Source organism: Virgibacillus sp. JSM 102003 (genome assembly GCF_041949995.1).
Lineage (GTDB): Bacteria > Bacillota > Bacilli > Bacillales > Amphibacillaceae > Lentibacillus.
Map to the genome: position 1 here is coordinate 1 of NZ_JBHFQH010000023.1, position 44,718 is coordinate 44,718.

The window sequence follows — 44,718 nt, forward strand, 5'->3', positions numbered from 1 at the left end:
CAACAATTAATTTACATATATGCTCTTTAAATTCCCGTTCTTTCCATTCTCCCATAATAAACACGTCCTTTTTTAAAATTATACACGATTCTCATTTTGACGTGTCCATTAAAAAGACTAACTTTAATGTTCACAATAAGGTTGCTCGAAGTTTACAGTTTCCCCGCCGATGTTCACAACATGAAAGCAGATTTAGATGGCCGGCATCAAAATTATTTAAAAACAAAAAAAGTGCCGGGGATGTGATATCCAGCCGACGCCTTTTCGTATTATATGCGGATAACTTCAAATGTTTCCGGTTTTGCCTCTTTAATAAATGTGCATGGTTCTTCTGACGTGATCATATGGAGGCCATGCATTGCTCTAGTGCAGGCGGTGTAAAAGAGTGCACGATCTGCCTCTTTGCTATAATGCAAGGCAGAAGCTTCAGGGATAATAACAGCATCGAATTCGATTCCTTTTGCCAAATAAACAGGTAGAATAAGCAACCCTTTTTCAAATGAATAAGTCTGCTCTGTTATTTGTCTAATTAGTATTTTATCCTGAAGCTTTTGGTAAAGTTCATCGCTTTCCTTGAGTGTTTTGCAAATAATTGCGATTGTTTCATTTCCCTCATTGCGAAGTTTTTCAATCTCGGCAATTAAGGTGTCGGTCAAATTGGCTTTATTCTCGAGCGTAATCAGTTTAGGTTTGTTGCCGGATCGCTCAAATGATTCGATCACTGCTTCCCCGGGGGCAAAGTCTTTTGTGAATTCGACGATTTGTTTTGTTGAACGATAGCTTTTTGTCAGAGTAATTCGTTCATGAGTCTGATCAATTGTCGCAGGTATTAACGGATTATCCTCAGTCGCGTGCGCGTATATAGCCTGATTAATATCACCCAGTAATGTCATTCTGGTGTAAGGGAAAATATGCCTGATATATGCAAATTGGAATGCTGAATAATCCTGTGCTTCGTCTATGAACAGGTGGCGGACAGACCGTTCTGAATCTGCACCAAGCAGGCGGCCTTTAAAATAAAGGTACGGTGTTGCGTCTTCCCAGGTCAAAAAATTCTGCGATAAATTGGCAACGGTTTGGGTTCGTATTTTTTCCCAGTCAGCTGGGGCTTGGGAGTATTCCCAATTCAAAAACATCTCGCGGTAAGTCGCCAGTACATGAACAAAGTCAAAGCGTTTTACCCGTTTTTTGATTTGGGCAAAGTGACGCTTTACAACCTCTTTACGCAGAAACTCTTCTTCCAGACCTGAATTTCCTTCCTCTTCCTGCTGGCTGGCATGATATGCTTCTAAATACTCTTCTTTGTCCAGGAGTTCAACCTTTTCCATTACCCAGTCCTTATCCTTTTCCTGCATTTGGCTTTCTCGCAATTCATGCAAAAGCCAGTTAGCAACAGCTTCCATTCTGTTTGGAATAGCAATCCCCGTATCCAATGAGTAGAAGTAGTCTGAAATCTGCTCTTTTGAAATAAGGACTTCGTGATGCAGCGTGATATTCCTGAACCGAATACCGTGAAAGTTCAATTGGGAAATGTAATCATCCAATAGTAATTTATAATTCAGGCTTGATTTGTATGTCATATTCGTTAGGCGGTCATCGTAATCTTCCTGGTCCATTCCTGTTAAAGTATATTCCATCTGGGAAAAAGGGGATTCAATTGTGATCCCTTTTTCAATCCGTTTTTCTAAAAAATCATAAAAAGTGGATTGCTGGATATTTTCTTCTCCTAACTCAGGAAGTACGTTGGCGACATAGCTTGAAAATAATGGGTTTGGTGAAAAGAGCAGTAAATTGTTGGCATTAAGCTCTTTTCGAAATCGATACATCAGGTACGCTATTCGCTGCAGGACCGCAGATGTTTTCCCGCTCCCGGCAACACCCTGTACAATTAAAAGGTTACTCCGTTCATTTCGGATAATTTTATTTTGTTCCTTTTGGATGGTTGCAACAATGCTTTTCATTGTTGTACTTGCATTGTCTCCAAGTGCTTGCTGGAGAAGTTGGTCACCAATTGTAAGTCCGGTATCAAACATGCTTATAATATTGCTGTGCCTGATAATGAACTGCCTTTTTAATGAGATTTCTCCGGTTATTGTTTCATCCATTGTTTCATATTGCGCTTTTCCGGGAGCGTAATCATAATAAAGGCTTGAAATGGGGGCGCGCCAATCGTATATTAGGAAATTTTCTTCCTCCAGATCCATGAGGGAGGAGGTGCCAATATAAATTTTCTCTTTTTCATTCCCCGGACTCTCAATAAAATCAATCCGTCCAAAATAGGGAGAGTCTTTTAGCTTTTTGAGTTTTTTCAGTTCCTTGTCCATATTCCCATGGACCTGTTCCCGCTCAATGAGCAACTCAGCCTGTTGTTTGACACTTGCCTGCGTTTCAATTACGTCATCTGGTTCATCCAGGTTAACCGTAACATCATCCCAAAATTTCTCGCGCAAATTAATGATGGTATCTTTTAATCCTGCAGATTTTTTATCAATCGCATCCTCTTTGTTGTTAATTTCATTAATAATTTCATTGACGCGATGCTGTTCAGCTTCCCGGCTCATGTAACCATCCCCATTCTTAAAAACTTTTTATTGACATTTGAACACTTTTAATGATATAATATAATTAGATATATTTATGTCTAATTATATTAATAATGATCATTAAAATAGTATACCATAATTAGCTATGGGCAGCAATAGTTTTTACTGTTGTTGTCGTTTTATTTTTCTGTCATGAATGATCTCCAATTACTCCATGGTTAGGACCCCATCTTTTAATGATTGATTTTCAGTAGTAAAAGTTCCATATGGAAAAATAAATGTCCATGGCATGCTTGTTGTTGGTTCGATTATGAAATTCGGGAGCATGAAGCAGTGTTCAGCCATTGTCTGATTATTTACGGAGTAGATTAAATCATGATTATCAAAGAAAAAATTTTTCTCACCAGTGTTATGGACCAGAACAGTCACAAGTAAATCTCCTTTATGGTTTAATGCATCCCAAAGTGGCGTAAACTCAATGTTGCATTGATTTGATATTCGAGTTTCCTGAAAAATATGGTTAATCCATTCTCGGTCGTCATCAGACAGTCCCTTATCCCAAGAAGGATGAAAGGTTAATCGCTGCATTATTATTACCTTCTTTTTATTTTTTATTGTGATCCATACTTTTATAGTGACAGATCAGATAGCAATGTTTCAACATTAACTAGACAAACTAGGTGACAGAAAGCAGGCTTTATTGATAGATCAACTAATTAGGATCAGAGGAAAACAGAGGTGTCAGTTATTTTTACATATAAGTCAAAAAATGGAAAGATAATTACAATTAGGGAAGCGAAACAACAGGATGCAAAAGCAATGTTAGCTGCTTCTTCAGAAGTATTAGTCGATGCGCCATATATGCTAAGTACCGTGGAAGATATTAGAAAACTTGGCTTATCGCCAAGCCTTACTATAGATAAGCCTTAGTTGCACTTATGCAGTAAGAAAGTATTTATACTTTCTTATCTGCCAAAAAAAGTTGATTTAGCTGATATGCAAAAGTTTATTGAGGCTAATAACCAAAATCCAAATCATGTACAGTTTATAGCTGAGACTGACAATATTTTGGTGGGCGCAATAGAATTTAAAAATGGAGAAAAAGATAAGATTAGTCACCAAGGTGCTTTTGGGATGACTGTACTGCCGGCTTATCGTAATCATGGAATTGGAAATGCATTATTACAAACGTTGGTTAACTGGGCAAAAGCTAACAAGACTATTGAAAAAAATCTGTCTGGAAGTAATGGAAGGTAATAAAGGTGCGATCACGTTATATGAAAAATTTGGTTTTCAAGTTGAGGGGCGAAAAGTAAAGGGAGTAAAATTGAATAATGGTTATCAGGATTTATTTTTAATGTATTTATTCGTCTGATGCATATGGGACAAGGTTCCTGTCCCTTATGTCCCGGGTGCTTATCTGTAATAGGGTGAGTGCTTTTTTTATTGAAATTTTTTTCTGAATATCTTTTAGTTTATTTAAATATTCACGTGGTATAAATAATTATGATGTTGATAGGTTATATTACTTCTATCATCGTTTACTGCAGAAATAATTGTAATTGGAGGATTCAAAATGAGTAAGAAGGGTAAAGAGACGAGCAAAAGAAAATTAATAGATTATCGGATTTTTGCACCATCTTTACTTATTGTAATTTTGATCACTATCCCTTTTTCAATGTATGAGACGAAGTCATTAAATCTGCTGAACAGCATTTTTGATAAGATTGTCGAAATGTTCACATGGGGATATATCTGGTATGCAATCATATTGGTAATTGCAGCTTTATATTTGTCATTTTCTAAGTATGGCAATGTTGTTTTAGGGAATCCGACAGAGAAACCCAGGTTCACATTGTTCGAGTATTCATCAATTTTAATTGCCATGGGACTTGGTTCTACAATTATGCGGACTGGAATGATTCAATGGGCGTCTGTTGCAAATGATCCGCCTTCTGGTGTAGGTGCTGGAACAACGGAAGCATTAATGTGGGGGAATTCTTATAGTATGTTTCTGTGGAGTTTCCAGGTATTTGCCATCTTTGTCATGGCGGCACCTGCAATGGCTTATATTCTGCATGTTCGCAAAAAACCGTTTATGCGAATATCTGAGGCATGTCGCACTATTTTTGGTGACAAGTTTACTGATGGTGTTGGTGGAAAAGTCCTGGATGTTATCTTTCTTGTCAGCATCCTATCTGGGGCCGCTGTAACCTTAGGGCTTGGAGCGCCAATCGTTACGTATAACTTATCAGAGTTATTCAATTTAGAGCTGTCGTTTGGTTTAACGTTTGGTGTGACGATTATCTGGGTATTCCTCTTCTCTCTAAGTGCTTATTTAGGGATAGAAAGAGGTATTAAACGACTGAGTACCTTTAATATGTACCTTGCTGGAGCATTTGCTTTATTCGTAATTGTAGCAGGACCAGGAATATTCATTCTCAATTATTTTACAGACAGTGTCCGATTTTTATTATCAAATTATGTTAATATGTCGCTTTATACCAACTCTTTGGATATGGAAGGAAGCTCGCATATTGAAAGCTATACCGTGTTTTGGTTTGCCTATAGTGCAACGTGGGCAATGTTGCACAGTGTATTTGCTGCAAAGATTTCCCGAGGCAGGACAATAAAAGAAATGATATTAACCTATTTACTTGCGCCAACACTCATATCCTGGGTAGCGACAGGTGTTCTGGGAGGGCTTGGTGTACACAGGTATCTGACCGGAGCTGTTCCTGTATTGGAAACAGTAAAGAATGATTCAATGGCAGCTATACCGCAAATATTGGCTTCATTGCCACTATCAACTATTGCTATTACAGTCTTTATTATTGTGGCGACCATTTTCCTGACTACGACTCTGGATTCGACAACGTATACGATTGCATCCTATACAGGCACAGAGAATATGAGTAAAGCAGAGCCATCAAAGACTTTACGAATAATTGTTGCGGCGGTTATAACTGTGATTGCTTTAATACTGATGCGGATTGGTGGTCTGGCTCCATTGGAGGTACTCTCCGGTCTAATGGGAATCCCAATTATCGTGATTCAGTTCCTGACAATTTACGCCGCTAAGAAAATGATGGACGAGGATCAGGCATGGTTAACTAATGTAAGGAAAGATAAATCTGTGCAGCAGAATAAATAAAAAAGTGTGTTACTTTGGTTGTAAGCAGTTCGGTTTCGGAGTACAAAGACATTTTGTACCCTTAATTGAGCTGCTTTTTCATGGCTAGATTGGCGAAAGATGAAAAATGGGTCCTATTCAGTTTTCATAGCGATTATTCAGTTTTAAATTGTCTTTTGCACGATTAATCAGTTTCCAGCCATGGTTATTCAGTCTTTGTGCGTGTTTATTCAGTATTCAATCGGAATTATTCAGTTTTCAGCTTTCTTCGGACGGAATTTCCACCTTGCTAAGTTTTTGCTCATGTTCAAACTAAGTAATTGATTAAATTTACGTAATTTGAAATAATTGTACTTATGAAAAATAACCTTGTTTCAAAAGAGAATTGAATATCTTTTGAGTTTATCAATTATGATAGCCGTTTTATAGTATTTTTTACTGGTGTTTACGCTGGTTCTAAACGGCACTAATAGTAAACATTAATTAAGGAGAATTATTGTCTTCTAAAGGCAACTAAGAAAGGTAGGAAAATAATGCAAAATTATCGTATTGATCAAAGTAAAGGAATGGAGTTTGGTATATATACGTTAGGTGACCACTTACCAGATCCCTCCACTGGGGAGAGAATCTCTGCAGGACAACGTGTTAATGAAATTATAGAATATGCGAAGCTTGCTGATCAGGCGGGTATAGATTTTTTTAGTGTTGGCGAAAGTCATCAGGATTATTTTGCAACGCAGGCACATTCTGTTGTATTATCAGCTATCGCTCAGGCTACAGAAAATATAAAAATATCCAGTTCTTCAACGATTATCAGCACATTGGATCCTGTGCGTGTATATGAGGATTTTGCAACAATCGATTTGATTTCAAAGGGTCGTGCGGAGATAATTGCTGGCCGCGCATCAAGAGTAGGAAACTTTGAATTATTGGGTTATAGTCTTCGTGATTATGAGGCAGTATACGAAGAAAAGTTTGATCTATTGCTGAAACTGAATGAAGAGGAAGTTGTCAATTGGAGTGGAGAATATCGACCGCCATTAAAGGATGCTAGGGTAATTCCGCGTCCACAAAATGGTTCCATGCCAATTTGGCGTGCTGTTGGTGGTTCGCCTGCCAGCGCGAGAAAGGCTGGTCATGCAGGTGTTGGGATGTTCTTAGCTCATTTAGGTGGACCGGCTACTGCTTTTAAACGAGCTGTTGATGCTTTTCGTGATGCTGCACAGCACAGTGGGTTTGATCCAGCTGAGCTTCCGGTTGCGACGGCTGGTTTTTTCTACGCAGCTGAAACTTCTCAGCAAGCTTTAAAAGATATGTATCCCCACATCAATGAAGGGATGAAGCGAACGAATGGGCAAGGTTTTCCAAAGCAGCACTTCGCGCAAGGCGTAGATCCACATAATGTCATGAACATTGGCAGCCCGCAAGAAATCATTGAAAAAATTCTTTATCAGCATGAAGTGTTTGGTCATCAGCGTTATATTGCACAAATCGATTTTGGTGGCGTGCCATATGATCGGCTAATGAAAAATATTGAACTGATCGGCACAGAAATTTTACCAGCTATTAAGAAATATACAGCAAAATAGTAGGGGGAAGTGAACATGAAGATTGTTGGGTTATCCGGTTCAATAGTCGGTTCAAAAACAAGGACAGCTATGGATTACACCATTGAAGCAATTACAAAAAAATACCCAGATACAGATGTGACATTAATTGATTTAGCAGAATTTAATGTTCAGTTTAGTGATGGACGCAATTATTTGGAATATGAAGGCGATACAAAATATATCACACAAACATTGATGGAAGCAGATGCAATCATTATTGGTACACCAATTTTTCAGGCATCCATACCAGCTACATTGAAGAATGTATTTGATTTACTTCCTGAAAATTCATTTCGTGATAAAGTTGTCAGTATGCTGGTTACAGCAGGTTCACCCAAGCATTATTTGATTGCAGAAAATCAATTAAAGCCTATTTTAGGTTACATGAAAGCACAGATTGTTCAGACGTATGTATTTATTGAAGAAGAGGATTTCTATCGAAAAGAAATTACCAATGATGATGTGTTGTTCCGCATTGATCGTTTAGTTGAAGACACAGTCGTATTAACGGAGACATATACGAGCATTCGTGAAGCAAAAGAAGCGGAATACGACTTTTAGTAGAATACATGCTATTTGAAAATGGCCGGGAAAAAAGTGTTTTAGGGAAAGTAAAATCCGAACTATGATTTGATATTCTTGAAATAGAATTTGAATTAGTTCGGATTTATTTTTTGTGCTGATTAGATATTAAATACGACACAAGTTATAAGAAAAGTAAGAGCTATGACACCGCTTCGGAAATACACTAAATAATGTTAGCCTTTTTAGTGGACACGCTATTTCAGCCATGTCCCATTCTGTTTCTTTAATAGCATAAAACACCCTATCTAAGGAATAATATAGATGAATTTCATCGATTAAAAAACTAATGGAGGTTGCTTTTATGTCACAGCAGAATTTACATCAACAATTACAGAAAGCGAGTCATCAGATACAGTATGCTCAAGAAGCTGCAAGGCTAGCGCAAGGATCAGACCCTCAATTGTTAGAGCAAGCACTTAATCAGTTACAGCAAGCAGAGCAGGTATTGCAAAAGGCTCAGCAGGCAGGAACTGAAGCAACAGAGAACCCTCAATTTCAGCAAGCATATGAACAGTTGCACGATACGCGTCAGCAGGTGCAGGAAGCACAACAAAATAATAGAGATGTATTATAAAGTTAACCGTTAAAAAAGGATACTTTTGAATCGTTAACAAAAAGACCACTAATTTATACGATAATTTGGTGGTCTTTTTACATTTTCATTTTTCCCACAACTATATTAATGCTCCGTTTTGCGGAAGGTGTCTTAATTTTGCTAATAAACTATTGAGTTAATGGAATGATTTTGAAATAATTGGAGTTAGGAAAAAATTGATTTGCCAGAGCAATGATTATATATGTAAAAGAGGCAGAACATGTTGACTAAACTTTCATTTAAAATTGGGTTTCTATTTTTTATATTTATTTTAATTATTGAATCGCTTTTATTTTTTGTATTGTACACGAATATTGCGAATGGTCGAATTGAAGATGTGCTTGACGATTTATTAGCACGTGCCAATACACATAGCGAAGTATTGGAGATGAACTTTAATGAATCGACCTTAGAACATGTTGGAATAATGGAATCAGCTTCTGACTTTGTGGTTGTAGTTACAGATGAAGAAGGTAAGGTGATTAATCATTCTGATACTATTCAGCAGGAAATGAGGCAAGTGGTAGAAGCCATTGATTACAATTCAAACCAAACGGAAGGACGGATTGTTGAAGATCGTTGGGATGATAAGCAATATATTGCGGCAGAAAGTCCTGTGAATATTGGCGGGGAGCAAAGAGGCCATGTCTTTATGTTTGCAGACACAGGTAATGTAAAGAAAAATGTTAATCAGCTTAGCAACCAGTTTATCGTAATTGCCCTATTAACAGTAGGCTTAACGATTATCACTATCTTTATTTTGTCCAGGTTTATCACGCATCCGGTCATTAAAATGAAGGAAGCAACAGAGCAATTAAGTTTGGGAGAAAATCAAGTTGAATTACATACCAATCGAAAGGATGAGTTAGGAGAGTTGGCTGAGTCTATTACAAAATTAGCAAATGAGCTTGACCAGCTAAAAACTGCCAGAAATGAGTTTTTAGCAAGCATTTCACATGAACTTAGAACTCCTCTAACCTATATAAAGGGATATGCTGATATTATTAATCGTCAGGATATAACCGAATCTGAAGTGAAAGAATATACTGCAATCATTCGTGAGGAGTCAGAGCACTTATCGATACTTATCAGAAATTTATTTGAATTAGCGAAAATGGATAGGAATAGATTTACAATTCACCGTGAAGAAGTCTCTTTACGTAAACTTATTTATTCTATAGCTAATCGGATTAAGCCTGCTTTTTCGGAAAAAAATATTGCCTTTTCGATAAACTGTCCTGAAAATATTGTTGCTTTTGTTGACCCTGAAAGGTTTGAACAAGTACTAGTAAATATACTGGACAATGCAAAGAAACATTCTTCTGAAGGTTCAAATGTTCAACTTGAAGTAAGTCAAATGGGAGAAGAAGTTATCGTTACCACTACCGATGAAGGTGAAGGCATACCTGAGAAAGATTTGCCGTATATATTCGATCGCTTATACCGGGTTGAAAAATCAAGATCAAGAGAAAGTGGCGGATCCGGATTAGGGCTAACTATTGCCAAGGAAATAATAGAAACCCATGGTGGCCAAATAGAAATCACAAGTGAACCAGGCGAAGGAACAATCGTCGTGATACGATTATTAAGAGGTGGCAATAATGAATAGTGTTCTTATAATTGACGATGAAAAGCGTATGCTGGATTTATTAGCGTTGTACTTAAGACCACATGATTATACGTGTAAAAAAGCACAGGGAGCTAATGAAGCATTACTACTATTGGAGGAGGAAAACTTTGATATTGTCTTGCTTGATATTATGATGCCTGAAATGGATGGGTGGGATCTCTGTCAGGAAATAAGGAGTATATCTGATGTGCCTATTATTATGGTGACAGCTCGTGACCAAAAAGAAGATATTGTTAAAGGATTAAAGTTAGGTGCAGATGATTATATTGTAAAACCAATTGATGAAAATGAATTATTAGCTAGAATGGAAGCTTTATTGCGCAGAAGAACTCCTATGAATCGTATTGAATCGAATGGCCTGTTATGGGACGAGGAGAGGTATGAGCTTTCTTATCATAAACAGCCAATCAGGGTGACCCCCAAGGAATTTGCTATGCTAGGTCATCTGTTAAAAAAGCCAAATCAGGTCTTTTCCAGGGAGCAGCTAATTGATTTGATTTGGGGTTTTGATACAAATACGGAAGGTAGAACGATAGATTCGCATGTGCGGAATATGCGAGAGAAAATTAGGCAAGCAGGATTTCCGGTTGATGATCATTTTATAACAGTTTGGGGAGCCGGTTATAAGTGGACTAACTAGAAATCATATACATTATCAAGTTGAGTGGAACTGTCTGTATTAAGGGTGGTTCCATTTATATATATATGCTTTTTTCGTTCGTTTTGTTGCAAAAATAATTTAAGTACTATGTGTCAATTACAACTAACAGCCTATTGATATGATTAAAAAATACTGTATAGGGGTATAGTTTCAGGGAGATAATTAATGTAGGAAGCTAATGGAAGGAGGACTATATATGAATCGGGAAGATAATAAGCCTATTGAACATGACCACAGGCAACATGAACATCAAAATCAAGATCATCATGAACAACACCAACATAATGAACATAACGAACATAATCACCATAATCACGGTGATCACGGCGGTCATAATCATCATGACCATGATCATGGTGATATGGTTAATGATTTCAAAAAAAGGTTTTATATATCCCTTATTGTAACGATCCCTATTCTGATTTTGTCTCCTATGATTCAGGGTTTTATTGGAGTTGACTGGGGATTCCCGGTTGATCAATATATCTTGTTCGCGCTTGCGACATTTGTATTTTTCTATGGTGGCTGGCCATTTATTACTGGTGGTATTAGTGAGTTGAAAGATAAAAATCCTGGTATGATGACATTGATAGGTTTGGCAATAGTAGTTGCCTATGGCTATAGTTCGCTTACTGTTTTTGGCTGGGAAGGAAAAGACTTCTTCTGGGAGCTGGCCACGCTTATTGATATTATGCTGCTTGGTCATTGGATCGAGATGCGATCGGTAATGGGGGCATCAAATGCATTAGAGGAACTTGTTAAACTAATGCCAAGTGAAGCACATAAATTGGATGAGAAAGATAATATAGAAGATGTAGCGATTTCTGATTTAGAGAATAAAGATAGAGTACTCGTTAAACCAGGCGAAAAAATTCCCGTAGATGGGACAATTCTTGATGGCAAATCTGCAATAGATGAATCCATGCTCACCGGTGAGTCTGTTCCAGTTGAGAAATATAAAGGTGATGAAGTAATAGGTGGATCAATTAACAATGAAGGATCTCTGACAATTCAAGTAGAGAAAACGGGTGATGATTCCTATTTATCACAAGTAATTGAACTTGTTAAAGAGGCACAGGCATCACGCTCACGGACACAGGATTTTACCGATAGGGCAGCGAAATGGTTATTTTATATTGCATTGGCATCAGGGTTCATAACCTTGTTTATTTGGCTTATTTTAGGATATTCTTTTGTGGTTGCCCTGGAAAGGATGGTAACGGTTATGGTCATTACCTGTCCACATGCACTGGGACTTGCGGCGCCACTTGTTGTAGCAGTTTCCACATCACTTTCAGCAAAACAGGGTCTGCTAATTCGTAATCGTGCCAACTTCGAAGGTGCTCGGAATTTAAATGCAGTTGTTTTTGATAAAACTGGTACATTGACAAAAGGAGAGTTTGGTGTAACAGATATTGTCCCTACTGCTGATATGGAAAAAGAAGACATTTTAATGTGGGCTGCAAGTCTGGAGCAAAATTCGGAGCATCCTCTTGCGGAAGGTATTGTGAATGATGCAAAAGAGAAGGAATTGACGTTGAAAAAAATAAGTGATTTTGAATCGATTACCGGAAAAGGAATTGAAGGAAAAGTAGATGGGAAAAAAGTGAATGTTGTCAGTCCTGGGTACGTCGATCAGCAGAATATGGAATATGATCATGAAACATTCAATCAAATGTCCGAAGACGGAAAAACGGTTGTATTTGTACTTGTTGAAGATAAATTGATTGGAATGATTGCACTTGCTGATATGGTACGCGAAACTGCGAAAGAGGCAATTTCATCATTAAAAGAAAACGGTATCCATTCCATCATGCTGACAGGCGACAATCAAAAAGTGGCTGATTGGGTTGCTAAGCAATTGGGTATCGATGAGGTATATGCAGAAGTGTTGCCTGATGATAAAGCAAATCAAGTGAAAAAAATTAAAGAAAAAGGGTGGAAGGTTGCCATGACTGGTGACGGTGTTAACGATGCACCTGCACTGGCAACAGCTGACTTAGGAATCGCTATTGGCGCAGGAACCGATGTAGCAATGGAAACAGCCGATGTTGTTCTTGTGAAGAGTAATCCTAAAGACGTTGTTTCGTTAATGGATTTATCGAAAAAAACGTATCAAAAAATGGTCCAAAATCTGTGGTGGGCTGCAGGCTATAACATTTTTGCCATTCCATTGGCAGCAGGTATTCTGGCACCAATAGGCATTATTCTTAGTCCGGCAGTTGGTGCGGTATTAATGAGTTTAAGCACGATTATAGTTGCGATTAACGCTAAGTTATTAAAAGCTTAGAAAATCTAAGTAGTCGTTAATGGGGGTCTTATGAGAGCGTACTTTGCTTTCTTAGAACCCCTTATACTTTTTTACTTAATTACAATTCCATCAATTTAACTGTTACCTTACCATTTTGATTTCTTGATAAATGAACTGTTTCACCTGGTCTCAAGCAACGGTTGTTTTTCATGTTATGGGGGTTAACAATGGTGACTTTTTTGTTTGAGTCTGCTAGTTTAATATCATTATGGCAACGACTGATGGCTGCCTCGTCCGGTGTGCAATCAGTATCATTAAGTACTATTCCCATTGATTCATCACCAAAATCTCCGGAAATAAGGTTGACAGTATAGGTTCCATCGGCTCCGTTCTTCTGTAAGTCCAGTCCACTTTCTACTTCTTCCTGTGTCAGATTATCTCCGGCAGTATCTTTTCCAGATGATATATTAACGTATAATACAAGCGTAAGACCAATGACTAAAACCAGGCCAATTCCAATTGTTTTTTTATACATAGTTGTTCTCCTTCGTTTATGTGAAAAATAAGAAGCTATTCTACTAGAACAGCTTCTCATTACCTCTTTTATTCTACAACTAATGTTGTTTGCATGTCGGCGTGACCTTCACCACAAGGAATGTTGCAAATGATTGTGTATTCACCTGGTTCTTCAGGTGTGAAAGTTGCTTCGCCTTCACCCTCAATTTTCACATCAAATTCGTCAATTGTAATCCCGTGCATACCTTCTTCATTTGTAAGAGAAACTGCAACTTCCTCACCTGCAGTAACGGTGTATTTATCTTTATCAAATTCAAAATTCGATGCAGTTATATTAAGTTCATTACTTGCAGCTGATGCTGAAGAACTGTCATCCCCGCTGCTGGATTCACCTGAGTCACTTCCACCACATGCTGCAAGAAATAGGATAAGTCCAAGAGCCAATACTGCTAATAATCCTTTTTTCATAATAGATCCTCCTCAAACATTAAGTTTATTTACTACAGTGCTAATTGTAATTGTTAAATATCCATTTTTTGTGGAGAAACTGAGACAAATGTGTGAACATCTTTATTTGCGTCATATGTAAAAATAAAAAAGCAATTTTCTACTTATACCAGAAGATTGCCTTTTTAATGAATGATATTATGTTAGGGATAACATACTATGCTCCGGTTATAAAGGCATTTGTTATTCCTAAGCTTTTAATCTTATCAACGTCCTGAAGAATTTGCTTTTTTCCTGTATATGGTCCTACTTCTACACTATAAAGCTCACCGCCATCAGTTTTATAAGTTTTAATATCAGCATTAATTTTATTTCTTGTAATTAAGTTATATCGCTGTTGTGCACTATTCTTCTTGCCAGTTGTTTCAACTATTATTTTATATTTTCCCATAAGAAGCCTCCTAACCTGTTTATAATAGTATAGTCGAATGTTAGGTAAGGGAGTGGTCATTAAACATGGAAATTTCTAAATTGATTAAATAATCTATTGAATTAATAGTGGTAGTTAAGTAGTTTATTCTGAATATCGTGTAATTTGTATACTAAAGTTATAGTATACTAAACATATACAGTAAAGGGGTTTGCGTTTTCAATACGTATTCCTAACTATTAAATTACAAGGAGGAACAGTTATGAAATTAGATGGAAAAGTCGCAGTTGTAACAGGGGCAGCTTCCGGAATGGGAAAATCAATAGCAGAGCTCTATGCAAAAGAGGGAGCTAAAGTTATATTGGCTGATCTTAATCTGGAAGGAGCTGAAAAAGTTACGGAGCAGATTACTAATAATGGTGGAACAGCTAAGGCAGTAAAAGTAAACGTAGCAGAACTTGCAGACATTGAAAATATGATTGATACAGCAGTAAGTGAGTATGGGACGCTAGATATTCTTGTTAATAATGCTGGAATAATGGATGGAATGGAGCCAGTCGGTGAAGTTACTGATGAAAGATGGGATTTGATTTTTGATATCAATACAAAAGGTGTTATGCGGGCAACACGTAAAGCGCTTCCAATCTTCTTAGAAAAAGAAAAAGGTGTCATCATTAATACCGCATCCACTGGCGGGCTAAATGGCGCTCATGCTGGTGCTATTTACGGTGCCTCAAAACATGCAGTCGTTGGTTTAACGAAGAATACAGGATTCATGTATGCAGAGAAAGGTATTCGTTGTAACGCTATAGCGCCGGGTGGTGTAGAAACAAACATTGCATCCAGTATGAAAAATATTAGTGAGTTCGGAGCAAGCCGTGCTCAGCTTGCACACGCAGTAATGCCTAGGTCGGGTCAACCGGAAGAAATTGCACAAGTGGCACTGTTTTTAGCTTCTGATGAATCTAGTTTTGTAAATGGAACCGTTGTAACAGCTGATGGAGGCTGGACTGCTGCATTTTAATATCGTTATTTAATAATAAGACTGAACATCTTGAATTGTGTTCAGTCTTTATTAGGTGAGTTTAGACCTAATCAAGAGCCTGAACCCTTTCCCAATCTGATTTATCAATGCCATGCAAGATCCACGGAGAAGGTAATGTGAATTGGTGATTTTTAGGGAGGTTATTTACCTGCTCCTTTGTAAGATCCATCCATATAAATGTTTCTTCTCCTGTCTGATTTCGTAATTGCTTGTAATCGTTTGAAATTGTCTCCCATAAACCTTCCTGTGAGGTAATGTCATTCCACGGGTAGATAGCATGTAAATAATGATGTTTTTTTTGATCTGTTTTAGTGATAAGTGCACGGGTTTTTAGATTATTTTCATAAAAAGACCATTTCCTTAAGTCACGTTCTTGAAATAAATCTTTTGAAACAGGAAATGAATAATAGCATTCGTATGGGAAGATTGATGTTGAATTACTATACATTTTATTAAGCCACTCTCTTTTTTGTTGGACATCTGTAACTTGTGTCCATAATTCTGAACCTGTTTCCAATACTAAAGTATCCTTCGTTTGAGCAGCATGCTGTGGAATAAACGGCGTTAATCCGATTCTTTCCATTACACGTCGCGCAGGCTTATTAAACTCCTGTGTATTCGCACCAACCCATTTTATTCCGTTAATTTGAAATGCTTTATTCATCATATGAGTCATTAATTCAGTTGAAAAGCCATTGCCTATATACCGACGATCTGTTCTTAATCTGCCTAACATTACATAACGGCTGGCATAAATAGAGCTCCCTCCCAAACTAACCATTTGATCACCGAGGAATAACCCATATAAACGATTACTTCCAGTTATGAGTCTATTAAAAACACGTTTTATATAATCATCTTCAATCCCTGTGTCCATCGCTTCTACGTGTTGAAAGTCATCATCATTAATAGTTCGGATGGTCTTTTGCATATATGTCACTCCTTGTTTCCTTCTTTCAAAAAATAATTCTATCATTTTACGAGTTAATTTATAAACTTATTTGCTGTGAATTATGGATATAGTATCTTCTATAAATATAATCGAATGCGATCGGTAGAAAAGTGGCAACAAACAAATTTAATTTTTTAACAAAAGCGTTGACAAATGACTGAATTTTAGCATATAATTATGAAAATATAATTTTAACAAAAATCAATTAATATAATTTAGCAACGATAGGAATTTATTAGTGATTTATCTCCCTGTTCTAGAGAACTGATGGTGGTGAAAATCAGTCAAAGATAATCATGAATTACAGTCCTTGAGCTTCTTTTTCGTAGTAAGGGTCATATTCTTATGAAGGAAAAGACGGTGGATTGGCCGTTAACAATTTAAGTGGTGAAGCGTAAGTCTATCACAACTAGGGTGGTACCGCGATATCAATCGTCCCTACTGGTTATTAACTGACCAGTAGGGACTTTTTAGTTTAATAGGAAATTATAAAATTTAGGTACTATGGATAACTGGACTTCCGAATCAGCGGCGTCCAGCTACAGCGCCTAGTGGACTTCCCTCCCCGTGTCTACGATAAGTCAACATCGAATCGCTTGCGCTCTTCGTGTATCCTTTATCTCACACGGGTCAGTCCAGTCCATACGGCGCTGAACAGGCGCTTGCGCTTTTGTTCTTGTCTAGGAAATTATAGAATTCCGCGGTTGTGGATAACTTTCTCTGTGATACAATGCATTCATCAACTATTTGGAGAGAAAGAAGATGGCGAAAAAAGGTACTGGTGTAATTAAACAAATTCTAAAAGATCATTTTGCAGGCTTTTGGGAGTTTCACTATGACCGATTTCCTGAAAGCTATCGTGGTGATATAAAAGAAACAGTTGAGAAAACAATTCGTTGCGGGACACGAGATATGGGATATGCTCGTTATGAATGTTTAGGCTGTGATGGGAATCCTTCGCCGAAATTTGTGTGTTTCACATGTAAAAGCCGATTTTGTCATCGGTGTGGAAAAAAATATACAGATGAATGGTCAGATAAACAACAGGAAATGATTTTCGATGTTCAGCATCGCCACATGGTATTCACCATTCCTCAGCAATTAAGAAACATATTCTATGAGGATCGCAACAAACTTAAAGAATTAAGTAAACAAGTTGCAGAGGTGTTTCAATACCATAACTATCATCGGAGTAATAAAAGAGGATTACGCTCAGGTATTATCACGGTAATCCATACGTTTGGTCGTGACCTCAAGTTCAATCCACATGTACATGCTTTAGTTACAGAAGGAGCACTGGATAATCAAAATGAATGGAGATCTAGTGGGTATATCCCATATGAGTACCTGAGGAAGTCATGGCAAAAAGTTGTCTTAGATTTATTAAAAAAATGGTTTCCTGGAAACCGAAAAGTCAATGAACTTATAGATGACTTGTACAGAGGGTATCCAAATGGTTTTTATGTGAATGCTGAAAAGAAAATAAAAAATGCCAATGGTGTCGCAAGATACATAGGTCGATATTTAGCACGTCCAGCAATTGCTGAGTATCGTATTGAAGCATATGACGGAGAAACGGTTCATTATTGGTATGAAGATCATCATACAGGAAAACGAGTAGATAAAAAAGCCCGTGTCTATAGATTTTTATTTGAGCTACTCCAACACATCCCACCAAAACATTTTCGAATGGTTGGAAGGTATGGATTGTACAGTAGAAGAGCTCATCACAAGGCACAACAAATATTAAGCCTTCATGCGTTCATGCGAACCAAACAAATTGCATTATTATTAGAAACAAAGCGTAAGAAGAAAACTTATCGTCAACGTATGATTGAATCATTTGAACATGATCCTTTTCAATGTCCTCATTGCCAAAGGCAAATGGATCTTGTAGGGATATGGCATAGTGATTATGGATGGATTTATCATTATATGGAAGATACAGAAGATGTAAAGAAATGGAGGGAGTATGGCCTTGTCCAACAAACAGGATAATAATGAATTTGATAAATGGTTAGAGGATGATGATCCATTAGGTTTAAATGAGGAAATAGAGGAGATTGTCCTATTTCGATGCCTGGATTGTAAAGGAACTGATAAAGTCCCTGGATTTATCGTAGGTGAATTTAGTGTGGATCTAAATAAAGGGGAGGAAGTCGAATTACATTGTCCTCACTGTAACGGCACAATGATAGAAGCGAGAAACGCCCCAAGTGAATAATTCTCACCTGGGACGTGATTAGGCGCGTTAGCGCTTTTGTTCTATAATTGCATAATGCTAAAGGCAATGAAAGGAAAAAAGTAGTGTCTTATCTCCCTGTTATAAGAGAGCTGATGGTGGTGGAAATCAGTCACAGATAAGCATGAATTACAATCCTGGAGTTTCTTTCTCGTAGTAAGGAATTTTTCTTTGCGAAGGGGAAGACGGTCATATGATCGTTAACAATTTTAAGAGGTGAACAATTTTGTTCACAATATGGGTGGTACCGCGTGTGAAATCGTCCCTGTCGTTCTATGACGGCAGTGGGCGATTTTTTATTCATTTAAGGAGGTGATGCTTCTGGAGAACCGGAAGCAGGTTGACAGTTTATGTAATGAGTCAAAAATAATAATGAAATCAGGAGGAATTAACCTATGTCTACAAACGAATTAAATGAGCTACGTAACAAAATTGATGAGATCAACTTGGAAATTCTAACATTATTGAACCAACGAGCTGAAGTTGTGCAAGAGATTGGCCAGCATAAGGAGAAACAAGGCACAGTACGCTTTGATCCTGTTCGTGAACGTCAATCACTTGATTTAATTAATGAGCACCACGACGGGCCGTTTGAAAGATCAACTATACAACATATTTTTAAGGAGATTTTTAAAGCAAGTTTAGAGCTGCAGGAAGATGACCATAAGAAGGCATTACTAGTCTCACGAAAAGCGCGTCCTGAAGACACAATTGTAGATGTTAATGGCCAGAAAATCGGAAATGGAGAGCAAGGTTTTATTATGGGGCCATGTGCTGTTGAAGGCTATGATCAGGTTAAAGAAGTTGCCTTAGCAATGAAGGAACAAGGCCTTACTTTAATGAGAGGAGGCGCGTTCAAGCCACGTACCTCTCCATATGATTTTCAAGGTATGGGGTTAGAAGGTCTGCATATTTTAAGAAAAGTTGCTGACGAAGTAGGCATGTCGGTGGTAAGTGAAATTCTTACCCCACATGATGTAGAAGAAGCATTGGATTATGTTGATGTTATTCAAGTAGGTGCCCGTAACATGCAAAATTTTGAATTACTGAAAACAGTAGGAAGAGTCAATAAGCCTGTATTGCTGAAAAGAGGGCTTTCTGCAACAATTCAGGAATTTATTAATGCAGCAGAATACATTATTTCACAAGGGAATGATCAAATCATTTTATGTGAACGTGGTATTCGAACATACGAAAAAGCAACAAGAAATACCTTAGATATCTCAGCTGTCCCTATTTTGAAAAAAGAAACCCATTTACCCGTTGTAGTTGATGTAACACATTCTACAGGAAGAAAAGATTTACTATTTCCAGCAGCAAAAGCGGCATTGGCAATCGGAGCAGATGCCATTATGGCTGAAGTTCATCCAGATCCTGCTGTTGCATTATCTGATTCAGCTCAACAGATGAATATCCCTGAATTTAATAAGTTTATCGAGGAATTAAAGGTTTTTAAGGGGAAATTGGCGTAAAGTTTTTTTCGGTAACTAGAAATTCCCTTCCAAATATTGTATGAAATCTATAAACTATGGCATGTATTATAGTTAAATTGAGTATATCAGAGCTATTGTACACTATTAAACACTAAATTTGTAAGAGTCTGAAATATAACATTTTTTATAGGTATACAGCCCTAAATAGGAATTTGAAAAGTGTGAATACTATGAGAATATATAAAAATACAATATAAATAATATTAATAAGGGGGAATAGTTAACGTGAAAAAGAAACTAACGTTATTATTTATTGCAATTATTTCAATCAGCTTACTTGCCGCCTGTGGCTCAAGTGAGACAAGTGGAGATGGTGACGGAGAGGGAAAGACTTATTCTGTCGCTACGGATTCCAACTTTCAGCCATTTGAATATAAGAATCCCGACACTGGTGAAATGGAAGGCTTCGATATTGAATTGATGAGAGCTATCGCTGAAGAATCTGGCTTTAATGTAGAATTTGAAACGATGGCGTTTGATGGGTTGCTTGCATCAATGAGAACAGGAAAAAATGATATAGGTATTGCTGGTATTTCTATTACGGAGGAACGTGAGGAGTTCATCGATTTCTCTGACAAATATTATGATTCCGGTTTAATCCTTGCAGTCCCTGCGGATTCTGATATTGAATCAATCGAGGATGTAGATGGATTAAAAGTTGGGTCACGTCAAGGGTCAACAAGTAATGACTATTTAAAGGCTAATACGGATGCAGAAGTTGAAGCTTATCCAGAGATTGTAACAGCCTATATGGACTTGGAAAGAGGCCGTCTTGATGCCGTTTTATATGATTTACCAAATGTGAAGTATTATATTAAGGAAAATGCTCCAGATAAATTAAAAACAGTTGGTAAAGTAATGGAAGGTCAGCCATATGGTATTGCGTTACCAGAAGGATCTGACCTTGTAGAATCGGTAAATGAAGGGTTAGCGGCAGTGAAAGAAAATGGAACATATGCAGAAATTTATAAGAAGTGGTTTGGAACAGAACCACCAGAATTAGAATAGTCAACTGTGCAGACTACAAATCAAGCGTAACAAGTAATTGCTTGTTACGCTGTTTTATTAAGGAGAGAGATACAGAATGATTTATACTACGTTTATGGAATCAGCATATGTTCAAAGTTTGCCTTTCTTATTAAATGGCCTAAAAATAACAGTAATGATTACAGTTATCGGTTTGTTTATAGGTATGATTATTGGGTCGTTAGCTGGCTTGGGTAAACTTTCTAAAAACAAAATAATAAGAGGGTTCTGGTCGGTTTATGTTGAGGTCGTTCGTGGGACACCAATTCTGGCTCAAGCACTATTTCTTTATTATGGTGTTTCCGAGGATTTAATAGGCTTGAACATTACGTCGTTTACAGCTGGTGTTATTGCAATAGCTGTCAATGCTGGTGCATATATTGCTGAAATTGTTCGTGGTGCTGTTTATTCAATTGACAAAGGGCAGCATGAAGCAGGACGCTCAATGGGACTGACGGAAAACCAAACGATGCGGTACATTATTTGGCCACAAGCATTTAAACGAATGATTCCACCTCTTGGAAACCAATTTATTATCAGCTTAAAGGATACATCTGTATTTTCGGTTATCGTAGTACATGATGTCGTGTTTATGGCTAAAGAGTACTACAATACAACCTTTGAAATTTTTGAAACATTAGTTATGGTTTGTTTACTTTACTTATGTATAACGGTGCCAACAGCACTATATTTGAACAGACTGGAAAGGAAGCTGGATGTATAAATGATTACAGTAGAAGATTTACACAAATCGTTCGGTGACTTAGAGGTTTTAAAAGGAATTGATGCTAAAGTTGATGAGAGTGAGGTTGTGTGCGTAGTTGGGCCGTCAGGTTCCGGGAAAAGTACATTTCTTAGATGTATCAACCTTCTTGAGGATATAACTGCAGGCGAAATTACGATTGACGGAGACAAATTAACAGATCCAAACGTTAATATAAATGAAATACGCTCTCAAGTGGGAATGGTTTTTCAGCACTTCAACTTATTCCCTCATAAAACGGTATTAGAAAATATTACGCTTGGTCCTATCAGAGTAAAAAATCTAACCGAAAACGAAGCAAAAGATGTCGCACTTTCACTTCTTGAAAAAGTAGGATTATCAGATAAAGCAGATGATTATCCTGACAGCCTTTCAGGTGGACAAAAGCAACGTGTGGCAATTGCCAGGTCTCTTGCAATGAATCCTAAAGTTATGCTGTTTGATGAGCCTACATCTGCTCTTGACCCTGAACTTGTTGGCGATGTGCTTGAGGTAATGAAAGATTTAGCAGAAGAAGGGATGACAATGGTTGTCGTAACGCATGAGATGGGATTTGCCAGAGAAGTGGGGGACCGTGTGTTATTTATGGATGAAGGAATAATTATGGAAGAGGGAGATCCGCAGCAAATTTTTGATAACCCTCAAAATCCACGAACACAATCATTTTTAAGCAAAATCTTATAAATTGTAAAAAGGCAATTCTTTTATTGACAAGAGATTGCCTTTTTATAATGTATTTTCCAGTATTGGTGTGACAACTGATAGTCATAATACCCATTCGTTTTATTAAGAAAACCTCCACTTAAAAGTGAGGATAATATATTAAGAAGTAGCCATATTCCTGCATGATTCCGCGCATTCACGGCAAATTTTTGCACACTCCTGGCAATGGTCGTCCGTAAATTTTTCACACTCGACTGCGCATGCCTCACAAATAGTCGCGCAAATCTGGCAGTGCTGACTGGCGAATGTACTGTTTCGAGACATTAAAGCTGCTGATTGAAAACAAGTTTCAGCACAATCAACCAACGTCTGAATACATCTGATTCTAGCTTGAACATCTGGTTCTTGTAGGCAAGCGGTTGTGCATTCCTCGCAGGCTCGGGCGCAATTAAGGCATGCTTGAATACAATTATCCATGTTTATTGGCGATGTTGATAATACTCCCATTTTAAAACCTCCAAAATTTTTAATCGATGTTAATATGTGTAACATGAGACTATTCCATACCGTCTGCACTCAAAAGAATAATTTCATGGCCCTTAAAGCTTTTTTAAACAAAACATGAGCTTGGATAATAGGCTAAGTTCATTTCATGTAGACCATTGATATGTATCAATTGCGCTTCAGTTCTTTTCTGTTTGATAACTAATAGATCCTATAACAATCCCTAATAGCGCACCGCCAGCTACCTCAATTGGCATGTGCCCAAGCAATTCTTCCAATTTTTTCTTTCGTTCTTTGTGATAAATACCAGGATGCTCATTTGCAAATCTTTCTAATTGTTCGTTTAGTATGTTTACTTCCATGGCGATTTCACCAGTTTGTCTGCGGATTCCCATGGCATCATAAACGACAATCAGCCCAAAAATACTGCTGACGCCGAATTCAATTGAAGGAACACCTTTTTTAAGTCCTACATAAGTGGTAAGAGCTGTAACTGCTGAAGAGTGGGAACTTGGCATATCGCCGGAACCAATCAGCCTCGTCCAATCCCATGTACCTTCTTCTAAATATTTCAGTGGTACCTTCAGGAATTGAGCGGCACCTATACCTATTAACGCCGTTATCATTGATCGATTTAACATATGGTCACCTCAAGATTTAGGATGAGAATAAATTCTGCTTTTTATTCAAAAACGTTTTGATTGGGTTCGTTGAATAGGACTATTTACATAAATAGTTGCAAAATTCTTTGACATAATGCAAATAATGATGTAAATTACATAATGTACGAACATTAATTTAAATTATAAATAAAACATTCGTTTTTAAGAGGTGTTACTGTGGAAAATGCATTTGATTATGAAGATATTCAATTAATTCCCGCAAAATGTGTGGTAAATAGCAGGTCCGAATGTGATACAACTGTAAGCCTAGGTGGGTACACTTTTAAAATGCCTGTGGTTCCAGCGAATATGCAAACCATAATAGATGAAAAGATTGCACTATCCTTAGCGGAAAATGGCTACTTTTATATCATGCATCGCTTTGAACCTGAGACACGTGTCGCTTTTATTAAAGATATGATTTCACGTGGATTAATTGCATCTATTAGTGTAGGGGTAAAAGCTGAAGAGTATGATTTCATCCAGTATTTAGCTGATGAACAGCTTACACCACAATTCATCACAATTGATATTGCACATGGACATTCCAATGCAGTCATTCAAATGATTGAGCATATTAAACAAAAACTACCAGAAAGTTTTGTTATTGCTGGAAATGTCGGTACTCCAGAAGCGGTAAGAGAACTGGAGCATGCTGGCGCGGATGCAACAAAAGTTGGGATTGGCCCAGGGAAGGTATGTATAACAAAGGTAAAAACCGGATTTGGAACCGGCGGGTGGCAATTAGCAGCAATAAGATGGTGTGCAAAGGCAGCAAGTAAACCGATAATTGCGGATGGTGGCATTCGTACTCATGGTGATATAGCTAAATCAATTAGATTCGGTGCCTCTATGGTCATGATTGGCTCATTGTTTGCTGGACATGAGGAATCTCCAGGTGAAACAATTGAAAAAGATGGAAAGTTCATTAAGGAATACTTTGGTTCTGCTTCAGAGTTTCAAAAAGGTGAAAAGAAAAATGTGGAAGGCAAGAAAATGTATGTGGAGCATAAAGGTTCACTTAAAGATACATTGATTGAAATGGAGCAGGATCTTCAATCAGCCATTTCTTATGCTGGAGGAAGCAAATTGCAGGCAATTCGAAATGTAGACTATGTTATTGTGAAGAATTCTATTTTTAATGGGGATAAAGTATATTAAGTAAACAGATTCCGCTTTTATTAGGCATTGAATCTAGCTGTAAGCGGACATACTGGTGTCCGCTTACAAAGTTTTATTAAAGAAATTAGGTTGATGAATCCTCGTTCCGTTATTTGTTGAAATTTCCTCATTTAGAGGCTTGTTTCGGATCCTCATTCCGTTATCCCTCTCTCGATTTTGCATTAATTCTATAACTGACTCCTCATTCATATAACAATAAACTTCTATAATACATTACAGCTTGAGCAGAATACTTAATAAGGAATAGAATTTTTCACCATCGCGGAAATTTAATTCTGTTGTTATTTATAGTAAAATATAGTTTAGCCACTTTTTGTATATACTGTGGACTGATTTTAGTAGTAGGAAGTATAAAATTATCTTAATGCATAATTGCAACTAAGATAGTCGCCATTGGGCTTGGTGAATGTTAAGTAAAGGAGAACTCATCGTGAAAATAGGGATAGATAAAATAGGCTTTTATGCACCTCATTTATATGTTGATATGAACAAACTGGCTGTCAGCAGAAATGTGGAGCCTAAGAAATTTACAATTGGTATTGGACAGGAGAAGATGTCAATACCTCCGATTACACAAGATCCAGTTACGTTAGCAGCGAATGCCGCTTTGGAAGTATTGGACGAGAAAGATAAGGAAGCGATTGATTTTGTTATTTTCGGTACAGAGTCAGGCATTGACAGCTCTAAATCAGCGGGCGTTTATGTACATGACTTATTAGGGTTAAATCCATACGCCCGCGTTATCGAAGTAAAACAGGCTTGTTATGGAGCGACTGCTGGCATTCAAATGGCAAAAGGACATATTGCATTGAATCCAAAGAGCAAGGTCTTGGTGCTGGGTTCAGATATTGCAAGGTATGGTTTGGATACACCAGGAGAGGCAACACAAGGGGCTGGAGCAGTTGCATTAGTAGTTAGTGCAGATCCTAACATTATGGCACTTGAAGATCAGAGTGTATATTTTACCTCTGATATTATGGACTTTTGGCGTCCCGTATATTCTGACAAAGCTTTTGTTGACGGGAAATTGTCGAATGAACAATACATTTCATTCTTTTCTAAAGTATGGGAGCAATACAAGACGAAAACTGGTCTTGTGCTAAATGACTTTGAGGCAATTTGTTTCCACCTTCCATATACAAAGATGGGACATAAAGCGTTGAGAACTGTTTTGGATGAAGGATCAGAAGATACGGTAGATCGATTAGTAGCAAACTATAAAATAAGTACAGGCTATAATAGAAATGTAGGAAACATTTATACTGGCTCATTATACCTAAGTTTGCTTTCGCTTCTTGAACAAAAGGAGGACTTGGCAGCAGGGTCAAGAATTGGGTTATTCAGTTATGGCTCCGGAGCAGTTGGGGAATTTTTCACTGGAATTTTACAGCCAAATTACAGGGAACATTTGCATGTGGAAAAACATAACGATTTATTTTCCGCAAGAAAAGAAGTAACGGTTCCAGAATATGAGGAAATTTTCCAGCAGACGCTGCCAACTGATGGATCAACCATTAATCTGGATATAAATAACGATCCTGCGTCCATTTGCTTGTCAGGTATGGATGATAATAAACGGCAATATGTCAATAAGGTAAAATAACACTTACTGAACAACTCTGGATTGATAATTCTTTCCAGAGTTTTTTTCGTCCGCTTTCTAAATGGAAGTAATGGCATTCAATGGTATGTTATGATTGAATATAATCTCTTCTATAGTAAATTGAGGTGACTATATGGATGCAAATTCAATTTTTGCAAAAGTGAAAGAACATACCCCTAAAATTCTTGGCAGTGAAAGTTTTTCTAAATTTGCAGTACTTATACCACTTGTTGAGAAGGATGAAGGAATTCATGTGCTATTTGAAGTTCGGTCACATTCATTAAAAAGACAGCCGGGAGAAATTTGTTTTCCTGGAGGAAGGCTTGATAATCGTGACAAAACAGAACAGGATGCTGCAATAAGGGAGACAACGGAAGAACTGGGTATTGAGAGAACAGATATTTCAGAAATTCACCCATTAGATTATCTTGTTTCTCCGTTTGGTATGATTGTTTATCCGTACGCGGGTTTTCTCAGGGAAACTGATCATATAGAAGCGAATCCTTCCGAAGTTGAGGAGGTATTTACGGTCCCGCTGAAGTTTTTTATGGAAACGAATCCGGATGTTCATCGCGTAAACATGGGTATTGAACCGGAGGAAAATTTCCCTTTTGAATCGATTGTTGGGGGACGTAACTATAATTGGCGGAGCGGAAAGATGGATGAATACTTCTATACTTACGACAATAAAGTTATATGGGGGATGACTGCAAAGATAATTTCTCATTTTGCTGCAATTATTCAGGATAAATAACCAATAATAAAGGTGTTTTTCACCCCGAGTAAGATTTCAATTAATGGAGTCTTACTCGGGGTTTTTGTTTGGCCAAATTTTCGTTGACACTAAAATGATTAGTCGTTATTATGGAATAATTCCTATTAAGTTTATAAGGAAAGGATGTTTTAAATGGCTACGAAAGCTCAACCTATAGATGAAGTGAAAGATCCAGTACCACAAAATAGTACTGAATTAAATAAGCCTCAAATGCCGCTAATAATTGGTGGGCTGATTGTTGGGGCTATCTTAATGATTTACCTTATGGCGACACAAAATATTGTTCAGCCGTTACTGCTTGTAATTGGCCTGTTGCTTGGATATACACTTTTTCATGCTCGCTTTGGCTTTACATCAGCATTTCGCAGGCTTATGTCTGTTGGAAATGGGAAGGCGTTACGTTCACATATGCTAATGTTAGCTGTTGCAGTTACATTATTTGCTCCAATTCTGGCATTTGGTTACTCATTCTTTGGAGGAGGCGTCGCTGGTTATGTTGCGCCAGTGGGTGTTAGTCTCTTTGTTGGTGCTTTCATGTTTGGAATAGGTATGCAGCTTGGTGGAGGGTGTGCATCCGGAACGCTTTATGCAGTCGGTGGTGGACGCTCTGTTATGTTTGTAACGCTATTATTCTTTATTGTTGGTTCAACAATCGGAGCCTATCATCTTCCATTTTGGACGCAAGAGCTACCAGCGTTTGAACTTATTTTTTTAGCAACATCCACAGGACTAGGATATGGTGGTGCCTGGATTTTGTCGATTTTGTTATTTGGATTGATTTCCTGGATTACTTTAGTTGTAGAAAAAAAGAGAAAAGCACCTAAAATGGCAACTGTTCCGTCAACTAATGGCTGGAAGAGAATTTTACGTGGATCTTGGCCATTGTTCGCAGCAGCAATTGCATTGGCAGTTCTTAATGCCTTAACACTAATGACTCGAGGTGCACCTTGGGGTGTTACTTCAGCTTTCGCATTATGGGGATCAAAAGCAGCACAATTTCTAGGGATCGATGTAGCTAGCTGGGGGTATTGGCAAGGAGCAAACGCAGCTGTTTTAGAGTCATCGATTTTTATGGACTCAACAACTGTTTTGAATCTAGGGGTTATTTTGGGAGCATTTCTCGCTTCAGCAGCAGGTGGACTTTTCAAATTTACGAAAATAAACAGTAAAAATGTTGCCGCAGCCGTAATTGGAGGTTTAATGTTAGGTTATGGTGCACGTCTCGCATTCGGTTGTAATATTGGCGCATATTTTGGAGGAATTGCTTCATTCAGTCTTCACGGCTATATTTGGGGGATACTGGCATTAGCTGGAACCTTTGTAGCACTCTATCTCAGGCCGTTATTTGGGTTGTCTGTCCCTAAATCAAAAGATTCGTTTTGTTAATCTATCATTAGTATCACCATGTGAATTACTTGCATGGTGATTTTATTTATTACTAGATTACGGCAACTGAGCTTAAGGCAATTCTTTTTATAAAATAATATGCGATAATATTTCGTTTATATTACAAAAAATAGACTTGAAAAGTGTGCTATCATAACGTTTGCCAATCTTTATGCATCAATGTAATTATATCGTAATAAACTTTCCAAATATTTAGTAATGACTAAATCTCTGAAACTCTTTATTCTAGCACTATAACCAAAAGAAAGGATGTTTTTCATGATTAACAAGATCAGCAAAATTGCTATCATATCAATCTTATCATTAGCTTTACTATTTCCTGCTACTACAATGGCAGCTGATTCATATACGGTTGAACCCGGGGACACACTTTGGAAAATTGCTTTAAAAACTACTACTGGAGTAAGCGAGTTAATTGAAGCAAATCCTCAACTTTCAAACCCCGACCTGATTTATCCGGGACAGAAAATTAATATCGTGGTAAACGAGGAATACAATCAGGAACAGGAAGTTATTAGACTAGTTAATAAAGAAAGAGCTGAAGCAGGTTTGCCTGCATTGAAGTACGATTGGGAGCTTGCTAGAGTAGCAAAATATAAATCCAGAGACATGAATAATGTTGGATACTTTAGCCATAATAGCCCAACTTATGGTTCACCATTTACGATGATGAAAGACTTTGGAATCTCCTATAAATCAGCAGGGGAAAATATCGCAAGAGGTCAAGCGTCAGCAGAAGAAGTTGTTAATGCGTGGATGAATAGTCCTGGACACAGGAAAAACATTTTAAATGAAAATTACACACACATTGGAGTAGGGTATGTGGATGATGGTCACCACTGGACTCAAATGTTTATAAAAAAATAAGTAGTAATTATTAATTAATCCGTGAGTTCTTATTAATAGAATTCACGGATTATTTCATTAAAATATAGATGCATGCAGGTAAGCGTTTTTATTTTCATTGGCAGATAAGTATGTTTAAATCCTTTCTTACTGCATAAATGCAACTAAGGCTTATCTATATAAAGGCTTTGCGATAAGTCAAGTTTTCTATAAAAATTTCTAAAAAAAACATTCAGAATGTGTTATTATAAAGTTCGAAGTACGAGTGGAACATAAGGAGTTGGGAATTACCCCGTACTTAAAATAATAAAATGGAAGCGTGTGAGTATAATTATTAATTCAGCAAAAAGTGCAAGAATAATGATCTTTTTTTTGAGTCTGAGCCTTATTCTTGTGTTAACAGCATGTAATGGGGAACAGCAAGAAAGTCAAGACAACAAGGATAACCAAAAAGAACAAAAAACAATATCGATTGGGTTAGATCCATATGATTATGCAACCGTTCCTGCATATCTTTCAAAGGAAATTTTAGAGCAGCAAGGTTTTGAGGTGGAGATTGTGGAGGGCCAAATTGGTATATTATATGAAGCTCTAGCTAATCAGGAAATTGATGCATTTATTGATATTTGGGCCCCGAACCTGCAAAGTTCCTATTTAAAGGAGTATGAAGGCCAATTTGAGATTGCTGGTACATTGTATTCAGACATGCCACTGGGCGTAGCTGTTCCTGCATACATGGAAGATGTTAATTCAATTGCTGACTTAAACAAGTATAAAGAGAAATTCGACAAGAAAGTCTATGCAATCGATCCAGGCAGTGGGATGGCAGATACGACAAAGAAAATGGTAGAAGCATACAACATGAAAGATTTTGAAATAAAGAACAGCAGTACAGCAGCTATGCTTGCTCAAGTTGAAAGTGTAATGAAGGATAAAGGTGGAATTGTTTTTAATGCATGGCGTCCTCACCCTATGTTCGTGCGAATGGATTTGAAATTTTTAGATGATCCCAAAAACGTATGGAAGCTTGATGATGTTCAAGTAGGTGTTACCCCTAATTTACAAGAACAATCCCCAACAGCCTATACACTGTTTTCTAATATGAAACTTACACTTGATCAGGTTGAGAAGTGGATCATGGCTATTGATACTGAGGGTAAAACCCCTGAAGAGTTAGCGGAAGCCTGGGTTGAGGAAAATCAGGACAAGGTTAATAAGTGGTTAGAAAAATAATAAATAATGACTCCTCAATGAGAAAAAACTTGAACAGGATAGACAGGGTATGAACTGTCCATCCTGTTTTTTTATTGAATAGCGTACTTTAAAATCAAGTGCTGAGGATAATTGGACATCAGAATTAGCGACGTCCAGCTCCAGCGCCTAGCTCCTAGTGGACTTCCTTCCCCGTGTCTACGATAAGTCAACATCGAATCGCTTACGCTCTTCGTGTATCCTTTATCTCGAACGGGTCAGTCCATACGCGCTGAACAGGCGCTTGCGCTTTTGTTCTTGTATAGGAAATTATAAAATTTAAGTGCTGAGGATAATTGGAATCCGAATCAGCGACGTCCAGTTCCGACGTACAGGACGTACTAGTGCCGGTGACGCCACAGGACGTGGCGTTCTCACCGGCCAGCGCCTAGCGCCTACATTAGGTTCTGGATGATAAGTTCAAGGTTTATTAATTTGGAGGATTTTCCAGTACAGTAATTCCGTTAGTTTCTAGTTTGTGCCAGTCTGTTACGGTTGATTTGTCCAATACAACGGTTTCTAAATTTTCGAGTTCCATAATATCTTCAGCATTTCCTCTAAAGGAACTTTCTTTAATGTTCAAATAGGTGATTTTGTCTAAGCCAGTTGAAACAGAACTTAAATCGTTAAGAGTTGGTCCAACAAATGTCACTTTATTCAGGTTTGGGATTACTTCCAAAAGATGTTCAGGGATAATAGCTTGATTTAGTGTTAGCGATGTTAATTGTGACATGGCTCTAAAATGTTTTAGGTCTCCTTTTACATCATAGATTCCGCTTGATTCAGAAGCATTTACCTTTAATGTCTCTATCTTTTGAAGGTCATCTTTTGTTAAACTCTCTGGTTGTTTATTAATGGATTCACCTATGGATTCCAATACTAATCCTTGCATATCAAGCGTGTATTTTAGTTGTACCCGCTCTTGGTCTTTACCTATAAAGTACCCGTCGGAAGTATATTTTTCGGTTACGATACGTTCCCCGTTTTTGGATAAATAAGTGAGCATCGCTGATTGTAACTCGTTCTCGTTCTTCCAGGTAATCTGAAATAGGATACCAAGGTTTCCTTGCTTAAAGTCTTCTTCACCAAAAGACGTGTTTTTTACATGATTAAAGTCATCTGACTTGAAATAAACGAATTCACTGGTTAAATTAGTAGTGCCTGTTGAAGGGTTTGTTTTTTCGTAAGTAAGTCCTTCACCGTATTTTCCATACAATGATTTGGCCTCCTGCAGCGTTAAGTCATAATTGAAACTCTCTTTAATTTGTTCAGTTTTCGGTTTTACTTTAGAGGAGTAATCGACTGGATTGTTACTCTCGTTTGGCTCCTGATTTTTTTTGTCAGCTGAATGTTCTGGAGGTAAAGGCTGTTGAAAAGGATTATCTGAACCTGCATAATAAATAAATCCACTAACCAAAGAAATAAAGAATAATGCTGTAACAACTTTTGGGAAAGCGATAAATCGTCTCTTTTTATGATTAGTATTTTGTTTCCATTCATAAAATTGCTCACGGTCTGCATTGGTAAACAGGGGTTTTTCACTTATTTTCCGATTAAGGGACTTTTTAAGTTCTTTTTTATCCAAGGGTCCATTCCTCCTTACTGACATGTTGGTTTATTAACTTTTTTGCTCGTTGCATCCGGGTTTTAATTGTTGAAACAGGAGCACCCGTGACTTCGGCAATTTCCTTCAATGACATGTTCTGCTGAAATGTTAAGATCATTACTTCTCTATTCTTAATGGGTAAGTTTAGTATTGCTTCTGCTATCTCATCCCACTGTTCTTGTTGAATAATTGTCTTTTCTGCATCTTGATGATCCTTTTGGTCGAACCACTGATCTTTTACGAGTTTGATGCGATGGAGTGGTGATCGCAAATAATCTTTGCAGCGGTTGATGGCAATTCTGATCACCCAAGTTATTAATTGAGATCGACCATCATATTTTTCCCATTTTCTATATATTAGGATCAGCACTTCCTGAAATAAATCGTCGGTCGTGTGGTGGTTTTTAACGTATGAATAAATTATTCGTTTGACGGCTTCACCATAATGATCCATTATGAATTCAATTGCTTGATCTCGAGTAAGGTTAGTTGTATCATTCGTATCCTCGGTCACCTGCTCATCTCTCCTTCCCTACATTATTAACGAGTGAAATCGGGCAAAAGTCTGCTTTAGAGTTGATTTCTCCTTATTTTCTTTCCAGAACTTCTTCTTGGCAGTTAAGAAAGCATACCTTCTATACTGCAAAAGTACAACTAAAGTATTCGCTATTAATACTTAGGGAATGCTAAGTTTTTTAATCAATTTTTCTATGTAAATTTAGTTGTTGACAAAATACCTATGCGGGTATATTATTGATGATGATTTGATAAATAGTGAAAGGGGAAAGCAATGAGTATAGCACTTATTATAATAATAACTTTTCTCTTGTTGTTTCTCTACCATAGGTATATGCCGGTCTTTGGGGTTGGCAAAATGGACATGAATTATGTATCCTATTCTAAAGAGGATGTTGCAATAGTTGACACAAGAGATTATCAGGATTCGTTTAATGATATAATAGAACAAGCATATAGCATCCCGGTGCCATATTTAAATCGGCATTTTCATGATATTCCAGATAAGAACATTGTTGTAATCGCATCTGATATCGTAGGGAGAAATGTAAGTACAAGAATTTTGCGAAACAAAGGAAAACGTGTAGTAGGTTATCACATGGTCAAAAATTAACGAAAGGAGTGTCGTTAAGATGAAATATGATGATCAAATGAAAAATAGAATGAAACGCATTGAAGGACAAGTTAGAGGATTATTGAAAATGATGGAAGAAGAAAAGGAATGTCGGGATGTTGTAACGCAAATGTCAGCAGTAAGAAATGCAATGGACCGTACTGCAGCATTAATCGTCAGCACGAATCTTGAGCAATGCATTCGTGAGGAAAAGGAAGAAGGAGAAACATCTGAAGACCTTATTAAAGAAGCAGTTAATTTACTTGTTAAAAGTAGATAAACAGATGAGGTTGACATTTAGTTTTAGGTCCTTTACCATACTAATTGGGTTAAGCGAAATGGGTTAACCCATTTTTTTAAAAGAAAAATAATACCCATACAGGTATATGTATATAAGGTAAACTAATTTGAAAAGGAGAATGCGGAATGTCAGATCAGAAAAAAACAACAATTGTTCTGTTCAGTGGTGATTATGATAAAGCGATGGCAGCATATATTATTGCGAATGGTGCCGCGGCATATGACCACGAAGTTACAATATTTCATACTTTTTGGGGACTTAATGCACTACGTAAAGAGAACCAGGTCCCAGTTAAAAAAGGTTTAATGGAAAAGATGTTTGGTAAAATGATGCCAAGAGGCGCTGATAAAATGGGACTTTCCAAGATGAACTATTTAGGAATGGGCCAAAAGATGATTAAAAATGTAATGAAAAAGCACAATGCGATGCCACTGCCGCAATTAGTGGAAATGGCACAGGAACAGGATGTACAACTAATTGCATGTACCATGACAATGGATTTGCTCGGACTCCAAAAAGATGAGTTACTTGATGAGATTGAATATGGAGGAGTAGCAGCATATGTGGGCGAGGCTGAAGATGGAAATATAAGTTTATTTATTTAATTGTTAAGTCCAACTAAGGCTTGGCAAGTTAATGAGAACGCGAACTCGTCTCAAATTGATTCAAAAGGTCACTTATCAAGTTTTAATGAAATTTTTTTAGCCATAAATATACCCCTAATGGTATATATTATAATTTTATACTGACAGGGGAATATAGAAAAATAACTAATTGGAGGGAAAATCATGAAGGAAATTACAACGAAAGAATTAGCAAAAAAATTAAAAGATGAAGAGAACGTGAATATTATTGATGTGCGAGAAGATGATGAGGTAGCACAAGGGAAAATACCAGGTGCAACCCATATACCGCTTGGCCAAATACCAGAAAGAATAGAAGAAATTGATAAAGATAAACATCATTATATGGTGTGCCGTTCCGGGGGAAGAAGTGGTAAAGCAAGTGAGTTTCTAAAAGAACGAGGATATGATGTAACAAACGTGGCAGGCGGAATGCTTGATTGGAAAGACGAAGTAGAAAAATAGAGGAGGAGTTAATATGTCTATTACAGCAAATGAAAGATTAGACGCAAAAGGGTTGGCTTGTCCAATGCCAATTGTTAAAACAAAGAAAGCTATTACAAACTTAGAACCAGGCCAAGTGATGGAAGTGCAAGCAACTGATAAAGGATCAACTGCGGATATTAAAGCGTGGGCAGAGAGTACAGGTCATCATTACCTTGGTACGGTTGAAGAAGAGGACGTATTAAAGCATTATCTCAGAAAAGCAGATGAGGCAGAAGCGAAGGAAGAAACAAAACATGAGGAAATTACAGATTTGGAAGAACTTCGCAGTAAAGTAAATGGCAATGAAGATATTGCGATTTTGGATGTTCGTGAACCAGCAGAATTTGCCTTTGGACATATTCCTGGTGCTTTAAATATACCCCTTGGGGAACTTGAAGAAAGATTTGAAGAGTTAGATAAGGATAAAGAACTGCATGTGATTTGCCGTACAGGAAACCGAAGTGATTTAGCAGCCCAAAAGCTAACTGAAAAAGGCTATGAGAATGTAAAAAATGTTGTACCAGGAATGTCCAAATGGGAAGGTTCAACAGAAAAAAATAACTAAAAATAAATTGGAGGAATTTTAAATGGCTAATGCAAAAGTAGCAATTATTGCTGCAAACGGAAGTTTATTTGATGCTTATAAAGTATTTAATGTAGCTACAGCAGCTGCAGCTTCTGATGAAGAGGTTGGAATATTCTTTACGTTTGAAGGGTTGAATTTAATTCATAAGGAAGGACATAAAAACTTGCCGCTTCCTGATGGGAAAGAGCACTTTCAAGAAGGTTTTGAGCAAGCAAATGTTCCTTCTATTGAGGAACTTGTAGGTATCGCCCAGGAAATGGGTATCAAGTTAATTGCATGTCAAATGACAATGGATGTTATGAACTTGGAAAAAGATGCATTTATTGAGGGCATAGAAGTTGGCGGTGCTGCTTCATTTATCGACTATGCAAAGGATGCAAATATAACATTAACATTTTAATTTTAGGAGGGGAACAGTATTATGTCTCAAACAATAACAACAAAAGAACTAGCAAAAAAAGTTGTTAATCATGAGGAAACGCTAATTTTAGATGTTCGTAATACAGATGAATTTGATGACTGGAAAATTGAAGGCGGAAAAGTAGAGGTAATAAATGAACCGTATTTTAATTTGTTGGATGGTGTAGATCCTGTTGCTGAGAAACTCAATAAGGATCAGGAGATTATTGTTGTCTGTGCAAAAGGCGGATCATCACAGATGATAGCTGAAATGATGGAAGAAGAAGGTTTCACCAATGTGTATGATCTTGAAGGTGGAATGAAAGCATGGAGCGAGCATTTAGAACCTGTGAAAATTGGTGATTTAAATGGTGGCGGAAGTCTTTATCAATTTGTACGTCTAGGTAAAGGGTGTTTATCGTACTTCATTGAATCTAATGGTGAAGCAGCAATTGTGGATTCAAACCGCATGATTAGTAATTATGAAAAATTTGCGGCTGAAGAGGGTGTGCAGATTAAACACCTCATTGATACTCACTTACACGCCGATCATATTTCTGGTGGTCGTGAATTAGCAGAAAAAGTAGGTGGAACTTATCATCTGCCTCCAAAAGATGCAGGAGAAGTGACATTTGACTATGCTGCACTTGAAGAAGGTAATGATATAGTCGTTGGAAATACAACCGTTAAGGTACAACCTGTTTATTCACCTGGTCACACGCTTGGAAGCACTTCTCTCATTATTGATGATAAGTACCTGTTAACAGGAGATATTCTATTTGTGAAATCAATTGGTCGTCCTGACTTAGCAGGAAAAGCAGAGGATTGGGTAGGAGATCTTCGTAATACGCTTTACAGCCGTTACAAGGAGCTTTCTGATGATTTAATTGTGTTACCTGCACATTATTCATTTGCAGAAGAACTAGGAAATGACGGTAGTGTATCAGCACGTTTGGGAGATCTTTACCAAAACAATGATGGTTTACAAGTAGACGATGAGAATGAATTTAGAAAAATGGTGACGGAAAATCTTCCGCCACAGCCAAATGCATATGAAGATATTCGTAAAACAAATATGGGTCATATAACACCTGAAAATGAAAAACAAAGGGAAATGGAAATTGGACCAAACCGTTGTGCGGTTCAAGGTTAATTAAAAGGAGGAAATAATAATGGAATCAGCAAAAATTTTAGACGCAAAAGGAATGGCGTGTCCAATGCCGGTTGTGAAAACAAAAAAGGCAATGAATGATATTAATACTGGCGAAGTTCTAGAGGTTCATGCAACCGATAAGGGAGCTAAAAGCGACTTGACTGCATGGGCAAAGTCTGGTGGTCATGAATTACTAAAAGATACAGAAGAAGACGATGTACTCAAATTTTGGATTAAAAAAGGATAAAGGAGACCCATTAGCTTGGGTCCCCTCTTATTTGGGGGATTAAATATGGAATACAGTATTATATTTTTAGTAACAATTTTTCTTATTGGGTTTGTCGGTTCTTTTGTTTCAGGAATGGTTGGAATCGGTGGATCTATCATTAAATATCCTATGCTATTATATATCCCATCTATGGTAGGTCTAACTGCATTTACTGCTCATGAAGTTGCTGGTATAAGTGCGGTTCAGGTTCTATTTGCCACGATCGGTGGTGTTTGGGCATACCGTAAAGGCGGCTATTTAAATAAGACGTTGATCATTTACATGGGTATCAGTATTTTAATCGGTAGCTTTATCGGTGGGTATGGGTCCCAATTCATGACAGATGCGGGTATTAACCTGGTTTATGGCGTATTAGCAACAATTGCTGCTGTTATGATGTTTGTGCCGAAAAATGGTCTAGATGATATTCCATTTGATCAAGTTACGTTTAACAAATGGTTAGCAGCATCTCTGGCATTGATTGTAGGTATCGGTGCAGGTATTGTCGGTGCAGCGGGTGCGTTTATTCTAGTACCAATTATGCTGATTGTTTTAAAGATACCAACCAGAATGACGATTGCGACATCATTAGCAATTACATTTATTTCTTCAATTGGTTCGACGACAGGTAAATTGCTGACTGGTCAGGTTTTATTTATTCCAGCTATAATTATGATCATAGCAAGCTTAATAGCATCACCACTTGGCGCGAAATTCGGTCAAAAAGTGAATACAAAAATTCTGCAATGGATTCTAGCTATTCTTATTCTAGGAACAGCCATAAAAATCTGGTTAGACTTCTTTAGTTAAGGTTCTGCAATATTGTTACTTTTCCAAGCAATGTTATAGGGAGTGTGATGTAATGTGGAACCTAAACCTATAGCATATGTTGCAGTGCAGCAAATTTGTAGAAAACAGCCTTAATAAGAGTTTAGTAAATAGAAAGCAATCTCTCATGGTTGGCTTTCATTATAGTGGGGAGTTCTCGTATGGAAATGATAATTCAATGGATCATTATTATTGGGGCAGCATGGTTTATATTGAGTCGTTTTATGCCGGTTAAGGGTATTTCAAATATCACGACGCAAGAAGCGAAAGGTAAATTCAGCGAAAAAAATGGTGCACAGTTTATTGATGTGAGGACACCCGGTGAATACAAAGCAAATCACCGTAAACCTTTTAAGAACATTCCATTATCCGAACTTGCAAAAAAATCAGCTGACTTGGATAAAAACAAAGAAGTAGTTGTGATTTGCCAAAGCGGAATGAGAAGTATGAAGGCTTCTAAAATTCTAAAGAAAAAAGGATTCGAGAAAGTGGTTAATGTAAAAGGTGGCATGGGTTCTTGGAGTTAACTAAATACGTAAAAATTGTAGAAAGGCACATGAGCAACTCATGTGCCTCCTTGCATTATTTAACTTGCTGCAGGATTAGAATCTATCTCTTGAACGTTTTCGTTTTCGGATTTTCCAATAATTAGAGCACCTGCCGCGTCCCCTGTGATATTCGTTGCGGTCCGGAACATATCCATGAAACGGTCAACACCTGCAATTAATGCAATAGCTTCTAGAGGTAAGTTTACAGCAGTTAGAACAAGTACCAGCATAACTAAGCCAGCTCCAGGTACCCCAGCTGTACCAATTGAACCAAGCGTTGCAATTAAAACTACCATCAACATTTGACCAATGGATAATTCAATACCAAATGCTTGTGCTGTGAATAGTGTTGCAACACTCAGGTAAAGTGATGTACCATCCATATTAATTGTTGCACCTAATGGCAATATGAAACTTGATATTTTTTTTGAAACGCCTAAATTGTCTTCGGTACATTTTATTGTAACGGGTAATGTACCTGAACTGCTTTGTGTACTGAATGCTACGAGGCTGGCTGGTGCAATTCCTTTAAAAAACTGGATTGGACTCATATTTCCGAGTGTTTTAACAGCAATGGAATAAGTAACCAGCACATGTACGATACAGGCAATGGCTACGACCGAAATAAGCTTAATCAAAGGAAGCAAAACGGATAGACCGTATTCTCCAATAATTGGTGCTAATAATCCAAAGATACCTATAGGGATAAGTTTCATGATAACCCAGGTGATCTTGTACATAACCTCTGCTAGTCCATCAAAGAAATGGTAAACAGGGTCTGCTTTTTTCCCTACCATCGTTATCCCTACACCCAAGAAAAGCGAAAAGAAAATAATTTGCAGAATATTGCCGCCTGACAAACTGGCTAGCGGATTCGTCGGTATGATGTTGAGTAATATGTCGACCACGGTTCCTGTTTCAGTTGCTTCAGGAATTTCTCCAGCATTGGAGACATCCACTCCTGCTCCAGGGGAAAACAACAAGCCGGCGAATAAGCCGATGGTAACTGCTATAAGTGTTGTCGCCAAATAGTATCCGATTGTTTTTCCGCCGATTCGTCCAAGTGTTTTCATGCTGCCAGTGCTGGCGACACCTACAATAAGGGAAGATGCAACTAAAGGAACGATAATAAATTGAATAAGACGTAAAAACAGATCCCCTAACGGCTGAACAATCTTAATGTCTGGTCCAAAAATGACGCCCGCAATAATAGCCGCTACAAAAGCAATTAGAATTTGCGGCAGTAACCCTATTTTTGCGTTTTTTGCCATTATTACTACCTCCTTTTTTAAACTTGGCAATGATTTGGTGCGAATAACATTATTTATTTAAAACAACCCTATAAATTCATATTTAATAACTATGATATTTCTATTTAATTAATACATTAATATGGTTGAAAAGTTGTTTTAACGTTGCATATTTATGTGTTAACAGTTACATAATTTGGTATTTTACACCAGATTCTTTAAAATTCGGTTTATTCTTTAATAATCTATAGTTACTATTAGTTCATGGCAACTAAATGGAGTACATCGTTGCAAATAACATTTAAACAGGCTAAATAACGATTAAATCGTTTTGATATTTCCGGTCGTTTCAATATAAGCTATTATAGTAAATAAATTTTTGGGAGGTGAGAGCATCAATAAAGGCGGAACTAGTGAAATATCAATACCAAATGACATAAAAACAGAATTTCATTTTCGTAAGCCTGATAAAAATGATGGAGCGGCAGTATGGGAACTGATTAAAGATACTGGAGTTCTTGATCTTAATTCTTCTTACAGCTATCTGATGTGGTGTGAATTATTTTCTGAAACATCCATTGTTGCTGAAAGAGAAGGAAACACAGTTGGCTTCATTTCCGGATTCATTCATCCCGACAACCCGAACACACTATTCATTTGGCAAGTTGCCGTAAATGAGTCTGAGCGTGGAAGAGGTTTGGGTACAAAGATGTTGTATCAGTTACTGAATCGCACATTTTGTGAAGAAGTTTCCTACGTTGAAGCAACTGTCTCCCCATCGAATACGCCATCTCAGCATTTATTTAAAGGTCTTGCGATGAAACTTGAAACGAATTGTTTAATAAATGATTATTTTTCAGCTGATGACTTCCCGCGGGAAGGTCATGAAGATGAGCTATTATTTAAGATAGGACCGATTAAGGAAGAAAATAAACTTATAAAAGGATGATAAAATGGCAACAGCAGAACTTACTGATGCGAAAATGAAAACGTTTGAAGAATTAGAATCAGCGGTAAGAAGTTACAGCCGAGGTTGGCCGACCATTTTCCAAAAGGCCAAAGGCTATAAGCTGTGGGATGTTGATGGAATAGAATATATTGACTTTTTTGCAGGGGCAGGAACGCTTAATTACGGCCATAATGACGAAACTATGCAAGAAAAAGTAATCGAATATATTCGTAACGATGGGATTATTCATAGCCTCGATATGGGAACTAACCCAAGAAAAGAATTTCTTGAACGCTTCAAAGAAGTAATTCTTACACCTCGCAAGCTTGATTACAAAGTAATGTTTCCAGGACCAACCGGCACCAATACTGTTGAAAGTGCATTGAAGATTGCCAGAAAAGTAACCGGGCGTGATTCGGTTATTAGCTTTACCAATGCATTCCACGGAATGACAATTGGGTCACTTTCTGTAACAGGGAATTCATTTAAGCGTCATGGGGCAGGAGTTCCGCTGCATCATTCCGTATCAATGCCATTTGATGATTATGTGGGAGATCAAGATTCGATTGCTTATCTGGAAAGATTTCTGGAAGACAGCGGAAGCGGAGTTGCGTTGCCAGCTGCAATAATTCTGGAAACCGTTCAAGGCGAAGGTGGCATCAATGCTGCAAGAATGGAATGGTTGAAGAAAGTAGATGCGTTATGTAAGCGCTGGGACATTTTATTAATTATAGATGATGTTCAAGCGGGGAACGGACGTACAGGTACGTTCTTTAGTTTTGAACCTGCTGGTATTAACCCTGATATTGTATGTCTTTCAAAATCAATTGGTGGATTTGGTTTACCAATGGCAATTACGCTAATTAAACCAGAGTATGATAAGCATTGGGGGCCAGGAGAGCATAATGGTACGTTCCGTGGGAACAATCTTGCATTTATTGCAGCAACTGAAGCACTAACCAATTGGGAAACAGATGACTTTGGGTTAGCAGTTCAGGAAAAAGCAGCCTTTCTAACTAAAAATGTGGAAAGAATAATAGAAAAATATCCTGAGCTTAAAGGTACACCTCGAGGCAGAGGTCTAATGCAGGGAATAGCAATTGATGTTGATGGACTTGCAGATGAAATCTGTGCAGCAGCATTTAATCGTGGCCTAATTGTGGAGACTTCCGGGCCAGACGATGAAGTTATTAAGTTCCTTCCACCACTTATTATTGATATAGAAGGACTTGAAAAAGGATTGGGAATTCTTGAAGATAGCATAAAACATGTTCTTGCTAAATAGAATAAACTACAAATAAATACAACGCTAAAGGGGAATTAGATATGATCGTAAAATCACTTGAAGATATAAAAGGAACAAAAGATGAAACATCTGGCGAGAATTGGACGAGTCGCAGATTTATTTTAAATAAAGAAAAAGTCGGCTTTAGTTTGAACGATACAATTATAAAAGCAGGGACAGATAATTTCTTCTGGTATAAAAACCATATCGAAGCAGTTTACTGTATAGAAGGAGAAGGAGAAGTTGAAAGTTTAAAAACTGGTGAAGTCTTTCAACTAAAACCAGGAACAATGTATCTTTTAAATGATTACGAAAAGCATAGACTCCGTGCCAGAACACAAATGCGTATGGTATGTGTATTTAATCCTCCACTTGTTGGAACAGAAACACATAACGAAGAAGGGTATTATCCATTATTAACAGAATAGAAGAGATAAAAAAGGTAAGAAATCAGATGCGTTCTGAGTTCTTATCTTTTTTTAATATATGAGAGTAACGGGAGGTATTAACTGGTCTTTCGAAAAAAATACATAGATGTGAATAATCACATCATTCGTTGGTATTATAAGGTTATGAGATATCTTCTATTATTTTTTATAACAATTATATTATTTATGTTTCCAGAATCGCTTAAAGCAGATGAAATGATTACGGTTAAGCTTGTGAATTATATTGATAATAGGTCAGAATTAAATTTTCAATTTAAAGGAGAATATTATACGCTTGATCCTATACTATCACTACAAGAAGGAGTGAATTATTCTTTAACAGCCACTAAAAATAATGATTTAATTTTAAAAGGTGGAGGCAAGACACTGAGGATAAAGGAATCATTAGTTCTTATACCAAGCAAGTATGATTATGCTCATCGTATAAATGTGAATGACAGGGCATATTTAGGAGCGATGGAGTTTTTGATTGAGGATAAAAAATTTATCCGTCCTGTCAATCAATTGCCACTTGAAGATTATTTAAAGGGAGTTGTGCCAAATGAAGTTTTTCCTTCCTGGGGACTCGAAACGTTGAAGGCACAAACATTGGCAGCGAGGACATATGCCGCCACCCATACATCGGAAATTATTGATGATACAATTCGCTATCAGGTCTACGGTGGTTATACGTGGTATAAAAATAGTACAAAAGCTGTTGAAGAAACACGTGGTGAGGTAATTACCTACCAAAACAAGCCAATTAATGCTTTCTATTCTGCAAGCAATGGAGGGATTACTGAGAACAATGCACATGTGTGGGACGGAAAATCATTGCCATATTTGCCGGTGAAAAAAGATCCATATGATCCAATTCATCCTTGGAAGTTTAACCTGCACGCAGTACAAATTCCACTAAACACAATTAATTGGGACAAACCACTCTGGTGGAAAGAAACAGTGGAGAAGAATCAAGATATCACATCATCGATGAAAAGTTGGCTTCAACGGAATGGTTATCCTGGGGATATTAAAATTCTATCCATTCCTCACTTTGAGTTATCCAATAAAAGACATGAATCTGAGCGCAGGATAAAAGGGTCGATTACCATCCAGTTTTTGCATAGGCTGGCAGAAGGAACTATCCTATTCGAACAGCTTGTACTTGATGATGTAGCGATAGATCATATCCGTCCCTTAATTGGTGGAACTATCTTTAAGAGTTATTTAGTTGATTCACTTGAAAAAAGTGAAGGAACTTATACCATGAAAGGGAGGGGCTTCGGTCATGGTGTAGGGATGAGTCAATGGGGTGCACATATAATGGGGCAAAGAGGAAATAGTTACAAAGAAATTATTCAGTTTTATTATCCAGGAACCTCGATTACGGATATAAATAATGAATAGGTATAAATTAGGTATAATAAATTTGGTTAGTAGGTTTAGTATTATAGTATATGGGGAAATGGTTTTAATGTACGGAAAGTATTGATATTAAATATATCACTTCGTGACCACCAGGAAATAATTTACAGTTAAAAGCCCTGAATAAACTTCTTGAAGCTTATTGACTAATTTCCTGAAAAGCTGTAATATTGATCTCGCTGTTAAAAAATATAGCAAATTGTAAATCCCTATGCGGGCAAAGAAATGGCTATTTTTTAAAACGAGATTTTGTTATTGACAACGTATTGCTAGAATGATATATTTAATAGGTTGCGCAAAAAGGCAACAGCTTAGATTAAATAAATTATCTATTGACTTTTTTGATGTCTATATGGTATATTTATAAAGTCGCCATTTTGAGAGGCGGCAACGAAATTTGCTCCTTGAAAACTGAACAAAACAACCAGTATGTCAAGAAAACAGGATAAAAGTTAAAACTTTAAACCCTGATTTCAATTTTTAAAGCTAAGAACAGATGATTGATTGGTGTCAATCATAATCAAACGAACTTTTATGGAGAGTTTGATCTTGGCTCAGGACGAACGCTGGCGGCGTGCCTAATACATGCAAGTCGAGCGCGGGAAGCAAACGGATCCTCTTCTGAGGTGAAGTTTGTGG

At 37.3% G+C, this 44,718-nt stretch carries 45 protein-coding genes, 1 rRNA gene, 1 pseudogene and 2 other annotated features; of the genes and pseudogenes, 36 read left to right on the plus strand and 11 right to left on the minus strand.

Annotated elements, in window-relative coordinates; genetic code table 11:
* Window positions 1–269 precede the first annotated feature (269 nt).
* Together helD and ACE1TG_RS18455 are read right to left on the minus strand one after the other, a co-directional pair.
* Entirely contained in the window at window positions 270–2,561 is a 2,292-nt protein-coding gene (gene helD, locus ACE1TG_RS18450) for an RNA polymerase recycling motor HelD (RefSeq protein ID WP_375053881.1), read from the minus strand.
* Window positions 2,562–2,750: 189 nt separating this feature from the next.
* Window positions 2,751–3,131: an SLAP domain-containing protein gene (locus ACE1TG_RS18455; RefSeq protein ID WP_375053882.1), complete on the minus strand. Its 381-nt coding sequence runs from the start codon at window positions 3,129–3,131 to the stop codon at window positions 2,751–2,753.
* A gap of 150 nt (window positions 3,132–3,281) precedes the next feature.
* Here ACE1TG_RS18455 and ACE1TG_RS18460 point away from each other — a divergent pair.
* The 8 genes and pseudogenes from ACE1TG_RS18460 (at window position 3,282) to ACE1TG_RS18495 (ending at window position 13,047) form a co-directional block, all read left to right on the plus strand.
* A pseudogene (locus tag ACE1TG_RS18460) lies at window positions 3,282–3,918 on the plus strand (GNAT family N-acetyltransferase).
* Window positions 3,919–4,119: 201 nt separating this feature from the next.
* The gene (locus ACE1TG_RS18465; protein WP_375053883.1) at window positions 4,120–5,697 is read left to right on the plus strand and encodes a BCCT family transporter; all 1,578 of its coding nucleotides are present in this window, start codon (window positions 4,120–4,122) and stop codon (window positions 5,695–5,697) included.
* Window positions 5,698–6,209: 512 nt separating this feature from the next.
* Complete coding sequence (locus ACE1TG_RS18470; protein ID WP_375053884.1) at window positions 6,210–7,265, plus strand: LLM class flavin-dependent oxidoreductase; 1,056 nt, start codon at window positions 6,210–6,212, stop codon at window positions 7,263–7,265.
* A 15-nt stretch (window positions 7,266–7,280) separates the two neighbouring features.
* Entirely contained in the window at window positions 7,281–7,847 is a 567-nt protein-coding gene (locus ACE1TG_RS18475) for an NADPH-dependent FMN reductase (protein WP_375053885.1), read from the plus strand.
* Between the two features lie 325 nt (window positions 7,848–8,172).
* On the plus strand, window positions 8,173–8,445 hold the full coding sequence (locus tag ACE1TG_RS18480) for a hypothetical protein (RefSeq protein ID WP_375053886.1): 273 nt from the start codon (window positions 8,173–8,175) through the stop codon (window positions 8,443–8,445).
* Between the two features lie 241 nt (window positions 8,446–8,686).
* Window positions 8,687–10,075, plus strand: a complete 1,389-nt coding sequence (locus ACE1TG_RS18485; RefSeq protein WP_375053887.1) for a HAMP domain-containing sensor histidine kinase — start codon at window positions 8,687–8,689, stop codon at window positions 10,073–10,075.
* On the plus strand, window positions 10,068–10,736 hold the full coding sequence (locus ACE1TG_RS18490) for a response regulator transcription factor (protein WP_375053888.1): 669 nt from the start codon (window positions 10,068–10,070) through the stop codon (window positions 10,734–10,736). Before ACE1TG_RS18485 ends, ACE1TG_RS18490 begins: the two co-directional genes overlap by 8 nt.
* A gap of 217 nt (window positions 10,737–10,953) precedes the next feature.
* Entirely contained in the window at window positions 10,954–13,047 is a 2,094-nt protein-coding gene (locus ACE1TG_RS18495; protein ID WP_375053889.1) for a heavy metal translocating P-type ATPase, read from the plus strand.
* Window positions 13,048–13,126: 79 nt separating this feature from the next.
* Here the strand turns inward: ACE1TG_RS18495 and ACE1TG_RS18500 are convergent, their stop codons facing one another.
* The 3 genes from ACE1TG_RS18500 to ACE1TG_RS18510 form a co-directional block, all read right to left on the minus strand.
* Window positions 13,127–13,543 (minus strand): hypothetical protein, encoded by a 417-nt coding sequence (locus ACE1TG_RS18500; protein WP_375053890.1) that lies wholly within the window; start codon window positions 13,541–13,543, stop codon window positions 13,127–13,129.
* A gap of 68 nt (window positions 13,544–13,611) precedes the next feature.
* Window positions 13,612–13,992 (minus strand): cupredoxin domain-containing protein, encoded by a 381-nt coding sequence (locus tag ACE1TG_RS18505; protein ID WP_375053891.1) that lies wholly within the window; start codon window positions 13,990–13,992, stop codon window positions 13,612–13,614.
* Between the two features lie 196 nt (window positions 13,993–14,188).
* Window positions 14,189–14,422: an SPOR domain-containing protein gene (locus ACE1TG_RS18510; RefSeq protein ID WP_375053892.1), complete on the minus strand. Its 234-nt coding sequence runs from the start codon at window positions 14,420–14,422 to the stop codon at window positions 14,189–14,191.
* 241 nt (window positions 14,423–14,663) lie between these two features.
* On the opposite strand from ACE1TG_RS18510, the gene ACE1TG_RS18515 reads away from it, so the two are divergent.
* Window positions 14,664–15,425: an SDR family oxidoreductase gene (locus ACE1TG_RS18515; RefSeq protein ID WP_375053893.1), complete on the plus strand. Its 762-nt coding sequence runs from the start codon at window positions 14,664–14,666 to the stop codon at window positions 15,423–15,425.
* Window positions 15,426–15,492: 67 nt separating this feature from the next.
* Here the strand turns inward: ACE1TG_RS18515 and ACE1TG_RS18520 are convergent, their stop codons facing one another.
* The gene (locus ACE1TG_RS18520; protein ID WP_375053894.1) at window positions 15,493–16,377 is read right to left on the minus strand and encodes a GNAT family N-acetyltransferase; all 885 of its coding nucleotides are present in this window, start codon (window positions 16,375–16,377) and stop codon (window positions 15,493–15,495) included.
* A 233-nt stretch (window positions 16,378–16,610) separates the two neighbouring features.
* Window positions 16,611–16,841: a binding site (T-box leader), on the plus strand.
* Window positions 16,842–17,160: 319 nt separating this feature from the next.
* Here ACE1TG_RS18520 and ACE1TG_RS18525 point away from each other — a divergent pair.
* The 6 genes from ACE1TG_RS18525 (at window position 17,161) to ACE1TG_RS18550 (ending at window position 22,606) form a co-directional block, all read left to right on the plus strand.
* Window positions 17,161–18,396, plus strand: coding sequence for an IS91 family transposase (locus ACE1TG_RS18525; RefSeq protein WP_375053895.1), 1,236 nt, complete (start codon window positions 17,161–17,163; stop codon window positions 18,394–18,396).
* On the plus strand, window positions 18,371–18,622 hold the full coding sequence (locus ACE1TG_RS18530) for a hypothetical protein (protein ID WP_375053896.1): 252 nt from the start codon (window positions 18,371–18,373) through the stop codon (window positions 18,620–18,622). The genes ACE1TG_RS18525 and ACE1TG_RS18530 overlap by 26 nt, the downstream gene beginning before the upstream one ends.
* 57 nt (window positions 18,623–18,679) lie before the next feature.
* Window positions 18,680–18,910 (plus strand) — a binding site (T-box leader).
* Window positions 18,911–19,035: 125 nt separating this feature from the next.
* A complete protein-coding gene (locus ACE1TG_RS18535; RefSeq protein WP_375053897.1) occupies window positions 19,036–20,112 on the plus strand; it encodes a bifunctional 3-deoxy-7-phosphoheptulonate synthase/chorismate mutase in 1,077 nt (358 codons plus the stop codon).
* Between the two features lie 246 nt (window positions 20,113–20,358).
* Entirely contained in the window at window positions 20,359–21,141 is a 783-nt protein-coding gene (locus tag ACE1TG_RS18540) for a transporter substrate-binding domain-containing protein (protein WP_375053898.1), read from the plus strand.
* A 76-nt stretch (window positions 21,142–21,217) separates the two neighbouring features.
* Window positions 21,218–21,883 carry an amino acid ABC transporter permease gene (locus ACE1TG_RS18545; protein ID WP_375053899.1) on the plus strand — a complete coding sequence of 222 codons (666 nt, stop codon included), beginning with the start codon at window positions 21,218–21,220 and terminating at the stop codon, window positions 21,881–21,883.
* Complete coding sequence (locus tag ACE1TG_RS18550) at window positions 21,884–22,606, plus strand: amino acid ABC transporter ATP-binding protein (RefSeq protein WP_375053900.1); 723 nt, start codon at window positions 21,884–21,886, stop codon at window positions 22,604–22,606.
* A gap of 138 nt (window positions 22,607–22,744) precedes the next feature.
* Here ACE1TG_RS18550 and ACE1TG_RS18555 read toward each other — a convergent pair whose 3' ends face one another.
* Together ACE1TG_RS18555 and ACE1TG_RS18560 are read right to left on the minus strand one after the other, a co-directional pair.
* Window positions 22,745–23,137: a four-helix bundle copper-binding protein gene (locus ACE1TG_RS18555; RefSeq protein ID WP_375053901.1), complete on the minus strand. Its 393-nt coding sequence runs from the start codon at window positions 23,135–23,137 to the stop codon at window positions 22,745–22,747.
* A 131-nt stretch (window positions 23,138–23,268) separates the two neighbouring features.
* On the minus strand, window positions 23,269–23,730 hold the full coding sequence (locus tag ACE1TG_RS18560) for a divergent PAP2 family protein (RefSeq protein WP_375053902.1): 462 nt from the start codon (window positions 23,728–23,730) through the stop codon (window positions 23,269–23,271).
* 198 nt (window positions 23,731–23,928) lie between these two features.
* Here ACE1TG_RS18560 and guaC point away from each other — a divergent pair, with 198 nt between their 5' ends.
* From guaC to ACE1TG_RS18590, 6 genes are all read left to right on the plus strand, one after another.
* Window positions 23,929–24,912 carry a GMP reductase gene (guaC, locus tag ACE1TG_RS18565; protein WP_375053903.1) on the plus strand — a complete coding sequence of 328 codons (984 nt, stop codon included), beginning with the start codon at window positions 23,929–23,931 and terminating at the stop codon, window positions 24,910–24,912.
* Between the two features lie 451 nt (window positions 24,913–25,363).
* Window positions 25,364–26,536, plus strand: a complete 1,173-nt coding sequence (locus ACE1TG_RS18570) for a hydroxymethylglutaryl-CoA synthase (protein WP_375053904.1) — start codon at window positions 25,364–25,366, stop codon at window positions 26,534–26,536.
* A 133-nt stretch (window positions 26,537–26,669) separates the two neighbouring features.
* Window positions 26,670–27,290 (plus strand): NUDIX hydrolase, encoded by a 621-nt coding sequence (locus ACE1TG_RS18575; RefSeq protein ID WP_375053905.1) that lies wholly within the window; start codon window positions 26,670–26,672, stop codon window positions 27,288–27,290.
* Between the two features lie 153 nt (window positions 27,291–27,443).
* Window positions 27,444–28,697 (plus strand): YeeE/YedE family protein, encoded by a 1,254-nt coding sequence (locus tag ACE1TG_RS18580; protein ID WP_375053906.1) that lies wholly within the window; start codon window positions 27,444–27,446, stop codon window positions 28,695–28,697.
* A 279-nt stretch (window positions 28,698–28,976) separates the two neighbouring features.
* Window positions 28,977–29,585, plus strand: a complete 609-nt coding sequence (gene safA / locus ACE1TG_RS18585; RefSeq protein ID WP_375053907.1) for a SafA/ExsA family spore coat assembly protein — start codon at window positions 28,977–28,979, stop codon at window positions 29,583–29,585.
* A gap of 372 nt (window positions 29,586–29,957) precedes the next feature.
* Window positions 29,958–30,797 (plus strand): glycine betaine ABC transporter substrate-binding protein, encoded by an 840-nt coding sequence (locus ACE1TG_RS18590; protein ID WP_375053908.1) that lies wholly within the window; start codon window positions 29,958–29,960, stop codon window positions 30,795–30,797.
* A 448-nt stretch (window positions 30,798–31,245) separates the two neighbouring features.
* Here the strand turns inward: ACE1TG_RS18590 and ACE1TG_RS18595 are convergent, their stop codons facing one another.
* Window positions 31,246–32,400 carry a hypothetical protein gene (locus tag ACE1TG_RS18595; RefSeq protein WP_375053909.1) on the minus strand — a complete coding sequence of 385 codons (1,155 nt, stop codon included), beginning with the start codon at window positions 32,398–32,400 and terminating at the stop codon, window positions 31,246–31,248.
* Entirely contained in the window at window positions 32,393–32,935 is a 543-nt protein-coding gene (locus ACE1TG_RS18600; RefSeq protein ID WP_375053910.1) for a sigma-70 family RNA polymerase sigma factor, read from the minus strand. The genes ACE1TG_RS18595 and ACE1TG_RS18600 overlap by 8 nt, the downstream gene beginning before the upstream one ends.
* A 276-nt stretch (window positions 32,936–33,211) precedes the next feature.
* Here ACE1TG_RS18600 and ACE1TG_RS18605 point away from each other — a divergent pair, with 276 nt between their 5' ends.
* The 10 genes from ACE1TG_RS18605 (at window position 33,212) to ACE1TG_RS18650 (ending at window position 38,721) form a co-directional block, all read left to right on the plus strand.
* Window positions 33,212–33,550 carry a rhodanese-like domain-containing protein gene (locus ACE1TG_RS18605; RefSeq protein WP_375053911.1) on the plus strand — a complete coding sequence of 113 codons (339 nt, stop codon included), beginning with the start codon at window positions 33,212–33,214 and terminating at the stop codon, window positions 33,548–33,550.
* Between the two features lie 19 nt (window positions 33,551–33,569).
* Entirely contained in the window at window positions 33,570–33,830 is a 261-nt protein-coding gene (locus tag ACE1TG_RS18610; RefSeq protein WP_375053912.1) for a metal-sensitive transcriptional regulator, read from the plus strand.
* A 146-nt stretch (window positions 33,831–33,976) separates the two neighbouring features.
* Window positions 33,977–34,456 (plus strand): DsrE/DsrF/DrsH-like family protein, encoded by a 480-nt coding sequence (locus ACE1TG_RS18615; protein WP_375053913.1) that lies wholly within the window; start codon window positions 33,977–33,979, stop codon window positions 34,454–34,456.
* 183 nt (window positions 34,457–34,639) lie between these two features.
* Window positions 34,640–34,939 carry a rhodanese-like domain-containing protein gene (locus tag ACE1TG_RS18620; RefSeq protein ID WP_375053914.1) on the plus strand — a complete coding sequence of 100 codons (300 nt, stop codon included), beginning with the start codon at window positions 34,640–34,642 and terminating at the stop codon, window positions 34,937–34,939.
* 13 nt (window positions 34,940–34,952) lie between these two features.
* Complete coding sequence (locus ACE1TG_RS18625) at window positions 34,953–35,525, plus strand: sulfurtransferase TusA family protein (protein ID WP_375053915.1); 573 nt, start codon at window positions 34,953–34,955, stop codon at window positions 35,523–35,525.
* Window positions 35,526–35,547: 22 nt separating this feature from the next.
* The gene (locus ACE1TG_RS18630) at window positions 35,548–35,946 is read left to right on the plus strand and encodes a DsrE/DsrF/DrsH-like family protein (protein ID WP_375053916.1); all 399 of its coding nucleotides are present in this window, start codon (window positions 35,548–35,550) and stop codon (window positions 35,944–35,946) included.
* A 21-nt stretch (window positions 35,947–35,967) separates the two neighbouring features.
* Window positions 35,968–37,098: an MBL fold metallo-hydrolase gene (locus tag ACE1TG_RS18635; protein ID WP_375053917.1), complete on the plus strand. Its 1,131-nt coding sequence runs from the start codon at window positions 35,968–35,970 to the stop codon at window positions 37,096–37,098.
* A gap of 19 nt (window positions 37,099–37,117) precedes the next feature.
* Complete coding sequence (locus ACE1TG_RS18640) at window positions 37,118–37,345, plus strand: sulfurtransferase TusA family protein (protein WP_375053918.1); 228 nt, start codon at window positions 37,118–37,120, stop codon at window positions 37,343–37,345.
* Between the two features lie 45 nt (window positions 37,346–37,390).
* Window positions 37,391–38,176 (plus strand): sulfite exporter TauE/SafE family protein, encoded by a 786-nt coding sequence (locus ACE1TG_RS18645; RefSeq protein ID WP_375053919.1) that lies wholly within the window; start codon window positions 37,391–37,393, stop codon window positions 38,174–38,176.
* A 179-nt stretch (window positions 38,177–38,355) separates the two neighbouring features.
* Window positions 38,356–38,721, plus strand: a complete 366-nt coding sequence (locus ACE1TG_RS18650) for a rhodanese-like domain-containing protein (protein WP_375053920.1) — start codon at window positions 38,356–38,358, stop codon at window positions 38,719–38,721.
* Window positions 38,722–38,780: 59 nt separating this feature from the next.
* Here ACE1TG_RS18650 and ACE1TG_RS18655 read toward each other — a convergent pair whose 3' ends face one another.
* A complete protein-coding gene (locus ACE1TG_RS18655) occupies window positions 38,781–40,013 on the minus strand; it encodes a dicarboxylate/amino acid:cation symporter (RefSeq protein ID WP_375053921.1) in 1,233 nt (410 codons plus the stop codon).
* A gap of 397 nt (window positions 40,014–40,410) precedes the next feature.
* Between ACE1TG_RS18655 and ectA the strand changes: the two genes are divergently transcribed.
* From ectA to ACE1TG_RS18680, 5 genes are all read left to right on the plus strand, one after another.
* Entirely contained in the window at window positions 40,411–40,941 is a 531-nt protein-coding gene (ectA, locus tag ACE1TG_RS18660) for a diaminobutyrate acetyltransferase (protein WP_375053925.1), read from the plus strand.
* Between the two features lie 4 nt (window positions 40,942–40,945).
* Window positions 40,946–42,226 (plus strand): diaminobutyrate--2-oxoglutarate transaminase, encoded by a 1,281-nt coding sequence (gene ectB / locus ACE1TG_RS18665; RefSeq protein ID WP_375053922.1) that lies wholly within the window; start codon window positions 40,946–40,948, stop codon window positions 42,224–42,226.
* A 41-nt stretch (window positions 42,227–42,267) separates the two neighbouring features.
* Entirely contained in the window at window positions 42,268–42,654 is a 387-nt protein-coding gene (locus ACE1TG_RS18670; protein ID WP_375053923.1) for an ectoine synthase, read from the plus strand.
* A gap of 186 nt (window positions 42,655–42,840) precedes the next feature.
* On the plus strand, window positions 42,841–44,061 hold the full coding sequence (locus tag ACE1TG_RS18675) for a SpoIID/LytB domain-containing protein (protein WP_375053924.1): 1,221 nt from the start codon (window positions 42,841–42,843) through the stop codon (window positions 44,059–44,061).
* Window positions 44,062–44,610: 549 nt separating this feature from the next.
* A 16S ribosomal RNA gene (locus tag ACE1TG_RS18680) occupies window positions 44,611–44,718 on the plus strand; the annotation flags it as partial.

What these genes read in the sequence shown, in the direction of transcription:
- helD (WP_375053881.1), bottom strand. Translation starts at nt 2,561, where the DNA reads ATGAGCCGGGAAGCTGAACAGCATCGCGTCAATGAAATTATTAATGAA.
- ACE1TG_RS18455 (WP_375053882.1), bottom strand. Translation starts at nt 3,131, where the DNA reads ATGCAGCGATTAACCTTTCATCCTTCTTGGGATAAGGGACTGTCTGAT.
- ACE1TG_RS18465 (WP_375053883.1), top strand. Translation starts at nt 4,120, where the DNA reads ATGAGTAAGAAGGGTAAAGAGACGAGCAAAAGAAAATTAATAGATTAT.
- ACE1TG_RS18470 (WP_375053884.1), top strand. Translation starts at nt 6,210, where the DNA reads ATGCAAAATTATCGTATTGATCAAAGTAAAGGAATGGAGTTTGGTATA.
- ACE1TG_RS18475 (WP_375053885.1), top strand. Translation starts at nt 7,281, where the DNA reads ATGAAGATTGTTGGGTTATCCGGTTCAATAGTCGGTTCAAAAACAAGG.
- ACE1TG_RS18480 (WP_375053886.1), top strand. Translation starts at nt 8,173, where the DNA reads ATGTCACAGCAGAATTTACATCAACAATTACAGAAAGCGAGTCATCAG.
- ACE1TG_RS18485 (WP_375053887.1), top strand. Translation starts at nt 8,687, where the DNA reads ATGTTGACTAAACTTTCATTTAAAATTGGGTTTCTATTTTTTATATTT.
- ACE1TG_RS18490 (WP_375053888.1), top strand. Translation starts at nt 10,068, where the DNA reads ATGAATAGTGTTCTTATAATTGACGATGAAAAGCGTATGCTGGATTTA.
- ACE1TG_RS18495 (WP_375053889.1), top strand. Translation starts at nt 10,954, where the DNA reads ATGAATCGGGAAGATAATAAGCCTATTGAACATGACCACAGGCAACAT.
- ACE1TG_RS18500 (WP_375053890.1), bottom strand. Translation starts at nt 13,543, where the DNA reads ATGTATAAAAAAACAATTGGAATTGGCCTGGTTTTAGTCATTGGTCTT.
- ACE1TG_RS18505 (WP_375053891.1), bottom strand. Translation starts at nt 13,992, where the DNA reads ATGAAAAAAGGATTATTAGCAGTATTGGCTCTTGGACTTATCCTATTT.
- ACE1TG_RS18510 (WP_375053892.1), bottom strand. Translation starts at nt 14,422, where the DNA reads ATGGGAAAATATAAAATAATAGTTGAAACAACTGGCAAGAAGAATAGT.
- ACE1TG_RS18515 (WP_375053893.1), top strand. Translation starts at nt 14,664, where the DNA reads ATGAAATTAGATGGAAAAGTCGCAGTTGTAACAGGGGCAGCTTCCGGA.
- ACE1TG_RS18520 (WP_375053894.1), bottom strand. Translation starts at nt 16,377, where the DNA reads ATGCAAAAGACCATCCGAACTATTAATGATGATGACTTTCAACACGTA.
- ACE1TG_RS18525 (WP_375053895.1), top strand. Translation starts at nt 17,161, where the DNA reads ATGGCGAAAAAAGGTACTGGTGTAATTAAACAAATTCTAAAAGATCAT.
- ACE1TG_RS18530 (WP_375053896.1), top strand. Translation starts at nt 18,371, where the DNA reads ATGGCCTTGTCCAACAAACAGGATAATAATGAATTTGATAAATGGTTA.
- ACE1TG_RS18535 (WP_375053897.1), top strand. Translation starts at nt 19,036, where the DNA reads ATGTCTACAAACGAATTAAATGAGCTACGTAACAAAATTGATGAGATC.
- ACE1TG_RS18545 (WP_375053899.1), top strand. Translation starts at nt 21,218, where the DNA reads ATGATTTATACTACGTTTATGGAATCAGCATATGTTCAAAGTTTGCCT.
- ACE1TG_RS18550 (WP_375053900.1), top strand. Translation starts at nt 21,884, where the DNA reads ATGATTACAGTAGAAGATTTACACAAATCGTTCGGTGACTTAGAGGTT.
- ACE1TG_RS18555 (WP_375053901.1), bottom strand. Translation starts at nt 23,137, where the DNA reads ATGTTACACATATTAACATCGATTAAAAATTTTGGAGGTTTTAAAATG.
- ACE1TG_RS18560 (WP_375053902.1), bottom strand. Translation starts at nt 23,730, where the DNA reads ATGTTAAATCGATCAATGATAACGGCGTTAATAGGTATAGGTGCCGCT.
- ACE1TG_RS18575 (WP_375053905.1), top strand. Translation starts at nt 26,670, where the DNA reads ATGGATGCAAATTCAATTTTTGCAAAAGTGAAAGAACATACCCCTAAA.
- ACE1TG_RS18580 (WP_375053906.1), top strand. Translation starts at nt 27,444, where the DNA reads ATGGCTACGAAAGCTCAACCTATAGATGAAGTGAAAGATCCAGTACCA.
- safA (WP_375053907.1), top strand. Translation starts at nt 28,977, where the DNA reads ATGATTAACAAGATCAGCAAAATTGCTATCATATCAATCTTATCATTA.
- ACE1TG_RS18605 (WP_375053911.1), top strand. Translation starts at nt 33,212, where the DNA reads ATGAGTATAGCACTTATTATAATAATAACTTTTCTCTTGTTGTTTCTC.
- ACE1TG_RS18610 (WP_375053912.1), top strand. Translation starts at nt 33,570, where the DNA reads ATGAAATATGATGATCAAATGAAAAATAGAATGAAACGCATTGAAGGA.
- ACE1TG_RS18615 (WP_375053913.1), top strand. Translation starts at nt 33,977, where the DNA reads ATGTCAGATCAGAAAAAAACAACAATTGTTCTGTTCAGTGGTGATTAT.
- ACE1TG_RS18620 (WP_375053914.1), top strand. Translation starts at nt 34,640, where the DNA reads ATGAAGGAAATTACAACGAAAGAATTAGCAAAAAAATTAAAAGATGAA.
- ACE1TG_RS18625 (WP_375053915.1), top strand. Translation starts at nt 34,953, where the DNA reads ATGTCTATTACAGCAAATGAAAGATTAGACGCAAAAGGGTTGGCTTGT.
- ACE1TG_RS18630 (WP_375053916.1), top strand. Translation starts at nt 35,548, where the DNA reads ATGGCTAATGCAAAAGTAGCAATTATTGCTGCAAACGGAAGTTTATTT.
- ACE1TG_RS18635 (WP_375053917.1), top strand. Translation starts at nt 35,968, where the DNA reads ATGTCTCAAACAATAACAACAAAAGAACTAGCAAAAAAAGTTGTTAAT.
- ACE1TG_RS18640 (WP_375053918.1), top strand. Translation starts at nt 37,118, where the DNA reads ATGGAATCAGCAAAAATTTTAGACGCAAAAGGAATGGCGTGTCCAATG.
- ACE1TG_RS18645 (WP_375053919.1), top strand. Translation starts at nt 37,391, where the DNA reads ATGGAATACAGTATTATATTTTTAGTAACAATTTTTCTTATTGGGTTT.
- ACE1TG_RS18650 (WP_375053920.1), top strand. Translation starts at nt 38,356, where the DNA reads ATGGAAATGATAATTCAATGGATCATTATTATTGGGGCAGCATGGTTT.
- ACE1TG_RS18655 (WP_375053921.1), bottom strand. Translation starts at nt 40,013, where the DNA reads ATGGCAAAAAACGCAAAAATAGGGTTACTGCCGCAAATTCTAATTGCT.
- ectB (WP_375053922.1), top strand. Translation starts at nt 40,946, where the DNA reads ATGGCAACAGCAGAACTTACTGATGCGAAAATGAAAACGTTTGAAGAA.
- ACE1TG_RS18670 (WP_375053923.1), top strand. Translation starts at nt 42,268, where the DNA reads ATGATCGTAAAATCACTTGAAGATATAAAAGGAACAAAAGATGAAACA.
- ACE1TG_RS18675 (WP_375053924.1), top strand. Translation starts at nt 42,841, where the DNA reads ATGTTTCCAGAATCGCTTAAAGCAGATGAAATGATTACGGTTAAGCTT.